Origin of the sequence: Chryseobacterium lathyri (genome assembly GCF_003290185.1) — a bacterium.
In the GTDB taxonomy this organism is placed as follows: Bacteria; Bacteroidota; Bacteroidia; order Flavobacteriales; family Weeksellaceae; genus Chryseobacterium; species Chryseobacterium lathyri.
The window spans coordinates 115,344-173,014 of the sequence record NZ_QNFY01000008.1 but is presented as its reverse complement, the minus strand read 5'-3'; the positions used below and the strand labels follow the sequence as shown (position 1 = coordinate 173,014).

At 37.4% G+C, this 57,671-nt stretch carries 50 protein-coding genes (2 of these 50 cut by a window edge); 34 read left to right on the top strand and 16 right to left on the bottom strand.

All coding sequences use genetic code 11. The annotated features are described in order from the left end of the window. The 4 genes from DRF61_RS13105 to DRF61_RS13090 form a co-directional block, all read right to left on the bottom strand. Positions 1-1,369, bottom strand: partial view of a DUF2339 domain-containing protein gene (locus DRF61_RS13105; RefSeq protein WP_111957729.1) — the 5' portion only. 845 nt of this gene lie to the left of the window's left edge; the window shows 1,369 of its 2,214 coding nt (coding positions 1-1,369); its start codon is at positions 1,367-1,369; its stop codon lies beyond the left edge, outside the window. A gap of 104 nt (positions 1,370-1,473) precedes the next feature. After that, a complete protein-coding gene (locus DRF61_RS13100; protein WP_111957727.1) occupies positions 1,474-2,193 on the bottom strand; it encodes a hypothetical protein in 720 nt (239 codons plus the stop codon). A 369-nt stretch (positions 2,194-2,562) separates the two neighbouring features. Further along, positions 2,563-3,411 (bottom strand): prephenate dehydratase, encoded by an 849-nt coding sequence (gene pheA, locus DRF61_RS13095; RefSeq protein ID WP_111957725.1) that lies wholly within the window; start codon positions 3,409-3,411, stop codon positions 2,563-2,565. Positions 3,412-3,538: 127 nt separating this feature from the next. Then, complete coding sequence (locus DRF61_RS13090) at positions 3,539-3,949, bottom strand: acyl-CoA thioesterase (protein WP_111957723.1); 411 nt, start codon at positions 3,947-3,949, stop codon at positions 3,539-3,541. A gap of 136 nt (positions 3,950-4,085) precedes the next feature. On the opposite strand from DRF61_RS13090, the gene dnaA reads away from it, so the two are divergent. The 5 genes from dnaA (at position 4,086) to DRF61_RS13065 (ending at position 7,988) form a co-directional block, all read left to right on the top strand. After that, complete coding sequence (gene dnaA, locus DRF61_RS13085; protein ID WP_111957721.1) at positions 4,086-5,540, top strand: chromosomal replication initiator protein DnaA; 1,455 nt, start codon at positions 4,086-4,088, stop codon at positions 5,538-5,540. A gap of 144 nt (positions 5,541-5,684) precedes the next feature. Continuing rightward, positions 5,685-6,134, top strand: coding sequence for a low molecular weight protein-tyrosine-phosphatase (locus DRF61_RS13080; protein WP_111957719.1), 450 nt, complete (start codon positions 5,685-5,687; stop codon positions 6,132-6,134). A gap of 1 nt (position 6,135) precedes the next feature. Next, the gene (locus DRF61_RS13075) at positions 6,136-6,639 is read left to right on the top strand and encodes a DUF4440 domain-containing protein (RefSeq protein WP_111957717.1); all 504 of its coding nucleotides are present in this window, start codon (positions 6,136-6,138) and stop codon (positions 6,637-6,639) included. Between the two features lies 1 nt (position 6,640). After that, a complete protein-coding gene (locus DRF61_RS13070) occupies positions 6,641-7,339 on the top strand; it encodes an SAM-dependent methyltransferase (protein WP_111957715.1) in 699 nt (232 codons plus the stop codon). Between the two features lie 271 nt (positions 7,340-7,610). Then, complete coding sequence (locus DRF61_RS13065; RefSeq protein ID WP_111957713.1) at positions 7,611-7,988, top strand: hypothetical protein; 378 nt, start codon at positions 7,611-7,613, stop codon at positions 7,986-7,988. Between the two features lie 69 nt (positions 7,989-8,057). On the opposite strand, the gene DRF61_RS13060 is transcribed toward DRF61_RS13065, so the two are convergent. After that, on the bottom strand, positions 8,058-8,972 hold the full coding sequence (locus tag DRF61_RS13060) for a DUF4349 domain-containing protein (protein WP_111957711.1): 915 nt from the start codon (positions 8,970-8,972) through the stop codon (positions 8,058-8,060). Between the two features lie 149 nt (positions 8,973-9,121). Between DRF61_RS13060 and DRF61_RS13055 the strand changes: the two genes are divergently transcribed. The 7 genes from DRF61_RS13055 (at position 9,122) to DRF61_RS13025 (ending at position 17,349) form a co-directional block, all read left to right on the top strand. Continuing rightward, entirely contained in the window at positions 9,122-10,189 is a 1,068-nt protein-coding gene (locus tag DRF61_RS13055; RefSeq protein WP_111957709.1) for a DUF2891 domain-containing protein, read from the top strand. A 38-nt stretch (positions 10,190-10,227) separates the two neighbouring features. Beyond that, positions 10,228-11,073, top strand: a complete 846-nt coding sequence (locus DRF61_RS13050; protein WP_111957707.1) for a helix-turn-helix domain-containing protein — start codon at positions 10,228-10,230, stop codon at positions 11,071-11,073. A gap of 89 nt (positions 11,074-11,162) precedes the next feature. Next, positions 11,163-12,473: a TolC family protein gene (locus DRF61_RS13045; RefSeq protein ID WP_111957705.1), complete on the top strand. Its 1,311-nt coding sequence runs from the start codon at positions 11,163-11,165 to the stop codon at positions 12,471-12,473. Positions 12,474-12,496: 23 nt separating this feature from the next. After that, positions 12,497-13,609, top strand: a complete 1,113-nt coding sequence (locus DRF61_RS13040) for an HlyD family secretion protein (protein WP_111957703.1) — start codon at positions 12,497-12,499, stop codon at positions 13,607-13,609. A 227-nt stretch (positions 13,610-13,836) separates the two neighbouring features. After that, positions 13,837-15,429 carry an efflux MFS transporter permease gene (locus tag DRF61_RS13035; protein ID WP_111957701.1) on the top strand — a complete coding sequence of 531 codons (1,593 nt, stop codon included), beginning with the start codon at positions 13,837-13,839 and terminating at the stop codon, positions 15,427-15,429. Positions 15,430-15,553: 124 nt separating this feature from the next. After that, positions 15,554-16,366 carry a siderophore-interacting protein gene (locus DRF61_RS13030; protein ID WP_111957699.1) on the top strand — a complete coding sequence of 271 codons (813 nt, stop codon included), beginning with the start codon at positions 15,554-15,556 and terminating at the stop codon, positions 16,364-16,366. A gap of 278 nt (positions 16,367-16,644) precedes the next feature. Then, positions 16,645-17,349: a class I SAM-dependent methyltransferase gene (locus DRF61_RS13025; RefSeq protein WP_111957697.1), complete on the top strand. Its 705-nt coding sequence runs from the start codon at positions 16,645-16,647 to the stop codon at positions 17,347-17,349. Here DRF61_RS13025 and DRF61_RS13020 read toward each other — a convergent pair. Both DRF61_RS13020 and metG read right to left on the bottom strand, forming a co-directional pair. Continuing rightward, positions 17,322-17,984, bottom strand: a complete 663-nt coding sequence (locus tag DRF61_RS13020; RefSeq protein WP_111957695.1) for a hypothetical protein — start codon at positions 17,982-17,984, stop codon at positions 17,322-17,324. The genes DRF61_RS13025 and DRF61_RS13020 overlap by 28 nt on opposite strands. Before the next feature lie 60 nt (positions 17,985-18,044). Beyond that, positions 18,045-20,084 carry a methionine--tRNA ligase gene (gene metG / locus DRF61_RS13015; RefSeq protein WP_111957693.1) on the bottom strand — a complete coding sequence of 680 codons (2,040 nt, stop codon included), beginning with the start codon at positions 20,082-20,084 and terminating at the stop codon, positions 18,045-18,047. A gap of 330 nt (positions 20,085-20,414) precedes the next feature. Between metG and DRF61_RS13010 the strand changes: the two genes are divergently transcribed. From DRF61_RS13010 to DRF61_RS12980, 7 genes are all read left to right on the top strand, one after another. After that, a complete protein-coding gene (locus DRF61_RS13010; protein ID WP_111957691.1) occupies positions 20,415-23,171 on the top strand; it encodes a SusC/RagA family TonB-linked outer membrane protein in 2,757 nt (918 codons plus the stop codon). Between the two features lie 12 nt (positions 23,172-23,183). Then, a complete protein-coding gene (locus DRF61_RS13005) occupies positions 23,184-24,785 on the top strand; it encodes a RagB/SusD family nutrient uptake outer membrane protein (RefSeq protein WP_111957689.1) in 1,602 nt (533 codons plus the stop codon). Between the two features lie 16 nt (positions 24,786-24,801). Next, positions 24,802-25,917 (top strand): SusE domain-containing protein, encoded by a 1,116-nt coding sequence (locus tag DRF61_RS13000; protein ID WP_111957687.1) that lies wholly within the window; start codon positions 24,802-24,804, stop codon positions 25,915-25,917. A 75-nt stretch (positions 25,918-25,992) separates the two neighbouring features. Then, on the top strand, positions 25,993-28,149 hold the full coding sequence (locus DRF61_RS12995) for a glycoside hydrolase family 97 protein (protein ID WP_111957685.1): 2,157 nt from the start codon (positions 25,993-25,995) through the stop codon (positions 28,147-28,149). 101 nt (positions 28,150-28,250) lie between these two features. Continuing rightward, positions 28,251-30,098 (top strand): glycoside hydrolase family 13 protein, encoded by a 1,848-nt coding sequence (locus tag DRF61_RS12990; protein WP_111957683.1) that lies wholly within the window; start codon positions 28,251-28,253, stop codon positions 30,096-30,098. 18 nt (positions 30,099-30,116) lie between these two features. Further along, a complete protein-coding gene (locus DRF61_RS12985; RefSeq protein WP_111957681.1) occupies positions 30,117-30,641 on the top strand; it encodes a nuclear transport factor 2 family protein in 525 nt (174 codons plus the stop codon). Continuing rightward, positions 30,641-32,044: an MFS transporter gene (locus tag DRF61_RS12980; RefSeq protein WP_111957679.1), complete on the top strand. Its 1,404-nt coding sequence runs from the start codon at positions 30,641-30,643 to the stop codon at positions 32,042-32,044. The genes DRF61_RS12985 and DRF61_RS12980 overlap by 1 nt, the downstream gene beginning before the upstream one ends. A gap of 235 nt (positions 32,045-32,279) precedes the next feature. Here DRF61_RS12980 and DRF61_RS12975 read toward each other — a convergent pair whose 3' ends face one another. Then, positions 32,280-32,879, bottom strand: coding sequence for an FMN-dependent NADH-azoreductase (locus tag DRF61_RS12975; protein ID WP_111957677.1), 600 nt, complete (start codon positions 32,877-32,879; stop codon positions 32,280-32,282). A 91-nt stretch (positions 32,880-32,970) separates the two neighbouring features. On the opposite strand from DRF61_RS12975, the gene DRF61_RS12970 reads away from it, so the two are divergent. The 8 genes from DRF61_RS12970 to guaA all read left to right on the top strand — a co-directional run bounded on the left by DRF61_RS12970 (position 32,971) and on the right by guaA (position 41,546). Further along, positions 32,971-33,342: a winged helix-turn-helix transcriptional regulator gene (locus DRF61_RS12970; RefSeq protein WP_111957675.1), complete on the top strand. Its 372-nt coding sequence runs from the start codon at positions 32,971-32,973 to the stop codon at positions 33,340-33,342. A 231-nt stretch (positions 33,343-33,573) separates the two neighbouring features. Next, on the top strand, positions 33,574-34,302 hold the full coding sequence (locus DRF61_RS12965; RefSeq protein ID WP_111957673.1) for a pirin family protein: 729 nt from the start codon (positions 33,574-33,576) through the stop codon (positions 34,300-34,302). Between the two features lie 33 nt (positions 34,303-34,335). Further along, complete coding sequence (locus tag DRF61_RS12960) at positions 34,336-34,887, top strand: NADPH-dependent FMN reductase (protein WP_111957671.1); 552 nt, start codon at positions 34,336-34,338, stop codon at positions 34,885-34,887. 310 nt (positions 34,888-35,197) lie between these two features. Then, complete coding sequence (purM, locus tag DRF61_RS12955) at positions 35,198-36,190, top strand: phosphoribosylformylglycinamidine cyclo-ligase (protein WP_111957669.1); 993 nt, start codon at positions 35,198-35,200, stop codon at positions 36,188-36,190. A 76-nt stretch (positions 36,191-36,266) separates the two neighbouring features. Next, positions 36,267-36,830 carry a phosphoribosylglycinamide formyltransferase gene (gene purN / locus DRF61_RS12950; protein ID WP_111957667.1) on the top strand — a complete coding sequence of 188 codons (564 nt, stop codon included), beginning with the start codon at positions 36,267-36,269 and terminating at the stop codon, positions 36,828-36,830. A gap of 174 nt (positions 36,831-37,004) precedes the next feature. Continuing rightward, the gene (gene purH / locus DRF61_RS12945) at positions 37,005-38,522 is read left to right on the top strand and encodes a bifunctional phosphoribosylaminoimidazolecarboxamide formyltransferase/IMP cyclohydrolase (RefSeq protein ID WP_111957665.1); all 1,518 of its coding nucleotides are present in this window, start codon (positions 37,005-37,007) and stop codon (positions 38,520-38,522) included. 88 nt (positions 38,523-38,610) lie between these two features. Beyond that, on the top strand, positions 38,611-39,849 hold the full coding sequence (gene purD / locus DRF61_RS12940) for a phosphoribosylamine--glycine ligase (RefSeq protein WP_111957663.1): 1,239 nt from the start codon (positions 38,611-38,613) through the stop codon (positions 39,847-39,849). 167 nt (positions 39,850-40,016) lie between these two features. Then, the gene (gene guaA, locus DRF61_RS12935; RefSeq protein WP_111957661.1) at positions 40,017-41,546 is read left to right on the top strand and encodes a glutamine-hydrolyzing GMP synthase; all 1,530 of its coding nucleotides are present in this window, start codon (positions 40,017-40,019) and stop codon (positions 41,544-41,546) included. Between the two features lie 140 nt (positions 41,547-41,686). Here the strand turns inward: guaA and DRF61_RS12930 are convergent, their stop codons facing one another. Then, the gene (locus DRF61_RS12930; protein WP_157963384.1) at positions 41,687-42,181 is read right to left on the bottom strand and encodes a hypothetical protein; all 495 of its coding nucleotides are present in this window, start codon (positions 42,179-42,181) and stop codon (positions 41,687-41,689) included. 53 nt (positions 42,182-42,234) lie between these two features. Here DRF61_RS12930 and DRF61_RS12925 point away from each other — a divergent pair, with 53 nt between their 5' ends. Then, positions 42,235-43,743, top strand: coding sequence for a carbon-nitrogen hydrolase family protein (locus DRF61_RS12925; protein ID WP_111957657.1), 1,509 nt, complete (start codon positions 42,235-42,237; stop codon positions 43,741-43,743). A gap of 117 nt (positions 43,744-43,860) precedes the next feature. On the opposite strand, the gene DRF61_RS22800 is transcribed toward DRF61_RS12925, so the two are convergent. After that, a complete protein-coding gene (locus tag DRF61_RS22800) occupies positions 43,861-44,025 on the bottom strand; it encodes a hypothetical protein (RefSeq protein WP_167409427.1) in 165 nt (54 codons plus the stop codon). Between the two features lie 189 nt (positions 44,026-44,214). Here DRF61_RS22800 and DRF61_RS12920 point away from each other — a divergent pair, with 189 nt between their 5' ends. From DRF61_RS12920 to DRF61_RS12910, 3 genes are all read left to right on the top strand, one after another. Further along, positions 44,215-44,418: a cold-shock protein gene (locus DRF61_RS12920; RefSeq protein ID WP_167409426.1), complete on the top strand. Its 204-nt coding sequence runs from the start codon at positions 44,215-44,217 to the stop codon at positions 44,416-44,418. Between the two features lie 236 nt (positions 44,419-44,654). Then, positions 44,655-46,304 carry an ABC1 kinase family protein gene (locus tag DRF61_RS12915; RefSeq protein WP_111957653.1) on the top strand — a complete coding sequence of 550 codons (1,650 nt, stop codon included), beginning with the start codon at positions 44,655-44,657 and terminating at the stop codon, positions 46,302-46,304. 202 nt (positions 46,305-46,506) lie between these two features. Further along, positions 46,507-47,868, top strand: a complete 1,362-nt coding sequence (locus tag DRF61_RS12910; RefSeq protein ID WP_111957651.1) for a DEAD/DEAH box helicase — start codon at positions 46,507-46,509, stop codon at positions 47,866-47,868. Between the two features lie 40 nt (positions 47,869-47,908). Here the strand turns inward: DRF61_RS12910 and DRF61_RS12905 are convergent, their stop codons facing one another. The 5 genes from DRF61_RS12905 to DRF61_RS12885 all read right to left on the bottom strand — a co-directional run bounded on the left by DRF61_RS12905 (position 47,909) and on the right by DRF61_RS12885 (position 51,847). Continuing rightward, entirely contained in the window at positions 47,909-48,565 is a 657-nt protein-coding gene (locus DRF61_RS12905) for a GDSL-type esterase/lipase family protein (RefSeq protein WP_111957649.1), read from the bottom strand. A 67-nt stretch (positions 48,566-48,632) separates the two neighbouring features. Next, positions 48,633-49,094: a lipocalin family protein gene (locus DRF61_RS12900; RefSeq protein WP_111957647.1), complete on the bottom strand. Its 462-nt coding sequence runs from the start codon at positions 49,092-49,094 to the stop codon at positions 48,633-48,635. A 253-nt stretch (positions 49,095-49,347) separates the two neighbouring features. Beyond that, positions 49,348-50,511 (bottom strand): iron-containing alcohol dehydrogenase, encoded by a 1,164-nt coding sequence (locus tag DRF61_RS12895; RefSeq protein ID WP_111957645.1) that lies wholly within the window; start codon positions 50,509-50,511, stop codon positions 49,348-49,350. 281 nt (positions 50,512-50,792) lie between these two features. Next, positions 50,793-51,407 (bottom strand): hypothetical protein, encoded by a 615-nt coding sequence (locus DRF61_RS12890; protein WP_111957643.1) that lies wholly within the window; start codon positions 51,405-51,407, stop codon positions 50,793-50,795. A gap of 35 nt (positions 51,408-51,442) precedes the next feature. Next, on the bottom strand, positions 51,443-51,847 hold the full coding sequence (locus tag DRF61_RS12885) for a hypothetical protein (RefSeq protein WP_111957641.1): 405 nt from the start codon (positions 51,845-51,847) through the stop codon (positions 51,443-51,445). 135 nt (positions 51,848-51,982) lie between these two features. Between DRF61_RS12885 and DRF61_RS12880 the strand changes: the two genes are divergently transcribed. Next, complete coding sequence (locus DRF61_RS12880; RefSeq protein ID WP_111957639.1) at positions 51,983-54,517, top strand: phosphoenolpyruvate carboxylase; 2,535 nt, start codon at positions 51,983-51,985, stop codon at positions 54,515-54,517. A 310-nt stretch (positions 54,518-54,827) separates the two neighbouring features. Here DRF61_RS12880 and DRF61_RS12875 read toward each other — a convergent pair whose 3' ends face one another. Next, positions 54,828-56,432 carry a S8/S53 family peptidase gene (locus DRF61_RS12875; RefSeq protein WP_111957637.1) on the bottom strand — a complete coding sequence of 535 codons (1,605 nt, stop codon included), beginning with the start codon at positions 56,430-56,432 and terminating at the stop codon, positions 54,828-54,830. An 86-nt stretch (positions 56,433-56,518) separates the two neighbouring features. Here DRF61_RS12875 and DRF61_RS12870 point away from each other — a divergent pair, with 86 nt between their 5' ends. Together DRF61_RS12870 and DRF61_RS12865 are read left to right on the top strand one after the other, a co-directional pair. Further along, a complete protein-coding gene (locus DRF61_RS12870; protein WP_111957635.1) occupies positions 56,519-57,643 on the top strand; it encodes a DegT/DnrJ/EryC1/StrS family aminotransferase in 1,125 nt (374 codons plus the stop codon). Between the two features lie 4 nt (positions 57,644-57,647). Continuing rightward, positions 57,648-57,671: the 5' portion of a hypothetical protein gene (locus tag DRF61_RS12865; protein ID WP_111957633.1), read on the top strand. 426 nt of this gene lie beyond the right edge of the window; 24 of the gene's 450 nt are visible here — the first part of the coding sequence; its start codon is at positions 57,648-57,650; its stop codon lies beyond the right edge, outside the window.

Here is a 57,671-nt window from a genome sequence, read left to right as displayed (position 1 = left end):
TTGTAGTAATGGTCACAAGACTCGTTAAAAAGACCGGATTAAACACAACAGCCATATTGTCTTTGTTCAGATATTCCGACCAGGTCATGATCTGTGCAATGATGACGAGCGGGAAAAGTACATAAAAACAAGTTTTAAAGATGTTGTGCGAACTTTTTTTCCAGATATAAAGAAGAAGAGTCGTTTCTACAGCCCAAACACTGGTAATAAGATGGCTTCTGAACTGAATGGCGACCGCTATTGTGATAAGGCTGATGGTAAGAGCTGCAAAAATAGAATAGCTGAAGCCAAAACTCTTTTTTCCATATTCTCTTAAAAGCAGTACAGCATTAACACCGGCAAAAAGAAGCGGGAAAATAATTACAGGCTCATAGTTTAATGTATGGAATATATAAATCAGGCCGATAATACTGGAAAAATTAATTAATACCAGCATTAAAGTGTCCCATGGTGAAAGCATATCTTTTTTGATATGATCCTGAAGTGCGAAAATGTAGAAAATAATATAATTGATGATATAAAAAACAATACTGAGCAGCTCAGGATGTTTTACAGTCCAGAAGAAGAGATAAGCACATGTAAAAATATAAGAGGTCCATCCCACACTTTTCCAGTTTTTCAAAAATGAAGTGGTGAGCATACCAATATTCAGCAAGGTCAGGTAAGTGAAAAGAAAAAGATAATTACTCTGCCCTGTACTGATCATCAGAGGCGCTGAAAAACCTCCCAGCATTGCAAAAATAATCAATACTTCACTTTTATAGTAATAGGCGAGGGCAATAGAAATGATGGTTACGATAGTAGTAATAAAGAAAGCTGTATTTTGGGTAAACAGGTGATATTCCCGGAAAGCAATGGTGGTGGTAAAATAGAGTACCGCAATTCCACCTCCGGTGATAATGGATGCGAAAACAGCATAATTTTTTCTCAGAAAATGTCCTGCCAGCATAATTCCCGCTCCGACAGCCAGGCCTATTCCTGCTCTTGCCGTTTCTCCGATCCAGTTTTTATCTATAGCATATTTTACAAAGTAGCCAATTCCAAGAACAAGGGTGAAAATACCGATGATGGTCAGAATATTTTGTTTTAAGAATTCAAAAACAGGTTCCAGCCAGTCCTTTTGAGGTTTTCTGGAAACTTCACCAGAAATGTTTTCTTCAGGCACTATGATCTCCTGTACCTGATGGGATAAAGGATTTTTTTCGTTGGCTGACGGGTCTCGTAAGGTATTTGTATTTTGTTGAGCCTGATTGATTTTTACCTGTAGATCAGAAACTTCTTTCTCAAGCTTCCTGATCTTATGATTAAGATTGTTGAAGATAAAAAAGATGATCACAATGATTAATATGACTGCAAGAAACCCACTCATTCTTTAGTTTTTATCAAATATAAATAAATGTAACAGGATAAAAAATTAATCCATCACAGAATATGTGATGGATTAACTGTGCAGAGTGATTAAATTATATGAATCTAGTTAGATACTTTATAGATGTAAAATGAGGCCACACTCGCCCCAAGTAAGCTTACATCTAAAGCTGTTGAACCTGTAAGTCCAAAGTTAATTTTATCTCCAGCCTGGAAAGTATAAATTGAGTTAAGGCTGGTTTCAGAAATTGTTAAACTCAATAAAATAAGGTTAGCTCCACTGAATGGGCGGTTGTCTATTATTGTTGCTACACCGGCTCTTGTTCTTAAAATTCCCACGCCGGGTGAGTTGGCAAGGAGAGAGGCCTGTAGTCCGGTACCGTATTTAAAGGTAAATCCGATTGCATATATTCCTGCAGATGGAATGGTGTATGTATTATCGGTGTCTGAGAATAAGGCTGCATTTCCTATTGATCTTTCAGTAGCAAGGAAGTTGACTGCTCTGAATCCTGAAGGGAATAATCCTAAACTTAATAAGCTTATTCCTGTAGTTTTTTTGGCTGCATACACAGAAGCATTAGTACCGGATGCCGTTGTAGCAGCATCAATAATGATCTGAGGGTCTACTTTGGCAACTTGAAAGGTCCCGTCATTGACCACCATAATAGTATATCCAGGTAAAGCAGGTATCATTTGAGTATCCCTTACTTTCAAAGTTCCATTCACATCCAATGTAGCGGACGGATTAGCTGTGTTGATCCCCACTTGGGAAAATGCTGGAATTGCAATTAGAGCAAAGAGCAAATTGTAAATTTTAGTTTTCATTGTGTAAGCTTTTCAATTAGTTTTTAGAATTATTGAATGCAAAAACCATGCCTTGCATTATGTTTTTTTTAATTATTTACATGTTATTGTATTGATAATTCAAACAAATGTTTATTTTGTGATTTATATTTCTTCGTAATATGCTTATGTGTTAATATTTTTTAAAATAAATTCTGGAGTAAAAATAGATATTTTATTTTAATATTTCCTCATTTTATGAATTAAATATTTTTAAATTTTGTCATGTTTTGTGACACTTAATTATAATGGTGGCAGTGTTTGTCATATAATCACGGCGAGAAGACATGTCAAAACAAAAAAACACTGCCATAAGAGCAGTGTTAGTTGAGCTATATTATCTGTATAATTTTAGCTTTCGAGGAGGAATTCCTTATAATTACCCAGAAAGTCAACCTCCGCATTAATTGACTGAAGCTCCAAAAGAGCATTTCCATGAAGTACTTCTTCCCACTTTCCAACTACATTAATAAAGAAAAAGTAATTACCGAGGCCTGTTTTCAGTGTTCGGGATTCAATTTTGCTGAGGTTCATCTTTCGCCAGGCAAAAACAGACAGGACCTGATGAAGTCCACCCGCATGATCCTCAGGAAGGTTGATCAGCATACCGGATTTCTCTCCCAGTACCTCAAGGCTGGTGTTATGGTAAGCCGGCTGCTGTTTGGTAATGACTATAAAACGGGTATGATTCTGTTCAAAATCCTGAATATTCCGGTGAACGATTTTTAATCCGTACAGATTGGCGGCAAACTGATTGGCGACGGCAGCTATTTTCAAATCTTTATTTTCAGAAACATATTTTGCTGCTGCTGCTGTAGAAGAAAAATCCTGTCTCACAATATCCTTATGATGTGTATCCAGAAAATGGAAGCTTTGAGCCAGAGCTTGCGGATGCGAATATATTTTTTCTATTTCTTCCAAATTGTTCTCAGGATGAATCATCAGATGATGGGCAATAGGCATCACTCCCTCTGCTTCAATTTTGATGGAAGGTGTTTTGTATAAATAATCCAGGGTCATAGAAACAGTCCCTTCAATAGAATTTTCCAAAGGAACAACAGCTTTGTCCGCTTGTCCACTATTAACAGCATTAAAACAGTCCAGAATATTGGCCTGCGGTAAAAGTTCTTCCCCCGGAAAAAGCTGCGTGGCTGCCAACTGTGTGAAACTGGCGTGGGGTCCCAGAAATGCGATCTTCATACGTTTATATCAATGTTATTATATTTAGAATTCTGATTGAAGTGCAAAGATGCAAATTAGTTTAAAAACAATTGTATCTTTCGTTAATGATATCTTTCTTCTCGCTGCAACCTTTACCTAAGATCTGCTACCTGTTCCAATTCTCTTCAATAAGCTTTATCAGAAAATCCGGACACCTTATGATTTTGCTGGTTTTTGCATCCAGAAAGAACAGGGTAGTGGATGCTTCCGTGATCTTTATCCCTTCTTCATTGAAAATTTCATATTCAAATTCAATTCTTACCCCTGGAATTTTTTTGACATAGGTATGAATTTCTAATTTTTGATCGTAAAGCGCTGGGCGGATGTATTTAATTTTATAATCTGAAACAGGAAGCCAAATTCCTTGGTTCTCAATTTCATCGTATGACATTCCTATGCTTCGGAAGAGTTCCACTCTGCCAATTTCAAGATACTCTGCATAGTTGCCATAGTATACATATTTCATAGGGTCTGTTTCTACGTAACGTACTCGTATTGAGTGAGTTGTATGTATCATTTTTAGTCCTTATTTACACATACAAATATATTTTTAAATAATCAATACCTGCAATATTTTTTTTTGAAAAGAAAAAATTGGACCTTTGTCTTCCTTCTACAAAAAGTACTAACAAAGATTTAATCGGGGCATAAATATGGATGAAAATTTAATGATGATATGGCAGAAATGTCTTCAGTTCATGCGTGATAATTTGAATGCAGCTGAGGATAATTCTGATCTTAAGAAGCTTGAAAAATCCTTCGACATGCTATTCGATAAGGTACAGCCACTTTCGTTGGTTGCTAATAACCTTACGCTTATAGTGCCGAGCGATTTTTACAAGGAATATATTGAGGATAATTACCTATCCCTGCTTTCTGCTGCCCTGAAGAAAAATCTTGGAAAAGGTGTCAAATTATGGTATTCTGTCATGGAAAACAGGCCTACCGGAGAGGAGAAGCCAGTGACTATGAATATGAAGGGAAAAAGCGTTCCTACCCCAAAAATGCAGGAGACAATGCCACAGGGATTCTCTGCGAATATTGTAAACCCTTTTGTACTTCCGGGAATAAGAAAAGTAAATATAGATTCGAACCTGAAGTCTGACTATTCTTTTGATAATTATATAGAAGGAGAGAGTAATAAATTTGCTGCCACGGTAGCCAGATCTATTGCGAAAAGACCAGGCGCAACAGCTTTCAATCCATTATTTCTTCACGGAGGATATGGGGTTGGAAAGACACACCTGGGACAGGCTGTAGGTCTTGAGGTAAAAAATCAGTTTCCGGATAAAGTCGTACTTTATCTGTCTTCAGAAAAATTTATCCAGCAGTTTATTTCTGCTGCGAAAGCCCATAAGCAGACTGAGTTTGCCAATTTCTATCAGATGGTTGATGTTTTGATCATTGATGATATTCAGTTTCTTTCAGGTAAATCTGCGACACAGGATAGTTTCTTCCATATTTTTGATCATCTTCATCAGAACGGAAAACAGATCATCCTTACATCAGATAAAGCGCCTGCAGATATCATGGACATTCAGGAAAGAATTGTTTCCCGTTTCAAATGGGGACTTTCTGCTGAAATTAAATCACCGGATCTTTCTACAAGAAGACAGATCATAGTAGATAAACTGAGCAGAGATGGAATTGTTCTTCCAGGCGATATGCTGGATTTCCTTGCCGCTGAAGCCAAGACCAATGTAAGAGAACTTATCGGAGTCATTAATTCTGTGATTGCTTATTCTACGGTTTATAAAACAGACTTAAGCCTTGAATTACTAAAAGATACAATCAATAAGATTGCAGCCAACCAGAAGAAAGTGATCAATATTCCATATATTCAGGAGGTGGTATGCGATTATTTCGGAATCAAAAAAGAACAGCTTCTTTCTAAAACAAGAAAAAGAGAAATTGCACTTCCGAGACAATTGGCGATGTATTTTTCAAAAGAGCTGACTAATGCTACTTTTACAAAGATAGGTGAAGAGATGGGCGGAAAAGACCATTCAACAGTAATGTACGCCTGCGATACCATTAAAGATGTATCAAAAATTGATAAAGAAGTAAAAAAGTACGTTAAAGATCTTGCTGAAAGAATCAAAAAATAGAAAATAATTTAATCTGAATAAATTGAAATGGAGAATAGTTTTATTCTTCATTTTTTATTTAGTTTTGCTGCTGGAAGTAATGATTTTACATTTTTAGTTGTCTTAATAGAATAAATCATTTAATCTTTCAATTAATAGAATGATATGAAAATATTGATGGTGTGCCTCGGGAATATCTGCAGAAGTCCTTTAGCAGAAGGTATTATGAAGACAAAAGTCCCTGAAAACTTTTTTATAGACTCAGCAGGAACAATCTCTCTGCACGAAGGGGAAACTCCGGATAAAAGAGCTGTAAAAACAGCCGCAAACCATCATATTGATATTTCGCAACAAAGGTCCAGACCTATTACCAAAACTGATTTTGATACTTTTGATAAGATTTACTGTATGGACATTGATGTATATGAAGATGTGGTTTCAAAAGCACAGAATGAAGAACAGCGCCAGAAAATATTATTATTTATGTCTGCACTGGGAGATCATAAAAATGCAGAGGTTCCTGATCCTTACTGGGGAAATATGAAGGATTTTGAAGACGTTTTCCAATTGTTGGACAAAGGATGTGACGCTATTAAAAACCAAATTCTATCATAATATGAAAACATTAATTCTCACACTTCTCCTAAGCTTTAGTTTTTCTTTTGCCCAAACCCAGGACGAAACTGAAATACGGAAAGTAATGGAAGAATTTATGCAGTGTATCAAAACCAGGGATGAAGCCAAGTTTGCATCTTTATTTCAGGATCCAGTGCTTTGGACCGGAATTTATAATGACAGAACCCAGGCTAAACGTCTGGAAAAAAATCCAAAAGCGGAATACTATTTTACGGATGATTATAAAGCCTTTATCAGAGGCTTTAAGGATAATAAATCTGAGGAAAAATTCGACAATATCAAAATCATTGAAGACGGAGCTGTAGCTTCTGCTAATTTTGACTACAGTTTCTGGTATGACGGGAAAATGGAAAATTGGGGTAAAGAAATCTGGACTTTGATGAAGATCCACGGAATATGGAAAATTACTTCAGTTACCTTTTCTATGGATCTTACGGAATATTTCCCTCAACCTTCACTAAAAGAAAGAACTAAAAAACAATAAAATGCTTTTTTTACTCCCAGCCTATTTATCAGAAAATACTTCTATTACTCACTTTTCACCCGTACTGAAAGATTATATTATGCAGACGGATTATTTCTTTGTGGAAAATGAAAAAACAGCCAGAAAGGTTATTAAATTCTTTGCTCCCGAAAAGAAGCAGTCTGATTTGAAGCTGTTTCTGCTTGACAAGTACACGGAAAATGCTGATATCAAAGAAGCTCAAACGCTCATGCTGCAGGGACAGGACTTTGGGCTCCTTTCTGAGGCCGGGCTTCCATGTATTGCGGATCCCGGAAACCTGATTGTGAAATGGTGTCATGAAAAAAATATCAGGGTGATTCCTGTTTCTGGACCATCATCCATTATTTTGGCTTTAATTTCCAGTGGATTCAATGGGCAGGAATTTACTTTTCATGGATACCTTCCGATAGATAAAGGAGAAAAGAAAAAGCAGATTCAACGCCTGGAAAGTTTAGTGCAGCAGACAGGATATTCTCAAATCTTTATGGAAACTCCCTATAGAAATAATCCGCTTTTTGAAGATCTTACCAAATTTTTATCTCCGAATACAAAGCTCTGCATCGCAGCAAATATTAACGATCCGGAGCATGAATTCATCCAGACAAAAACCATTAACGACTGGAAAAAAGCAAAGCCGGAACTCCACAAAATTCCTGCGGTATTTGTCTTAGGGAAATAGTACTCACAACGTCATTGCGAATTGAAAGTGAAGCAATCTCTACAGTAATTTGTCTATTATTTCTCTCGCAGATTTAGCAGATCGGGCAGATCTTTTTTGTGAGTATTCTTAATTTGAATGATGGGCTAAATCTGTGAGAGATATAGAATCATTCATCAGTTTGAAGCTGTTTCATTTACCATCTTACCTATAAATAAACATTTAACAGCCCTTAACATGCCCTTTGCACCATTCTTGTTCTGTACAGCTTATAACACCAAAAAAATAAATTATGTCAGATAAGAAATTAGCAGGACTTTGGATAGATACTGAAAAAGCAATTGTTGTAAAGAATCACGATGCACAGAATGCATTCAAATTTTTCCTTTGCAGTCCTGTAAAAGCAGAAATACAGCATGGAAATTCAAGTGAAAATGCAGCCAATAATGCTGAACGTACTAACCGGATAAAGTTTTTTAAAGAAGTAGAGCATCTTCTGACCAATTCCCAGGAAGTTTATATTACAGGTCCTGGAACCATTCAGGAGGAGCTTAAAAAGTATCTTCATGATACGGCTCAATTTAAGAATTTAACAATAACATTAGATACAGCACAAAAAATGTCAGATGAGCAGGTGCTCGAAACCGTTAAAGATTTTTTCAATGCTTAAATCATTGATCATGCAGTAAAAATCCGGATGTCGGCAACGACATCCGGATTTTTATTTATACAGAAAACGTTATTTTGTACTTCTTCCTGACTTCCATTTTCTCCATAAGAAGATAATAATGGGAATAAGGAGCAGAAACGGCCATAAAGAAATAATTCCCAAAAGAAAACTCATAAAGCTGTTCCATCCTTCAGTAACAGAATCTGCAAAGCGGCTTCCGAAACCAATTTTTGAAGTGGCAGAACTTCTTACTTTCTCCTTATATAAACTCAGATTGAGTGTGCTGTAATTCACCCGGTCGTCAATGAATCGGAGCCTGCCTTCCGCTACATCAATTTCATCTTCCAGTTCGCGGATGGTCTCCTGGATTTCGATCATGTCTTTTGTAGTAGAAGCGCTTCTAAGCATATCGCGGTATTTCTCGAGATAGATCTTTTTATTGGCCAGTTTGATAGAGACATCGGTATATTCTTCAGTGACGTCATCAGATGAGATATTTTTGGATAAAACAGAACCCACTCCGTCAGAAAATGAATTAATGAGCGCATCGAAATTTTTATGCGGGACACGGATAACAAGGTCTAGATTGTCATCTAGGTCAGTATTTTGAAACTGTTCAGTTTGAATATAAGCATTATTTTTTTTCAGAATATCTTCTACCTGATTCTGGGCTTTTTTAATATCTCCCACCTGGATTTTCATATTGCCGTTTTTAATGATCTTTTTGGCAATAGTGTCCAGCTTTTTCGGGGCTATAGAAGGTTGCGCAGATTTATTAACGGGTTCTGATTTTTCAGAAATAGAGCTAGCAGGAGCCATTTGATAAACTTCTTTTGGCGCTGGAGGAGCCTCCACTTCATACTCAGCGACTGCTACTGCTTTATCAGCTGCTACTGCCGGAGAGGAATTGGCAACGTCCAGTTCGGATTTCTTGCACCCGCTCATCAAAAGCAGTATACATAAAGGTAAAAATAATTTTCTCATGAATATTTTTTATTGAACCTTATCAAGAATTATGCTTAAATCTTTATTTTGTTTCAAATTCACAATATTTTTATAAAATTTATTAAGATTCATTATTTTAATAGTTTTGAAAACAATCTGAAATCTAAATTATTTTCTATTTTTAGGGAATGAAAAAAAGTCTTTTAGCATTCGCATTTTCTCCATTTTTAATGTTCGCTCAGGAAGTTCCGAAACTTACCGATGAAATGGCAGGTAAATTACTTGAAAAACCCCTTCACTGTATCAATCAGGAATATCCAAATAAGACGGCACACATTATCAATAATGCCGGTGAGGTTATTTTGACTCCCAAAGATCTTCACCCAAGTTTTTACGGCTGTTTCGACTGGCACAGTTCCGTGCACGGACACTGGATGCTTGTGAGATTGCTGAAGACGAAACCCAATCTGGCCAATGCAAAAGACATTGAAAAAATCCTTGACAATTCGTTAGCCAAAGAAAACTTGCAGGCTGAAGGCGATTATTTCACAAAATATGAATTGACCACTACTTTTGAAAGAACCTATGGCTGGGCCTGGCTGCTGAAGCTTGACGAAGAACTGACCACTTGGAATCATCCAAAAGCTAAAATCTGGCATGAAAATTTAAAACCTCTCACAGATCAGATTTTAAAATCATGGAAAGCCTATCTTCCCAAACAAACTTATCCGAACAGAACTGGAGTTCACCCAAATACAGCCTTTGGTCTTGCTTTCGCAATCGATTGGGCTATAGCCAATCATGACAAGGAATTTGAGAATCAATTAAAGGAAAAAGCAAAATATTTTTACGGAAAAGACCAGAAAACACCTGCTTATTTGGAACCAGACGGATCTGACTTCTTCTCGCCAAGCCTTGAAATTGCAGACCTCATGAGAAGAGTACTGCCACAAAAAGAATTTGTCCTGTGGCTGAACAATTTTTATGAGAAGAGAAGTTTGGAGAATATTGAGAAAATCCCTGTTGTCAGTGACCTGAGCGATTATCAGACCGTGCATCTGGTTGGACTTTCTTTTTCTAAAGCATGGTGCATGAAAGGGATATCAAAGGCTCTTCCAGAGGGGCATCCATTGAAGAAAGATTTTAAGAAAACGGCAGATGTATTTTTAGCCAAAGGACTTCCTTTATTGTTTCAGGGGAATTATGGCGGAGACCACTGGTTGGCGAGCTTTGCGGTTTATTCTCTGGAAGATTAAAGGTTGTAAGCGAAAATTATATTGGCTACATTTGTGCCATGTCAGCTTTAGAAAAATTTGGTGTTGAAATTTTCACTCAGCATAATATTTTCGAGAGAATTTCTGCGGATAAACCTTTCCGTCCGGAAAACCCTGCCTTTATTTTTATTAAATCAGGGACGATAAAGCTTCGTCAGCATTTCAGTGATCTGGAGCTTTCTGCCAATATGTTTATGGTAACCGACCCTCAGACGATTTATGAAATGGTTTCCGTAAGTGGCGATTTTCAGTCGAGAATGGTTTCTTACAAAAGAGATTTTATCTCTGCACTGTCATTGAAATTCAACAGGCTGATCACCTATCGTTATTTCCGTCAGCAGATGAATAAGGGGGTTCCTTTTCCTGAAAATGAAATGGAAGTGGTCTGGAAAAGTGTCAACTTTCTTAAATATATTTTAGATTCAGATACCGAAATGCTCTACAAAAAAGAGATGGTGGAACATCTTTTCTCCGTTTTCTGTTATCAGATGGCGGGAATTATTTCCAAGGAAGATAACAATTCCATGAATCAGATGTCCAGACAGGAAGAGATTGTTTTTGTATTCCTGACAGATCTCGCAGAACATCATCTTACAGAAAGAACCGTTGAGTTTTATGCCGAAAGGCAGTCGATTACAACCAGACATCTTTCCTCAGTCGTGAAATCCATTACCGGAAAATCTGCCAGCCAGATCATTGCCTTAATTGTAATGAATGAAGCCAAAGTGCTTTTAAACTCCTCCAATAAACCTGTTTCAGAGATTTCTTCAATCCTCGGTTTCAGCGATCAATATGCATTTTCTCACTTTTTTAAAAAGCATCTCGAAGTAAGCCCACGACAGTACAGACATCAGTTTGAAAGTTGAAATCTTACATTTAAACATCTTTTTCCAAAATTCAAACATTTGATTGAATTTGTAGCCACCGTAACTTTGCCTTCGTAAAACAAGGTAAAATGACAAATAATGTAAAAACAGCACTATCATTCGTGATAGCTCTATTCCCTGCGCTGTTTTTTTCTCAACAGATCAAACAGATGACTGCAGGTGAGGCAGCCGATATGGCTGTGAAAAACCACCAGCAGTTAAAAGTGGCTGCGCAGAATATTGACATTGCAAAACAGAGTACAAATGTTGCAAAACTTCAAAAGCTCCCTAATATTACAGCTTCTACAAGCCAGTTCTATTTAGGCGATGCGGTAGCAATAGACAAAGATTTTTCGAACTCAACCGATATTCCGATGCCTCATTACGGAAGCTCATATGCTGTACAGGCTACCCAGCTGATCTTTAAAGGAGGTTTGGTGAATAAGTCCATTGAGATGGCAGGTCTACGTGAGCAGCTTTCAGAACTGGATTTGGAAAAAAATAAGCTTGATGTGAAATTTCTCGTGATCTCCAATTATCTGGATATCTATAAAATATTGAACCAGGAAACCGTTTTTCAGAATAACAAAAAACTGGCTCAGGAACGTCTGAAAAATATCCAGAAGTTTTATCAGCAGGGTATGGTGACCCGTAATGAGGTTATCCGTGGAGAGTTGGCCATCAAAAATCTGGATCAGGGAATTCTTACCCTTACGAATAACAAAAAGATCCTTAATTACAATTTAAATATCGCGTTAGGTCTTCCTGCCGATACAGAAATTGTTCCTGTTGAAAGTTTAACGGATAAAGAATCCGGGATTGGCATCGATTATTATATGGATCTTGCCCACGACAGTAATCCTCAGCTGAAATCCGCAAAGAAAAATATTGATGTTGCTGATAAAAATATTGAAATAATAAAAACGGATCAAATGCCAACGCTTTCCGGATTCGGAGGCTATACTTTACAACGTCCGATTACGAATAGAAATCCTGTTTTGGATATGTATTCCGGAGGATGGCAGGCTGGTGTTTCATTGAGCTACAATATTGATAATTTATATAAGACAAAAGAAAAAGTTAAGCTTGGTGAACTGCAGAAAACACAAGCCGGTGATGCAGTGATACTCGTTCAGCAGAATGTAGATATGACAGTGAATGCAGCTTATGTAAAATACCAGGAATCTATTCAACAGGCTGATATCCTGAATGATTCCAAAAGACTGGCTGAAGAAAACTACAAGATCACTGAAGCCAAATATTTAAACCAGTTAGCAGTACAGGCTGAAATGATTGATGCGCAGAACCAGAAACTTCAGTCGGAACTGGACTATGCCAATGCGGAGATCAATGTATTGTATCAATATTATAACCTGCTGAAGGCTGCAGGAACGCTTTAATTTTAAAACTGAAAATCAAGATAATGGAAAACAAGGAACAAAATACTCAAAATACCCAGGCCGCACCGGTACAGTCGGGAGCAGCCGTTAAAAAGAAACAGAACAAAAAAAATAAAATCAGAGCGATCATTTCTAATACGGTTGTATTCCTGGTTATAGGATTCGGACTTTTCTGGCTGGTCCGCGAATATTTTCACATAGGAGACAAAACGTATACGGAAGCTGCTCAGGTAGAAGAATTCATTAACCCAATCAATACAAGGGTTTCGGCTTATATTAAAGATATAAAATTTATAGAGCACCAGAAGGTTAAAAAAGGAGATACCCTGGTCATCCTGGATAAGAATGAACTATTAACCCAGTTAGGCCAGGCAGAAGCTGCGTATCAGAATGCAATTGCCCAGAGATCAGCAACAAGTTCATCCGTAAATACAGTTTCCAATAACGTAAGTGTCATGGAATCTAATATTGCCGGTGCCAAAGCAAGATTATGGAACGCCGAGCAGAATTTAAACCGGTATAAAAACCTTCTTGCCGCAGAAGCAGTGACCAGACAACAGTACGACCAGATCAAAACAGAATATGATGCTCAGAAAGCAGCATATGAAACCTTAGTCAACCAGAAACAGTCGGCTAACCTTTCCACAACTGAGGTAAAAAGCAAATTAGGAATTAATGATGCAGAGATCAAAAGAACAAAGGCAGCACTGGATATGGCAAAGATCAATCTTTCTTATACTGTCATCACCGCACCTTACGATGGAATCATGGGACGCAGAATGATCTCTGAAGGACAATTGATTCAGCCGGGTCAGCAGGTCGCTACCATCGTTCTGAATGGCCAGAAATGGGTAACAGCTAATTTTCTTGAAAGCCAGATGCCTAATATTAAGATCGGTGAAAAGATGACAATGACCGCTGATGCTTTGGGAGGAAAACAATTTGAAGGGGTTGTCACTGCTATTTCAGCAGCGACAGGTTCAAGATATTCCAGTGTTCCTACCGACAATTCTACAGGTAACTTTATCAAGGTGCAGCAGAGAATTCCAGTAAGAATAGAATTCAGCAACTCTAATAAAAAGGAAGATCTGGAAAAACTGAGCGCAGGAATGAATATGAATGTAAATATTAATTAGGATTGAAAGATTTAAGCATTTAATGATTGAAAGATTTTAGAAGGGAAGCCGGAAGTCAGAAGAGGGAAGTTGATGCAGACGAATCATAACTTCCGGTCCCTTTCTTATTTTTTAATTTTTTTTAAACAGAATTTATTTGGAAAGCAGAAGTATGATGACAAAAGAAACTTCCATCTCCCATCTTCCTGCTTCCATCCTCTAACTTCTAACCTCTAATTTCTAAATTCATGTACAACAAAGGACTATACAACGACTGGGTACCCAAACCCGTACAGCTGCTGCTCATCGTACTGCTATTGGCAGTAGTAATGCCGCTTGGCGGGGTGTATACCGGAAACATCAGTTATCTGGTGAGCGGTACCGGTGCGATGACAGAATATTTTATGTGGGCCAATTATGCCACCACAATAGGAATGGGCGCCTGTATGCCGATCGTTCTCAGAATGAAGATGAGATTTAAGGTGAGAGATAAAATGACAGTGCTGCTCGTACTTTTAGGAGTATTGAGCTACATCAATGGAACAACGATGCAGCCAATGGTATTTGTGTTTACGGCATTGTTTATCGGGTTTTTAAAGATGATGGTGACTATTGAATTATTCCTTCCGTTAATGACAATGATTGGTAACAGAGGGATGTTTTACGGACTGTTTTACACCTTTGTTTTAGTGATGAACCAGGTGGCAGCTTATTATTCAGTGGTCGTTTCCATTCATTACAACTGGCAGCATTTCTACATCATTGCAGCGGTATTGTGTTTCATTCTTGCCCTGATCCACTGGATATTTATGCATGATAAATACTTTGCCTTAAAAGTTCCGTTACATTATATTGACTGGATGAGTATCATGCTATTCGTTTCTACGTTTATGTTTTCCGCCTATGTTTTTTCTTTCGGAAAGCAACAGGATTGGTGGAATTCAAAACATATTATGAATGCGAGTATGGCTGCTTTCGTAAGCTTTGCTTTGCTGGTGGTTCGTCAGTTTACTTTAAAAAGGCCTTATTTATCATTCACGATATTCAAAAAAAATAATGTGCAGCATGGTCTGTTTATGCTGTTGTTTCTGGGAATGTTCTTAGGAACGACTGCACTGCAGAATACCTTTGCAGTAGGAGTTCTCGGATATGATCAGCAAACGAACGCAGGGCTGAATCTACTCATGATTCCCGGAATTATCCTGGCAGGAACAATTGCTGTATTTTGGTTTAAAAAAGAAATACCATTGAAAATGTACATCTTCTCAGGGTTTTCAGCAATGATGGGGTATGCATTGATTATGTACTTTTCGATGGTTTTAGAATTCAATTATGAGAACTGGTACCTGCCGATGTTGTTAAAAGGATACGGGATGTGTTCATTGTTCATTTCAGTGTGGTTCTATACCCTGGATAAACTTGAAATGGATGATATGCTGGCCGCCATCGGATTAGTGCTTGTGTGGAGAACTTTTCTGGCTGTGGGCTTTTTCTCAGCATTGTATTCATGGTTTCAGTACCGTTTCCAGATAACGGCAGTAGGTGATCTTGCGGTATATATTGACGGAATGACGGTGAGTCCTCAGACTTTAGCCGCGAATATGAAGACGCTTCAGCTGAATGCCATTATTGTGGCCGGCAAAAAGATCTTCGGATATATTATTTTGGTAGGTTTTGGAGTGTTGCTGTACGTCATGACACATCATTTTGGAAGGGAAAGATTCCGGTATTTGAGATTCATCAGAGTTCTCGGCGGTAAATCTGTAATTGCCAGAAGAAGACTCCGTGAACGGAAACAATTATTAGAAGAAATAAAAGACGCAGCCGGGCCTGCGGTTTAAAGATACCTTGTTTTTCACGAGTAAAGCTCTGCTATAATTTTTTAGTGGGGCTTTACTTTTTTTGAATTAATTAATTTTATTTAGACAAAATAAAATTAAATTTGTATCAATAAAATTTAAAGATATGTCAAGAATTCAAACAGGGCGGATTGTTGCAGAACTGACAAGAAAAGAATATATCACAGATCATTACATCAGAGTCTATCTGTATTCTCCCGAAGCTCATTTGTTTAAAAATACCACCATTGGTGATAATAATAAGATCGCTGTTCCTCCTGTAGGTTTGGATGAAATTCATTTTCCGACGTTGGATGAAAACCGCCAATGGGTTTATCCTCCAAAAGAAGTAGCTCCTGCCATAAGAACCTATACCCACAGAGGGATTGATCTGGACAAAAATGAGCTGATCATTGATTTTGTAGACCATGGTGATGGCGGTCCCGCATCAAAATGGGCCCGGGAATCTGAAGCCGGATCCAAACTGGGCATCATGATGCGAACCGAAGCTAAAGAAATGTATCCGGATGCTGAATGGTACCTGTTTATAGGAGATGCAACTGCCATTCCTGTTCTGAGTGCGATGCTGGAAACTTTACCGGAAACAGCGAAAGGAGTCTGCATCATCGAAGTTCACGGAAAAGAAGACGAACAGATCCTTAAAACTAAGGCTGATATTGCATTTAAATGGCTTCATAATCCCACACCGCAAATCAGTAGTAAAATGGCAGATACTGTAAAAGATATTGCTATTCCGGAAATGTCTAAATTCGGATATGTTGCGGCAGAATTTTCAAGTGTAAAGGAGATCCGCAACTACCTTAGAAAAGAAAAAAACTGGACATCACAGGAGCTTAATGCCTATTCTTATTGGAAAGCCGGCGTTGCAGAGAATGAATCGGAAAAGGATAGGCATAAGGAGAAGGATTCGATGGGGTAGGATTATTAGGTCAATGGTGAATTTTGCTTTGCAAGTGAATAGTGAATGGCAGGTTTAAGAGCCGAGAGCCAAGAACCAAGAATCAAGAATCAAGACATCCCATACCAGACAATAATTCATTAACATAATAATTACGCAGTAACCAGCAACGAACAAACCAGCAACCAAAATCACTTTCAAACTCATTTACTCTCAAACCCTCAAACTCTCAATCCTCACCGCAGACAAACTTGCAATCCGAACCCGAAACTCTTATCTTTGCACCCTTAAATACAGCAATGAAAGATTTAATGGGTAAAGCAGTCTGGGATTATTTTCGCAATGAAAACCCTGAGGATCTGCAAACAGAAACATCAATATCGGAACTGGATGAGCTTCCGGTAGCGTATCTTTTCAGAGATTTTGAGGAGATGAACGATATTGAGCAGAAAGCACTTGAGCTGGCTCAGGGGAAAGTTCTGGACATTGGTGCCGGTGCCGGTTCTCATGCTTTGTATCTTCAGAACGAAAGAAATCTTGATGTGTTGGCACTGGATATTTCACCAAAATCTGTTGAAGTCTGTAAGCTTAGGGGAATTAAAAAAGCGGTATGCGAAAATATGCTTGATTTTTCCGGTGAAACCTTTGATACCATCCTGCTTTTGATGAATGGAACCGGAATTTTTGAAAGTCTGGAAAAAATTGATATTTATCTTCAGAAGCTGTACACTTTAATTAATGATAACGGACAGATCCTGATCGACAGTACGGATATTCTGTATATGTTCGACCGTGATGAAGATGGGGGAGTTTATATTCCGGCAGGTGGCTATTATGGTGAATTGGATTATGTGGTTCATTATAAAGGAGAATCTGAAGATCCTATCAAATGGCTCTACCTTGATTTTACAACTTTGAAAAATGCCGCAGAAAATAACGGCTTTAAGGTAGAAAAAATAATGCAGGATGAAGATTCCTATCTGGCAAAACTGACTAAGAAGTAGCTTGAGAATATATCCTGAAAAGTATAGATTATTACAATCATTACAACGGAAATAAGAATTGGGAAAATATAGGAAGCTGCTCTGTAGGGCAGCTTTTTCGGTGTAAATGATACCGATAATATAAGCAAAATTAACATTCCGATTCCACCTACAGAAAGCTCAGGATTTCTTGTAAGTCTAGAGGTATTTTGAGTCCCGATTTTATACAAAAAAGAAACTAAGAAATGCTGAACAGGCAGATAGAGAAATCCAAAAATAAAAGTAAAAACGGCTGGTGCGTATTTTTTTAATTTAATAAAATTTATTCCCAATAATATTGATCCCGGAATGGTTCCCAAAATAAAACTGATTATTAAAATGACATCCCTTGGAAATAATTGTATGGCACTTGGATCTTCTGTAATATGATCTTTCCACATTTCCTGCTCTTCCTGAAATTCTAATTCTTCCCGGTCCTTTTTATGCTGAATGATGTTTTGGATCTGTATCTTTTCCTCTTCACTGAAAGTTCGTCCTCTTTCTTCTAGTATTTCAAAAGCCATTTGCACAGCTTCCGGAGTAAAGCGGTTTCCTTCTTTTAAATAATTTTCTAATTCCAGATGGGAAAGTTTTTTTAGAACACTCTTTTTAACCATAGTTTAAAAAAATAAAATGGGCATAAAAAATGCCCATTTTGTATAATTGTTTGTTTGAAATTATCCTATCTCAATACCATTTTCTACATTGCTGTCATCCGGTGTTACGAAAGACAGTTTTCCATCAGGTTTTGTCGTTAATAAGAACATACCCTGAGACTCTATTCCTCTGATCTTTCTTGGAGCAAGGTTCAATAAGATCATTACTTGTTTCCCGATAAGTTCTTCCGGTGTGAAGCTTTCTGCAACACCTGAAACCACAGTTCTGATATCAACGCCTGTATCTACTTTGAATTTTAATAATTTATCCGCTTTTTCCACTTTTTCAGCTTCTAAAATGGTAGCTGTTCTAAGGTCTATTTTAGCAAAATCATCAAAAGAAATCTCTTCTTTCACAGGGTTGGCGTTAGGGTTTGTTTTTTTATTGTTTTGTTTGGTCTGTTCCAGTTTTTCAATCTGAGCTTCGATGACGCTGTCTTCAATTTTTGAATAAATTAAAGGAGCTTTTTCGACAATTTTATGTCCTGCTTCAATTAAAACTTTTGAATTTTCAATAGTAGTCCAATCTAATTGGCTAACATTGAAAATTTCATAGATTTTTTCAGCTGTGAAAGGAAGGAAGGGCTCAGCTAAATTTCCTAATGCAACTGCAATTTGAGCTCCGATAAATAATGTATTTTTAGTCTTTTCTACATCATTTTCAAAAGTTTTCCACGGTTCTTCATTTTGAAGATATCCATTTCCAAACCTTGCTAAATTCATAAAAGCAGTTAAAGCATTTCTGAATTCGTAATTATCTAAATAGTTTCTTATTTCAATAGCGCTTTTACTGATTTGTTCAAGCTCAGGAGCATTTATATCTCCTTCAGGAACTTCACCATTAAAATATTTATTAATTAAAACAGCAACGCGATTTATGAAATTTCCAAAAATATTTACCAGCTCAGAATTATTTTTAGTCTGGAAATCTTTCCAGGTAAAATTATTGTCCTTTGTTTCCGGAGCAGACGAAAGAAGCGCATATCTTAACACATCCTGTTGTCCCGGGAATTCTTCTACATATTCATGTGCCCATACCGCCCAGTTTCTGGACGTTGAGATCTTATCGTTCTCAAGGTTTAAGAATTCAAAGGCAGGAACATTTTTCGGCATGATATAATCACCGTGAGCTTTCATCATTGCAGGGAAGATAATACAGTGGAATACAATATTATCCTTTCCGATAAAATGAACCAGATCACTGTTTTCATTCTGCCAGTAATCTTTCCAATTTTTTCCGTTTTTCTCTGCCCATTCTTTAGTGAAAGAAATATATCCGATAGGGGCATCAAACCAAACGTAAAGCACTTTCCCTTCTGCATTTGGAAGCGGTACAGGAACTCCCCAGTTCAGATCTCTGGTCATGGCACGTGGCTTTAAACCATCATTCAACCATGATTTAACCTGTCCGTATACATTTGGTTTCCAGTCATCTTTATGGCCTTCAATGATCCATTCGTTCAGAAAATCTTCATATTCATTTAAGGGAAGATACCAGTTTTTGGTCTCCTTAAGAATCGGAACATTTCCGCTTAACATGGATTTCGGATTGATCAGTTCTGAAGGCGATAGGGTAGACCCACACTTTTCGCACTGGTCTCCGTAAGCATTTTCATTCCCACAGTTCGGGCATGTTCCTACAATATATCGGTCTGCCAAAAATTCTCCGGCCTGTTCATCAAAATACTGCTCAGAAATCTCTTCCGTAAATTTCCCTTTTTCATAAAGGACCTTAAAGAAATCCTGGCTCGTTTCGTAATGCTTTTTAGAGGTTGTTCTGGAATACTCATCAAAAGAAATTCCCAGATCTGAAAAAGATTTTTTGATGATCTCATGGTATTTATCCACAATATCCTGAGGTGTTACTCCTTCTTTTTTTGCTCTGATGGTAATAGGAATGCCATGCTCATCCGATCCGCAGATAAATGCTACATCTTTTCCTAATCTTCTCTGAAATCTTGCGTAGACATCCGCAGGAATATACACACCTGCCAAATGTCCTATATGAACCGGTCCGTTTGCATAAGGCAAAGCTGCCGTAATCATCTTTCTGTTTGACATTTATCGTAAAGTTTTAACTGCAAAGATAAGAATTATCTCCTAGAACCGCCTAATATTCGGTTATAATAAGTTTTTTGCCCGTCTGCCAGACTGAAATATTACATTTAGTTAAACAAATGTTTAACTTTTTGTTAATTATATCAATATATTATGCATCGCATATATTAACGTAATGTTATGGAAAACAGATATTTGGTTTTTTGACAGACAAGCAATTTACATAAATTTATCTAAATTTTCAATAATATTATAATAATTCTAAATTTTTTATAAATTGCAAGGCTGGTTGTACAGCATTATTAAAGAAACGAAACTAAAAAAAACGATATTGTGAAAAATTTTACAACGGTATTAAAAATTGCGCCTGCCTTTTTATTGGCTAGTTCAATGATACATGCACAGACACAAGACTCTATAACCAAGGAGAAAAAAATCGAAGAGGTTGTATTGATCGGATATGGAAAACAAAAGAAATCTGACCTTACAGGATCTATTACTTCAGTTACTGCCAAAGACTTCAACGGAGGAGCAACTTCTGCAGGTCAGCTGATCCAGGGTAAAACACCTGGAGTACAGATTACGAATAACAGCGGTGCTCCGGGGTCGGGTACAAAAATTAGAATCAGGGGAACATCTTCTTTAAGTGGAGAAAACTCTCCATTAATTGTTATTGATGGAGTTCCTCAGGATTTTGTGGGAATGAATGGTGTTTCTGATCCTTTATCTCTCATCAACCCCAATGATATTGAAACATTTGATATCCTGAAAGATGCTTCTGCTACTGCTATTTATGGTAATAGAGCTTCTAATGGTGTTATTTTGATTACAACTAAGAAAGGAAGCTCCGGGAAATTTAAAGTGAATTTCTCAACAGTAGCTTCGGTTTCTACGAAAATGGGAAATGTAGATGTGTTAAATGCACAGGAGTTTAGAGATTTTGTCAATACCTACGCACCGGCAAACTACAAGACCAAACTTGGAAATGCAGATACGAATTGGCAGGACAAGATTTACCAGGCAGCTTGGGGAACAGACAATAATATAGCCCTGTCAGGAGGTATTAAAGGCTTGCCTTACCGTTTATCATTAGGTTATAACGAACAAAACGGTATTGTAAGATCAAATTCTTTCCGTAGAACCTCGGTAGGCTTGAACTTAAATCCTAAGTTCTTAGATAATCATTTATCAGTAAATGTCAATGCCAAAGGAACTTTTACAGATAACAGATTTGTAGATGGCGGAGTAATCAAAGCAGCTACTTATTTTGACCCTACACAGCCTGTATATTCCGGAAACTCCAATTATGGAGGATATTATGAATGGTTGGATTCAGGATCAGCAACAGGATATAATGTGAATGCCAATACCAACCCTCTTGGGTTAATTGATGGCGTACGAGATGTATCATCTGTGACCAGAGGATTGGGAAATATTCAGTTAGATTACAAACTTCACTTTCTTCCTGACCTGCATTTTAATGTGAATGCCGGTTATGATTATACAAAAAGTGAAGGACACAAATTTAAAGATGCAAACTACAGACCTGGTTACGGTGACAAAGGAAGTTCTAATTTCTACTCGATGGAAAAAAAGAACAAACTTTTGGAAACCTATTTTAATTATGTTAAAAATATAGCTCCAATTAATACAGGAGTAGATATTACAGCCGGATATGCTTACCAGGATTTCCGCACAATTGTTCCGGGAGCTATTACTTATAAAGGAAATGGTACTACTTTACCACCGGATCTAGATTTTGAAACACAGAATACACTAATATCTTTTTATGGAAGAGCTATTTTCACAGTAGCTAATAAGTATATTATTTCTGGATCTGTTCGTAAAGATGGTTCCTCAAGATTCTTTAACGGGACAAGAGATAATGTATGGGGTGTCTTTCCTGGAGTTTCTTTGGCTTGGAAGCTTAATGAAGAAAACTTCATCAAAAATATTTCAGCAATTAGTACTTTAAAATTGAGAGCGGGATGGGGAAAAACCGGACAGCAGGAACTACCGGCTCTAAACGGAAATAAACCTAATAATTACCCTGCATTTGCTGCATATAATCCAAGTTATCCAGGTGCTAGTTATCAATTTGGGAACGAATATTATTTTATGTTCAGACCTGCCAATTATAATCCAAATCTTACATGGGAGACTACCACTACAAAAAATATAGGATTGGATTTTGGTTTTACTCAAAATAGAATTACCGGATCTATCGACCTTTTCAGAAAAGACACTAAGGATCTATTGGTATATGCTGATGAAGCAGCAGGAGGCTTAAGTAATGCCAGCTGGCAAAATGTGGGAGATATGAAGAATGAAGGTATTGAAGGAAGCATTACAGTAGTTCCTGTTAAAAATGAAAAGACTACTTGGGAATTAAGCTTTAATGCAACACATTACAATCCAATTGTAACTAAATTGAAAGACAGAGCAGATGAATCATTCAATATGGAAGTCGGTGGTATTGAGGGAGGTGCCGGAAACAGAATTCAGGCACATGCTGTAGGATATGCTCCAAATTCATTCTGGGTATATCAGCAGGTATATGATACTAATGGAAAACCTGTAGACGGAGCATATGTAGATAGAAACGCAGATGGCATGATCAATACAAAAGATATGTACTATTACAAGTCTACTACTCCGGATGCTATTTTAGGTTTTTCAACTAAAGTATCTCATAAAAACTGGGATTTTGCGCTTAGTGCAAGAGCCGTATTAGGAAACTATGTTTATAACAACATGGCATCCAATAGTTCATTGCAGTCTGCGTCTACAAACGAATACCTTCAAAATGTATTCTCCACTGCTCCAGAATATAAATTCTCTGTACCTCAGTACAAATCGGATATTTATGTAGAGAATGCATCATTCTTAAGATTAGATAATATCAATATTGGCTATAATTTCGGTGAAGTTTTCTCTAAAGGAAGTAATCTGAAAGTATACGGTATGGCACAAAACGTTTTTGTAATTACTAAATATACAGGGGTGGACCCTGAAGTTTTTGGGAACATAGACAACGGATATTATCAGATGCCTAGAGTATATTCATTGGGCTTTAATTTTCAATTTTAAATAATAATTACGATGAAACTAAATAAAATCAAACTTAAAAATATAGTATTGCCTCTTTCTGCTGCATTTCTACTGACTACAGCGTCATGTGTAAAAGATTTAGAAAGAGAGCCAATAACAGATGTTACCTCTGCAAGTATCTATAAAGATTTTTCCAACTATAAAAATATTTTAGCAAAACTCTATGGAGGCCTTGCTATGGGAGGACAGGTAAGTGGAGATGGTGACCAGCCTGATAGTGATATTAATGGAATTAACGGAGGTTTTTCACAGTATACAAGATTACTGTATACCCTTAATGTAATAACCACTGATGAAGCAGTAATAGGTTGGAATGATGGAAATCTTCATACCCTTCATAAAATGACATGGGATGCTTCTAATGAATTTATTGCTGCAATGTATTACAGAGTATATACGGAAATTGCTTTTTGTAATGAATTTCTGAGAAATGTTACAGACGAAAAATTAGCAGTAAATAATATTACCGGAGACAACCTTGCTCAGGCAAAATTAATGAGAGCCGAAGCCCGTTTCCTAAGAGCACAATCCTATTATCATGCAATTGATATGTTCGGGAATGTACCTTTTGTAGATGAAACATATCTTCCTGGATCTGTAAATCCTCCACAGAGAATAGACAGAAAATCATTATTTAACTTCATAGAATCTGAATTGGTTGCAGTAGCAGGTGAATTAAAAGAGCCTAAAACCAATGAATATGGCAGAGCAGACAAAGCTGCAGCTTGGGCGTTATTGGCAAAATTATATTTAAATGCTGAAGTATATACAGGAACACAGAGAAATACAGACTGTATTACTTATTGTAATAAAGTAATTGCAGCAGGTTATTCTTTAAAGCCAAAGTATGATGAGCTGTTCCTTGCAGATAATAATATCAGTAATCCAGAACAGATACTAAGTGTAAATTTTGATGGGATTAATACACAAACCAACGGAGGAACTACTTACTTAGTCCATGCAGCAGTAGGTGGGGGCATGAAAGCTTCTGATTTTGGAATCAATGGTGGTTGGAGCGGAATCAGAACGACAAAGGCATTTGTAAACCTATTCCCAACTAATGGAACTGATAAAAGAGGAAGGTTTTTTACAGCAGGACAGAATTTGGAAATTAACGATCTGGGTTCTTTTACAGATGGATATGCATTTATCAAGTATAAGAACGTTAAAAGCAATGGATCTGTAGGGGCACATGATAACTGGGTGGAGGCTGATATTCCTCTATATCGTTTAGCAGACATCTACCTTATGTATGCAGAAGCTGTTCTTAGAGGAGGAAGTGGAGGTAGTCAGGCAACTGCAGTCACTTACGTTAACCAATTAAGAGAACGTGCTTATGGTAATACAAGTGGAAACGTAACTTCAATAAATCTGAACTTTATTTTAGATGAAAGAGCAAGAGAATTATCTTGGGAAACATCTAGAAGATCAGATCTTGTCCGTTTCAACAAATTTACGACAGGAGATTATCTATGGCCATGGAAAGGGAATGTTAAAGATGGAAAAGCTGTTGAAAGCTATAGAAATCTTTTCCCTATCCCAAATAAAGATATTATAGCCAATCCTAACCTGATTCAGAATCCTGGATATTAATTAAAAACACTATACAATGAAACAAATATTTAGATTATTAACCATAGCCCTCATTGGTTTTCTGGTTATTTCCTGCGAAAAGGATGAAGATCAGGCTGTGATTAGTGAAACAAACGCAGGTAAGCTTTCTTCTGATAAAAGTACAATAGTTCTTAATGAACTCGTTGCCAATGATGCTGTGATTAATTTCACATGGACGAAACCAACATTTAATATCGCTGTAGTTTCCAGCCAGCAGATAGAATTCGGGATCAAAGGAAACAATTTTAAAAAAAGTGCTACTGTTGATTTTTCCAATGATTTAATGACAGGTTCAGTTACCCATGCTGCAATGAATGCTGCTATGTTCAATATCGGAGCGACACCAGATGTTGTAAATGATATTGAAGCAAGACTAAAAACATCTGTAGGATCAGCAGCTTTTTATTCCAATGTAATAGCCCTTAAAGTAACACCTTATACTCCAAACCCGGATTTGGTATATCCGAAGATTAATGTACCTGGCGGATATGCCGGAGCAGCGGGTTATGCAAATTGGAATCCTGCCAATTCACCAAACCTGTTCTCTCCTGAAAAAGATAATAAATACAGAGGATTCATCTGGATTAGTAATCTTACAGGTGAAAACGGACAGTACAAATTTGCGATCAATCAAGATTGGCCGGGAAATAAAGGAGATGACGGAACGAATACCGGAAAATTAGTTGGAGACGGAGCAAACATAAAAGCCCCTGTAATAGGAACATACTATGTTAAAGTTGATTGGGTTGCAAATACCTATTCATCGGTGTTGGCAAACTTTGGTATAATCGGAGATGCTACGCCTACAGGATGGAACTCAGATACAGATTTTGTTTATAATCCGGCTACAAAGACTTACGTAATCAATTCAATTATGTTGAGTAGTACAGGATCATTTAAATTTAGAGGAAATGACGACTGGGCACTAAAATTCCAGCCTAAGAAAGATGACCAGACTCTGGTTTCAGGAAAGGCCGTACAAACTTATTTCAATGCTGAAAATACAGTAGACGGTGATCCTAATTATAAAGTATCCGAAGCAGGAAACTATAAAATAGAACTGGATTTACATAATTCGGCCTATTACAAGTTAACTGTTACAAAATTGTAAAACGTCCAAAATAATTTGATAAAGTGTTGCTTTACCGCAGCACTTTATCTATTTTTAAGTTTATAAATAATCATTATGAAGAAAATTACAGTTGGAGCGATATTGCTCTCAATGATGTTCGCAGGTGTTAATGCACAGTCTTTGAAATCACCGGATGGAAAATTTGAAATGAACTTTCAGCTGAAACAGGGGGTACCCTATTATAATCTGAAATACAATGGTGCTGTGGTGGTAGAAGATTCTAAATTAGGATTAAGATTATTTAAAGACTCAGCTATTAAATTCGCTTCTGAAATAGCTAAAGCGGAAGACGCAAAATTTGACCTGAACAACGGGTTCACGAAAACACAAGAAAAACGTGACTCTAAAAACGAAACCTGGCAGCCGGTTTTGGGCGAAAAGAAAAACTATATTAATCATTACAACGAACTTGCCGTTACCTTGGATCAGGCTTCTACAAGCAGAAGTATTGTTGTAAAGTTCAGATTGTTTAATGATGGATTGGGATTCAGATATGAATTTCCACAGCAGAAAAACCTGAATTATTTCGTGATCAGAGAAGAAGATTCCGAAATTGATTTCCCTACAGATATGAAAGCATGGTGGATTGTTGCAGACTATGATTCCCAGGAATATCAATACCAGGAAACAAAGATCTCCGAAATTCCTTCCCAATGGGATAAGGCATTCGATGCTAATGCCTCTCAGGCTCTCGTTAAAAATGCTGTTCAGTCTCCATTGATGCTTAAAAAAGAAGGTAAAGATCCTTTATATGTAAATGTAGCAGAAGCAGCTGTTTTAGATTATCCGGCTTCCCATCTTGAAGTGGATGCCCGGAATTTTAAATTCAAAACACATCTTACTGCTGACAGACAGGGGGCAAAAGGATATATTCAAACCCCTTCAGTAACCCCTTGGAGAACCATTATCGTTTCTCCAAAAGCAGAAGAGGTGATGGAATCTAAAATGATTTTTAACCTTAATGAGCCTACAAAATATACCGATACTTCTTACATTCATCCTACCAAATACATGGGTGTATGGTGGGAAATGATCATCGGAAAATCCCAGTGGGCTTATTCTACTGCTGAAAACGTACATCTGGACAAAACAGATTTCTCAAAATTGACGCCAAACGGAAAACATGCGGCTAACAATACAAAAGTTAAAGAATATATCGACTTTGCTGCTGAAAACGGTTTCCAGGGATTATTGATTGAAGGCTGGAATATTGGTTGGGAAGACTGGTTCGGTCATTCCAAAGAATTTGTTTTCGATTTCATTACACCGTATCCGGATTTTGACATCAAAATGCTGAATGAATATGCCCATTCGAAAGGCATTAAGCTTATCATGCACCATGAAACTTCAGGTTCTGCAACCAATTATGAAAGATGGTCGGATAAAGCTTTCCAGCTGATGAACAAATACGGTTATGATGCCGTAAAAACAGGCTATGTGGGAGATATCATCCCAAGAGGAGAACACCATTACTCACAATGGACAATCAACCATTTTTACAGAATTGCTGAAAAAGCAAACGATTATAAAATCATGGTCAATTCCCATGAATCTGTACGCCCTACAGGTGAAAGCCGTACCTATCCGAACTATATTTCTGCAGAAGCAGCCAGAGGAACTGAATACGAAGCATTCGGAGGAAATAAACCTGACCACCAGACCGTTCTTCCGTTTACAAGATGGATGGGAGGATCTATGGATTACACACCGGGTATTTTCCAGACTAAATTAGATTATTATTTCCCTGGAGATAAGCGTTTTGTGAAAACTACACTTGCCAAACAGCTTGCCCTGTATGTAACGATGTATATGCCTCTTCAGATGGCGGCAGACCTTCCTGAAAACTATAAAAAGCATATGGATGCATTCCAGTTTATCAAGGATGTTGCTGCAGACTGGGATGATACTAAGATTTTATCGGCAGAGCCGGGAGATTATGTCATCACTGCCAGAAAGGCAAAAGGTACTGACAATTGGTTTGTAGGAGGTATTACTGATGAAAATAAGCGTGAATACACCGTAGATTTCTCTTTCCTGGATAAAGGGAAAAAATATGAGGTAACCGTTTACGAAGATGGAAAAGATGCCGATTATATTGATAATCCTCAAAGTTATAACATCTACAAAAAACAGATCACCAGCAAATCTAAATTGAATTTCAAAATGGCGAGAAGCGGCGGTTTTGCTGTCTCTGTAAAGCCAGTCAATTAAGATTTAATTCATAAGTTTGTTATGCCCCGGTTCATTATATTCGGAAAAATGGGCCGGGGCATTACTTTTTAACAAAACGATTGATCAAAATACAATCATAAATGAAAAAAATATATACAATTTTTGCCCTTTCAGCAGCATCTGTGGCTTTTTCACAGATTCAGAAAGTAGAACCTGCTTTTTGGTGGAAAGGAATGAAAAATCCTGAACTTCAGATCCTGGTATACGGAAAAGATATTGCCCAAAATGAAATTGAACTTTCCGACGGTATTCAGATAAAAGACTTAAAAAAAGTTGAAAATCCCAATTATGTTTTTGTAACAGTCAATACCAATGAGATCAATGTTCCGAAGTTTAAAATGAATCTCAAGAAAGGAAAGAAAAATATCAGCTCCTATACTTATGAGCTGAAACAAAGAGCGCCTGGATCCGCAGACCGCGAATCTTTTACTTCAAAAGATGTCATGTATCTTATCATGCCGGACCGTTTTGCTAACGGTGATGAAAAAAATGACTCCAGACCTGACCTTATTGAAAAAGCAGATCGTAGCTTACCGAACGGAAGGCATGGCGGAGATCTTCGTGGAATTATCAACAACCTTGATTATATCCAAAACCTTGGAGCCACATCTGTCTGGCTTACACCTGTCAATGAAGACAATGAAAAAGTATATTCCTATCACGGATATGCGCAAACTGATCTTTATAAAATAGATGGCCGCTACGGGACTAATGAAGAATACCGCGAACTTTCCCAGAAGCTGAACAAGCGGAATATGAAGCTGGTCATGGATTATGTAACCAACCATTGGGGAGTTTCTCACTGGATCATCAAAGACCTGCCTTCAAAAGACTGGATTCATTGGTTTGATGAAGGAAAAAATGGTTTTTACCGGTCCAATTACAAAACAACGACCCAGTTTGACACCAATGCCTCAGAAATTGATAAAAAATATGCACTGGATGGCTGGTTTGATACCACCATGCCGGATGTTAATCAAAAAAATCCATTGGTTTTAAAATACCTTACCCAAAATGCAATCTGGTGGATTGAATATGCCGAATTGGGTGGGCTGCGTGTAGATACCTATCCGTACAACGATAAAGAAGGCATGGCCAAATGGGCAAAAGCCATTACCGACGAATACCCAAAATTCAATATCGTAGGGGAAACATGGCTTAATACCGCAGGACAGATTTCTGCCTGGCAGAAAAACTCCAAAACCGGGGAAGCTGCGGGATACAATTCTAACCTGCCTTCCGTTATGGACTTTATGCTGTACGGTGATATGCCGAAAGCTATTAAAGAAAAAGAAAGCTGGGACACAGGAATGGTAAAGCTTTACAATGTTTTTACCAGCGACTTCCTGTATCCTGATATTAATAATCTTCTGGTCTTCTTTGAAAATCACGATACCGAAAGGTGGAATGAGATTTTTAATGCCGATCCCAAAGCCTACAAAATGGCATTGACCCTGATTTCTACGGTCAGAGGGATTCCACAGATCTATTACGGCTCAGAAGTAGGCATGAGAGGAGATAAAACTAAGGGAGGCGATGCAGATATCCGCAGGGATTTTCCTGGTGGGTGGAAATCGGATGCGCAGAATGCTTTCAATCCTTCATCACAGACTCCCGATCAGAAAGAATTTTATCAGTTTAGCCAAAAACTATTAAACTGGAGAAAAGGAAAAGAAGTGATTCATACGGGGAAAACTAAAAATTACGTTCCTCAGGATGGTGTATTTGTCTATTTCAGATATGATACCAAGGACAATGTAATGGTAGTTGTCAACAATAATGAAAAAGATCAGACATTAGATTTAAAACGTTTTGCAGAATCATTAAACGGTGTGACAAAGGGTAAAGACGTTATTTCAGGAAAGGAATTTCCTATGGAAAAAAGTCTCACTGTACCTGCAAAAACTCCAATGATTATCGAACTCTAAGATTAAATCAATGATACTATGAAAAAAATAAAAATTGTTTACACTTTAGCGCTTTTTATACTTGGTTTTATGGGAATACATGCCCAGTCCAACGGGACCAAATTTGAAAAAGACAAAACAGAAATAGGAACTATGCTGGACGGCTTTAATACTGCTGCAGCAAAAGCTGATTTCAATGCCTATTTTAACTACTTTGCAGACGAGTCCACGTTTATCGGAACTGATGCTACAGAAGTTTGGGATAAAAAAGCTTTTATGGTTTGGGCTAAACCTTATTTTGACAAAAAGAAAACCTGGAACTTCACTTCCCTTAAAAGAAACATCTATTTCAGCAAAGATGGTAAACTGGCATGGTTTGATGAGCTTCTGGATACCCAAATGAAAATCTGCAGAGGCTCAGGCGTTGTAGAAAAAATAAACGGAAGCTGGAAAGTAAAACAGTATGTACTTTCTGTAACTGTTCCGAATGATGTAGTTGATAAAGTGGTTGCAGAGAAGGCAGCCATTGAGAATACCTTAATCCAAGAATTAAAAAAACACTAATGAACCCTTCGCACAGTACTTTTACGAAAAAAATAAAACCGAATCTTTCCATGGCTCAGATCATCAATATGAGTATGGGATTTCTGGGAATCCAGATGGCTTTTGGTTTACAAAATGGTAATGCAAGCAGAATTCTCGCCAATTTCGGGGCGGATGTCCATGAACTATCCTGGTTCTGGCTCGTTGCACCAATCACAGGATTGATTGTTCAGCCGATTATTGGGCATATGGGAGACAATACCTGGAGTCCGCTCGGAAGAAGAAAGCCTTATTTTTTAATCGGGGCGGTTTTATGCGCAATAGGTTTGGTCATGCTTCCTAATGCGGCTTCTGCCACACAAATGTTGGCTGCCAATGTTTTGTTGATGGCGGTCATTTTCCTGGCTATGATGGATGCATCAATCAATGTGGCAATGGAACCTTTCCGTGCCCTGGTGGGAGATATGCTTCCGAAACACCAGGCAACCATTGGGTTTTCTGTTCAGACCATTTTAATAGGAATTGGGGCTGTTATAGGTTCTGATTTGCCGAACTGGCTGACAAAATTAGGAGTGTCAAATGTTGCTCCCAAAGGTTTTGTAGCAGACAATGTGATTTACTCTTTTTACATCGGGGCAGCAGTTTTAATTCTATCAATTTTATATACCATTATTACGACCAAAGAATATTCTCCGGAAGAGTTCGCATCATTTGAAGGCGGGAAACCCATTGTAAAAAATGAATCCAAATTCTCGGATATTTTTAAAGATTTCAGGAATGCACCCTCTCAAATGAAAAAACTGGGAATTGTTCAGTTCTTCTCATGGTTTGCATTATTTACCATGTGGGTTTTCACAACCAGTGCTCTGGCAACCCACCATTTCGGACTTTCTCCTGATGATACCCATTCAGTGGAATTTAATAAAGCCGGAGATCTGACGGGAAGTTTATTTGGAAGCTACAATTTCTATGCGATTTTCTTTGCATTTGCCCTGACTCCGATTGCTAAGTTTATTGGTAAAAAGCAAACCCACGCTTTAGCTTTGGCTTGTGGTGGATTAGGTCTTATTTCTATGTATTTTATCAAAGATATCCATAGCCTTTGGATTTCAATGATAGGATTAGGATTTGCCTGGGCAAGTATTCTTGCAATGCCTTATGCCATGCTGATTGATTCGATTCCACAAAAGAAAATGGGGGTTTATATGGGGATTTTCAATTTCTTCATTGTAATCCCGCAAATCATCAATGGTATTTTCGGAGGACCCATTGTAAGCAGTGTCTTTGGAAAGCAAGCCATAGATTATATTGTAGTCGGAGGTATCTGCATGCTAATCGGAGCTGTCCTTACAATGATTTTTGTAAAATCAGAAGATGAAACCCCTAAGGAAATAGAAGAGGAAATCCAGCAGGTACATTTTTAAAGGAAGAAGTTAGAAGCTAGAGGAAGAAGTTGGATGATGGAAGCACAGAAACCTCGAATGTCAGTCAATCATAATACAATTCAATAGAAGCGGGCTTTAGCCCGCTTTTTCAATTAATGCCATCACCAAAGGGCTTTAGCCAAAATTTAATGATCTAAATATTTAATTTTGCTAATGGTTTAAAAATGAAATTATCAATGACAAATTGCAAAAATTCACCATGATAATTCACGATTTACGCCAAAGCACTTTCAATAGCTGCAACTGCCTTTGAAAAATTCTCCTCTTTTAATTGAGGAACCATCATTCCCTGAGATTTGAAAACTTCTACATCTGTAATCCCGATGAATCCAAATAAAGTTCTTAAATAATGCTCCATATTCTCAATGAGTCCGTTTTCATACACTCCGCCGATGGCAAAATTTAAAAACAGTTTTTTGTTTTGTAAAAGACCTTTTGGTGTTCCGTCTGCATACGAAAATGTTTTCCCGGCAACCGCAATGCTGTCGATCCATGATTTTAACGTGGATGGAAAAGTAAAGTTGTAAAAAGGAACACCAATTACAATAATATCAGCTTCCTGGATTTCTTTTAATGATTCGTCAGAATATTTTGAGGCTTCCTTCTGTTCATCATTCCTTTCTTCATCCGGAATTCTGGAGGCACTGAAATGATGAATTTCCAGATGGGGAATCGGGTTTAAAGCCAGATCACGGATTACCACTTTGCTGTTTGGGTCTTTATCCAATAACTGATTAATTACAGCTTGAGAAAGCTTATTGCTTACAGAGTTTTCTCCGCTGATGCTCGTTTGGATATTTAAAATATTTGCCATTTTGTTTTGAATTTTTTCGTTTTTATGAATGACAAAATTATTGTAAATTTACTTTCCAAAGTATAGCAGTTACCTAAAGGAAAGTGAAAAAATGGAAAAGCAACATAATCATAAAGATTGCATGCAGGCGTTAAAACCTGTCCGCGATACCCTGGATGTTATTAATGGGAAATGGAAATTACAAATTATCATTTCTTTGAATGCAGGAAATAAGCGTTTTACTGAAATTGAAAGAAGCATTCCGAAACTGACCTCAAAAGTTTTAGCCAAAGAACTAAAAGAGCTCGAACAAAACGGGTTAGTTGAAAGAATAGTTAAGGATACCTATCCGGTAAGTATAGAATACTATCCCACACAATATACCAGTACACTACACCCTGTTGTGGAATCTCTGAAAGATTGGGGCGAAAATCACCGCAAACATATTTTCGGAACTCCAGTAGAGACAGAAAAATTGAAATAAATACTAATAATATTAAATTAAGCATGTCAGTAAAGGCTTTAGCTCAAATATTAGATTTCAAAACTAGTTTATATCCTCAGTCAATTTGTCTTGGATAAAATCTTTATGCCTCAAGTTTGTGCCATTGTATTAACAGAAAAACACTTCTGCCACAGCCCAGATCCTTTCTTAACCTACATCAACAGTTTCAAAGGCTCTCATCCCTTACATTTGTACCATAAATAATCACGTATGAAAACAGTATATCATAAAGCAGATTCAAGAGGCCACGCAGATCACGGCTGGCTAAACAGCTACCATACATTCAGTTTTGCTAATTATCAGAACAAGGACAGAATGAACTTTGGAGCATTGAGAGTATTAAACGACGATACCGTTTCGCAGGGAATGGGATTTGGGACACATCCTCACAGAGATATGGAAATTATTTCGATTCCTTTGGAAGGAGATCTGGAACATAAAGATTCAATGGGAACCACTGCCGTTATCAAAAAAGGAGAGATCCAGGTAATGAGTGCAGGAACCGGTGTAATGCACAGCGAATACAATAAAAACAAAGATGAAGCCGTAAAGTTTCTGCAGATCTGGATTTTTCCTAAAGAACTGAATGTTGAGCCACGCTATGATCAGAAAAGCATCAAAGAGGGAGAAAAAATCAATGGATTCCAGCAGATCTTATCGCCGAATAAAAATGATGACGGAGTTTGGATCCATCAGGATGCATGGTTTAATCTGGCTAATTTTAAGGCAGGAAATGGCAAAAACTATATGCTCAATAAAAAAGGAAATGGGGTATATGCCTTCGTTTTAAAAGGAAGCGCTAAAGTAGGAGACAGAATTTTGAATGAAAGAGACGGATTGGGAATCTGGGACACTCAGAGCTTTAATATTGAAGCAATAGAAGACGCTGAGATCTTATTAATGGAAGTACCGATGGAATTGCCGGCTTATTTAAAATAACAAATAGAACACAGTATATAAAAATAGATAATAATGAAAGTTTTAGCAATAGCAGGAAGCAATTCGGATGCTTCAATGAACAGACAGTTAGTAGCTTACGCATCATCGCTTTTTGAAAATGCAGAAGTAGAAGTAGTAGATCTTAATCCTTTCGAAATGCCGATCTATAAGCACGAAAGAGAATTGGCAGGTGGCGTTCCCCAGGAAGCCCATGATTTTGCATCAAAAATTGATGGAGCTAATCTTCTTTTGGTCTCATTACCTGAACATAACGGAACTTACTCTACAGCGTTCAAAAATGTGTTCGACTGGGTATCCAGAATCAAAGACAGAACCGTATGGAATGAAGTACCGATGTTACTAATGTCAACCTCTCCGGGAGGCCGAGGAGGAGCCGGAGTTTTAGATGCTGCATCCAAGCGTTTCCCTTTTCACGGAGGAAATATTGTAGAAACTTTTTCACTTCCTTTCTTTAATGACAACTTTGATAAAGCGGCTCAGAAGATTTCTAATGAAGAGAAAGACAGCGAATTAAAAGAAAAAATAAAGAAGATTGCAGCCATTGAAATCATCCTTGAAAAATAGAATTTGAATATTAATTTAAAATTACTATTTTTGCAAAAAGAAAAAAGATGAAAATTCAGACCACTTTTAAAGAATGTTTCTCAGAGAAAGGGAAAACTGTGGACTCTGAAATTCTGAGATAAAATAACGGCCGATAATCTACCAAGATTGTCGGCTTTTTTATTTTCTAAAATCGATATAAAAAGTAATTATAGAAATAAAATGTACCAATATACCAATGTATCAATATACCAGTTTTTTGGTTTTCCCAACAAGATGATTGTTACATTGTTAAACTGATACATTGCTACATTAATAAAAATTATTAAACATGAGCAACACTTACAAATCAGCAGGCGTAGACAAAGAAGAAGGATACAAAACGGTTGATAAGATCAAAAAAGCGGTAGGCGAAACCCACAACTCAAATGTATTGAACCATTTGGGAAGTTTTGGAGCTTTCTATGAGATCGGAGGATATAAAAACCCTGTGCTGGTTTCAGGAACAGACGGAGTGGGGACCAAGCTGAAAGTAGCTTTGGATACCAAACAGTATGACTCTATCGGTATCGACTGCTTCGCCATGTGTGCCAATGATATCCTTTGCCACGGTGCAAAACCATTATTTTTCTTAGATTATCTAGCTTGCGGTAAGCTTGATTCAGAAATTGCTGCTGAAATCGTTCTTGGAATGGTGAAAGCATGTAAGGACAACAATTGCGCATTGATTGGTGGTGAAACTGCTGAAATGCCGGGAATGTACCAGCCCGGAGATTATGATGTTGCCGGATTCTGTGTAGGAATTGTAGAAAAAGATCAGATCATTGATGGTTCTACTATTAAAGCAGGAAACAAGATCATTGCTCTGCCAAGCTCAGGATTCCACTCCAACGGATTTTCATTGGTAAGAAAAGTGTTCCCTAACTTCGAAGAAGAGTTTGAAGGAAAACCTTTATACGAGACTCTTTTAGTACCTACAAGATTATATTATAAAGATATCCACAAAGTATTGGAAGAAGTAAAAGTTTCCGGTATTGCCCACATTACAGGTGGTGGTCTTTATGAAAATGTTCCAAGAATTATTCCTGAAGGATTATGTGCTTCTATTGATGCTGCTAAAATCAAAATTCCTAGTGTGATGCTTGAATTGGAAAAAAGAGGTGGAGTATCCCGTGAAGAAATGTTCGGAACCTTCAATATGGGTGTAGGGATGATTATCGTTGCAGATTCAGACCATGCTGAAAAAATATTGCATCTTTTAGATGATGCGTACGAAATCGGGGAAATTACAGCAGGAACCGAGAAGATTAATTTAGCAATATAACAATTGGTCAATGTACCAGTGTACCAATTAAATTCATTGTTACATTGTTAGACTGATACATTGTTACATTAACAACATGAAAAATATCGTTATACTCGTTTCAGGCTCAGGGACCAATCTGCAGAGAATCATAGATACCATTGAGAGCGGAGAAATCCAGAATGCAAAAATATCTTTAGTGGTGGCAGACAGAGAATGTTACGGACTTGAAAGAGCGAAAAATCATCATATAGAAAATGTTCTGATCCCAAGAGGAAAGAACTTCAGCAGTGAATTGGGAAATGTGATACCGAAAGATACAGATCTGATTGTATTGGCAGGATTCTTATCTATCCTGAAACCAGAATTCTGTGAGAACTGGACCGGAAAGATTATTAATATCCACCCGGCACTGCTTCCGAAATTCGGAGGAAAAGGAATGTGGGGAATGCACGTTCACCATGCAGTTATTGAAGCCAAAGAAAAAATAAGTGGAGCAACAGTACATTTTGTGACCCCGGGAATTGATGAAGGTGAGGCTATTCTTCAAAAATCTTTTGAAGTAACAGCAGAAGATACTCCGGAAACCATAGCAGAGAAAGTTCACCATATTGAATATGAGATATTTCCAAAAGCCATCAATAAAGTTTTAGGAAATTAAATAATAATGTGTCAATATAACAATGTACCAGTGTACCAATTGAATTCATTGTTACATTGCTAGACTGATACATTGCTACATTAAAAGAAATCTAAGTAAATAAAAGTAAGACCGGGGGTGAAAGACCGGGCTACAGTTTGAAATAGCTGTAAAAAGTAAAAAATTGAAAGTAAAATGAGTAAAAAGAGAGTTTTAATCAGTGTTTCTGACAAAAGCGGATTGATCGAGTTCGCCCAGTTCTTGGAAGCCCGGAATTATGAGTTGATTTCTACAGGAGGAACGTTCAAACATTTGAAAGATGCTGGTTTAAATCCGATTCAGATCGATGAGGTAACCAATTTCCCTGAAATGCTGGACGGAAGAGTGAAAACCCTTCACCCTAAAGTACACGGAGGTCTTTTAGCAGTTCGTTCCAATGAAGAGCATATGAAAACCGTTCAGGAACATGGAATTGACCTGATCGACATGGTAATCGTAAACCTTTATCCTTTCTTTGAAAATGTGAACAAAGACATTTCTTTACATGAGAAAGTAGAGTTTATCGACATCGGAGGTCCTTCAATGCTTCGTTCTGCAGCTAAAAACTTTGATTCTGTTACCGTAATTACCGATGTGGAAGACTATGCAACGGTAAGGCTTGAAATGGAACAGAACGGTGATACCTACATCGAAACACGTAAAAAGCTTGCAGGAAAAGTATTCAACCTTACTTCAGCTTACGACGGGGCTATTTCAAGAATGCTTTTAGATGAAGAATATCCTACCTATCTTAATGCTTCATACAAAAAAGCATCTGATTTAAGATATGGTGAAAACCCTCATCAAACTGCTGCTTATTACGTTTCTACGTTTGAGAACGGTGCGATGAAAGATTTCGAACAGCTGGGTGGTAAAGAACTTTCTTTCAACAACCTTCGTGATATGGACCTTTGCTGGAAAGTAGTTACGGAGTTTAAAGAAGAAATGGCATGTTGTGCAGTGAAGCATTCTACACCTTGTGGCGTAGCAATCGGAACTTCAGCTTTAGAAACTTACCAAAAGACTTTCGAATGTGACCCGGTTTCTATTTTTGGCGGAATTGTTGCAATGAACTACAAAATCGATGCAGCAACAGCTGAAGAACTGAACAAAACGTTCCTTGAGATCGTAATGGCTCCGGAATTTGATGAAGAAGCTCTTGAAGTTTTAAGAAAAAAGAAAAACCTTAGAATTATAAAAATCGTTAACCCTGTTTCTGACAAACAGACCTGGGTGAAGATCGACGGTGGTATTCTTGTTCAGGATAATGACAATCATTTCTCTGACGATATTAAAGTGGTAACTGAGGTACAGCCTTCCGAAGAGCAGAAAAAAGCCCTTCTTTTCTCCCAGAGAGTGGTGAAGTATGTAAAATCAAATGCGATTGTTGTTTCCAATGGTATCCAGGCCTTCGGAATTGGTGGCGGACAGGTGAACAGAATCTGGGCTACTGAACAGGCCATCGAAAGAGCCAAAGAAAAATTCACAGGAGATCTTGTTTTGGCTTCTGATGCATTTTTCCCGTTCCGTGACGTGGTAGATTTCTGCGCCAAAGAAGGAATTAAAGCCATCATCCAGCCAGGCGGAAGTGTAAAAGATCAGGACAGTATTGAAGCTGCCAATGAGCACGGTATCCCAATGATGTTTACCGGGATTAGACACTTTTTACATTAATTAAAATAGAATTAAAAAATAATTTGAGATTGTATTTATAGCATTCAAAATTATATATTTGTAAAATAGACTAGATAATAAATAAAGTATGAGAATATTAATCATAGGTGAAGGCGGTAGAGAATCTGCTTTAGCAGCAAAGCTTCAGAATGACCCAAGAATTTCTAAAATGTTTTTTGCTAACGGTAATGCTACCACCGATGTAATAGGGAAAAATGTTCATTTATCAGAGATCAAAGAACTAAGAGATTTCGCCATTAAAGAAAAGATAGATCTTACCATCGTAGGTCCGGAAGCCCCTCTTGTAGCAGGTCTGAAGGATGAATTCAAAAAGCACGATCTTAAAGTTTTCGGTCCCAACCAAAAAGTAGCAAGCCTGGAAGGAAGTAAGGCTTTCTCTAAGAAGTTTATGCAGACCTATGATATCAAAACAGCTAAAGCTGTAGTATTTGATTCATACAATGATGCTAAAGAATATGTTCAGACACAGCAGTATCCTTTAGTGGTTAAGGCGAGTGGTCTTGCAGGCGGAAAAGGTGTGGTTATTTGCGACAACATTGAAGAAGCTGAGGCTACAATCCACGACTTCATGATCAGAAGAATTTATGGAGATGCAGGAATCCGTCTGGTTATTGAAGAATATTTAGAAGGTTTTGAAGCTTCAATCATTGCATTCTCAAACGGTGAAAAGATTTTCCCTTGTATCGCTGCAAAAGATTACAAAAAAGCAGGAAACGGTGACACAGGACCAAATACCGGTGGTATGGGATCTGTAGCGCCAAGCCCTGATTTTACTCAGGAGCACTATGCTGATTTTGAAAAAAATATCTTACAAACTACCATTAACGGTCTGAAAGGAGAAGGATTCAGCTTTAAAGGAATCATTTTCTTCGGATTAATGGTTACTAAGAACGGAACGTATCTTCTTGAATACAACATGAGATTCGGAGATCCTGAAACTCAGGTATTGATGGCATTAATGGAGAACAATCTTCTTGATGTGATCCAGGACTGCATGGAAGGAAAAGATATCCAGCTTAAATTTAAAGACGAAAAAGCAGTATGCCTTGTGATGTGTTCAGGAGGTTATCCTAGAAACATCGAAACAGGCTACGAAATTGTAGGCGAAGACAAGATGAAACATTCTAAGCTTCTCTATGCCGGGGCTATAAGAAAAGGCGACAAAGTGGTTTCCAACGGCGGACGTGTTCTGAACGTGGTAGCTACCGGAGCTACTTACGACGATGCCCGCAAAAAGGTGTACGAAGATGCAGCCCACATTCATTTCGATTACGGATTCTACAGAGAAGACATCGGAAAGTTTTAAAATAAATCACGAAAAAAGATTTGGAACATTTCCAAGTCTTTTTTTGTAAAACAATTAAGTAAGCAATAGGCTTTAGACCTATTATAATAAAAAAAGCTTACTGCCTCGGGCTTATTGCCTGAAGCTTTTAAATCATCATTTATCAATCATCAATTATCATTTATAAAATGAACAACGGTATTATCATATTAGATTTCGGATCACAGTACAACCAGCTTATCGGAAGAAGAATCCGTGAGATGGGTGTATATTCTGAAATCCTTCCTTTTAACACACCTTTACAGGATATTTTAGCAAAACAACCCAAAGGAATTATCCTTTCCGGAGGACCAAGCTCTGTGAACGCAGAAAATGCCCACCTGGTTGAAAAAGAACTGTATGAGCAAGGAATTCCTGTTTTGGGAATTTGCTACGGGATGCAGCTTACAGCACATCTTTTAGGTGGAAAAGTAAACAAAGGTGAAAAAGGAGAGTACGGAAAAGCCCATTTGGATATCATTAAAGAAAGTTCTTTACTCAAAGGAGTTACTCAGAATTCTATCGTATGGATGAGTCACTTTGATGAAGTAGGAGCATTGCCTGCCGGTTTTGAATTGAATGCAAAATCAGGAGTAATGGCTTCTATGTCCAATGAAGACAGAAAAATCTACTGCGTTCAGTTCCATCCGGAAGTTTCTCACACAGAAGAAGGCGGAAAAATGCTTGAAAACTTTGTTTTTGCCATTTGTAATGCTGAGAAAAACTGGAAACTGACCAATTATATCGAAAAAACAGTTGAAGAGATCCGCGAAAAAGTAGGAGACAGCAGAGTAATCCTTGGACTTTCAGGAGGGGTTGATTCTTCTGTAGCTGCAGTGTTAATTCACAAAGCAATTGGAGATCAGCTGACTTGTATCTTTGTTGATACGGGCTTATTGAGAAAAGACGAGGGCCAGAAAGTAATGGACAACTATGGAGAACATTTCCATATGAACATTAAAATGGTGGATGCTAAAGAAAGATTCCTTACCAAACTGGCAGGAGTAGATGATCCTGAACAGAAAAGAAAAATCATCGGAAACGAGTTTATTCATGTTTTTGATGAAGAATCCCATAAAATTGAAGGTGCTAAATTCTTAGCTCAGGGAACCATTTATCCTGACGTTATCGAAAGCCAGTCTGTAAACGGACCGTCTGCAGTAATCAAGTCACACCACAATGTAGGAGGACTTCCTGAAGATATGGAATTCGAATTATTGGAGCCGTTAAGAGAGCTTTTCAAAGATGAAGTAAGAAAAGTAGGTGAGGAGCTAGGTATTCCGCATCATTTGGTACACAGACATCCTTTCCCGGGTCCTGGATTAGGAATCAGAGTATTGGGAGCTGTAGATGCGGATAAAGTAAGAATCCTTCAGGAAGCTGATGATATTTTCATTGAGGAATTATATAAAAACGATCTTTATGAAAAAGTATCCCAGGCTTTCGTAGTCCTTCTTCCTGTAAAATCAGTAGGAGTAATGGGAGACGAAAGAACGTACGAATACACAGCAGTAGTTCGTTCTGCCAACACCATCGATTTTATGACGGCAACATGGAGCAGACTTCCTTACGAGTTCTTAGATACTGTTTCAAGTAGAATCATCAACGAAGTAAGAGGAATCAACAGAGTAGCTTACGATATTTCAAGCAAACCACCTGCAACCATTGAGTGGGAGTAATTTTTTGACTTGAATTAATAATATAAATCCTGCCCGTTTCGGGTGGGATTTTTTGTTAAAACTGTTTTAATGAAAAAATGATCAGTAAAATATTTAAAGCAATTAATAAGCAAGGTTGTCATCTTTTCCTAAAATTTCAGCTACCAAATTTTTATTAATCCGGCATGCTCGCGTGGCCCTTCAATAATCAGCATTAGAGTATCTTTTAAATAAGGAGTTTTTGAATACCCCCAGACAACATCAGAACTGTCTAATTTTTTTACACTATCCTCAGTAAAACGCAGAACAATAGAATCTTTTAAATTCCTTTCATAGCAGATATTGTAGGGATAGGAAGAGTTTTGGATAATTCTGGTATCTTCTGAAAAATGCTTACCATATTTAAATCCCTTTTCAAGATAAGGTGTAAAACGGAAATTTTTAAAACCAGCAGAATCTATAATTTTATAATTCAATTGTTTTATAAAAATATTCCTGTTTTTAGACATTTGTATACTATCTGTTCCGTGTCTATATTTCCATTTACTATAACCATACCAGCCAATATAATTAGAAGCAAACGGTAGAAATATATAAACAAAGAATAATATACTTATTGTACCTATGATTAAGTATTTGAAACCTTTCTTCATCATTTAAATGGACTGATTTGTCTTTTTTTTCCTAAATTTAAGTAAAATTACGTCAAATGCAAATAGAAACAAGAGCCCTGACGCTTCAGGATTATGATGAACTGGTAGTAACAATGAAACGCGCGTATCCGCAGATGTCTGAATCTATTTGGTCTAAAAAGAGCATTGAAAAGCTCACCAGAATATTCCCCAAAGGTCAGATCTGCATCACAGTAGATGGAAAACTGGCTGCTGTAGCACTTTCCATTATTGTGAATTATGACGAATTCGGAGACGATCATACCTATGTCGATATTACAGGGAATTATACCTTCAATACCCATCTTTCCACAGGAAATGTACTCTATGGGATTGAAGTTTTTGTAGACCCCGAATTCCGCGAGCTGCGTCTGGGAAGAAGATTGTATGATGCCAGAAAAGAATTATGTGAACTGCTTAATCTCAAATCCATCATTTTGGGTGGAAGAATCCCGAACTATCATAAATACAGCGACGAGCTCTCCCCGAGAGAATACATCAGAAGAGTAAGAGATAAGGAAATTTACGATCCCGTACTGTCTTTTCAGCTTTCCAATAATTTCCTTCCGATAAAGATTCTTAAAAAATACCTTCCCGAAGATGAATCCTCTCTGGAAAATGCCGTTTTGCTGCAATGGAATAACATCTACTACAGCAAAAAGCCAAACACCATGCAGGATAGCATTATCCGTCTTGGACTGGTACAGTGGCAGATGAGGCATTTTAAAAATATCGATGCATTTTATGAGCAGGTAGAGTTTTTTGTCAATGTAATGGGTGATTATAAATCCGATTTTGTTCTTTTCCCGGAACTGTTCAATACCCCGTTGCTGGCGCCGTTCAATAAGCTTTCAGAAAGAGACAGTATGATAGAGCTGGCTAAATTAAGTGAGGATATTAAGAATAAAATCTCCGAACTGGCCATCAGCTACAACGTCAATATTATTTCCGGAAGTATGCCTGTTTTTGATCATGATCATAACGATTTGTATAACGTGAGTTATCTGCTTCACCGTGACGGCCGGATCGATGAATACCGGAAGATCCACATCACTCCGAATGAAAGAAAATATTACGGAATGAAAGGCGGAAATGAGATCCGGGTTTTCGATACCGACTGTGGAAAAATTGGCCTTGTCATCTGTTATGATGTAGAATTTCCCGAGCTGCCGAGAATATTGGCAGATCAGGGCATGAAAATCCTTTTTGTACCTTATCTTACCGATACCCAGAATGCTTATATCAGGGTACGGCACTGTGCAGCAGCAAGAGCTATTGAAAATGAATGTTACGTCGCTATCGCCGGTTGCGTAGGGAATCTTCCGGGAGTAAACAATATGGATATCCAGTTTGGGCAGGCTGCCGTATTTACCCCTTCAGATTTTGCCTTTCCTTCCAATGCAATAAAAGGGGAAGCAACTCCCAATACAGAAATGACCCTTATTGTAGATGTGGATCTGAATCTGCTTAAAGATCTTCATCATAACGGCTCTGTTCAGGTAATGAATGACCGCAGAAAAGATCTGTATGAAACCTATCTTAAATAAGAAAATTATAATTTAAGAAAAAATATCCTATTCAATTGAATAGGATATTTTATTAGCATTAATTGAAGTAAGAAGAGCTGAATTTCATCAGCTCTATGCTTAAAATAGATTCTTTTTTTACAAATACTGAGGGCATACCACGGCAGGGCAGATCAGTCTTGGACATCTTGGTCTTCCGTCAGTAGGACAACATTCATTTGAACAGTTTCCGATAATAATACCGCTTCCATTGATTCCTTTTAATTGCTCCCTTGAAAGTTTGTTGTTACGTAAATTTTTCATTTTTTAATATTTTATAGGTTAGTTTGATAGGTATAAAGATAAAAAAATCCATTAAATAACACCAGGAATGTAATTTTTTTTTCTTTTAGCATTTCCAGGGATTTGAAAAAAATCAGTTAAGAATATATATTTTTTTTGAGGATATTCTTAAAATTTACTATCTTCACTGATCAATTTAAATAAAATATAATGACAGGAACAGTAAAATGGTTTAACGAAACAAAAGGTTTTGGTTTTATTACACCAGACGGAGGCGGAAACGATATTTTTTGCCATCATTCAGCCATTCAGTCTTCAGGCCTTAGATCTCTAAAAGAAGGACAGGCAGTAGAATTTGAGATTAAAGAAGGTAAAAAAGGACCTGAAGCAGACAATGTTAAAGTAGTAGGATAATCACTTATTAAGATATTGTTTAAAATAAGCTGCCATTTCAGGCGGCTTTTTTTATGGATTTTGGGCTTGAAAAATTTGTTCGATGCAAAATGCCATTTGGCTGAACAGTGCTTAAACGGTAACTTAATTTAAAAGAGAGTTTATCTGTTTAACCCTACGATTTGCCGCTCAGATAAAAATTAAAATAGCAATAGGAACAATTTTTGGAGTAATTTGCACCAACTATTTAGAAATATATGTTTGACAAGCAGCAACGAAAACTGAAAAGATCAGCCAGGCTTATTTCCGTACTCAGTAAATACGGGTTTAAAGATATGCTGGCAAGGATGAATACAGGAAATAAGCAGGAACCGGTTTCTGTTGATCCGGATGAGGTCATTTCTAAAGGGACAGTATATGAGAGGATCAGACTGGTACTGGAAGAGCTTGGACCTACATTTGTAAAGCTTGGTCAGACCTTCAGCAACAGGGAAGATCTGCTTCCGCCTGAGCTCATCCAGGAGTTGCAGAGACTTCAGGACAAGGTGGATACGGTGGATATGGATGTAGAGGAAATTCTGGAAAATGAATTCAATATATCTGTTAAAGATCATTTTCAGGAAATCCAGAAAGAACCTTTAGCCACAGCATCTATTGCACAGGTTTATAAAGCGGTTTTGATGGATGGAAGTCCTGTGATTCTCAAACTCAAAAAAGCTGATGTACAGACCGTTATTGAAGATGATCTGCTTCTCATAAAAGATCTGGAAAAGCTGGTTTCTGCTTATTCTGAAATTGGAGAAAAGCTCAATCTGAAACAGGCGATCTCTACTTTTGAGAAATCTTTACTGGAAGAAGTTTCTCTGATCAACGAAAAAGAAAATATTCTGCATTTTGTCCGGAATTTTAAGAATAATAAGGAAACATATGTTCCGAAGATCTATGAAGAATATTCCAACAACAATATTCTATGCATGGAGTTTATTGACGGGATTAAGGTAACCGACAAAGCTTCTCTTTTAGCCCATAATATCGATCCTGTAAAAGTATCCGAAGTAGGTTTGAGGTTGTTTGTTTCCCAGATTCTGGATTACGGATTTTTCCATGCTGATCCGCATGCCGGTAATATTTTGGTAAAAAAGGATGGCAAAATTGTTTTTATAGATTTCGGTGCAGTAGGAAAAATCCAGCCTAATGATAAGGAAATTCTTGAAAGTCTGATTGTAAGTTTTGTGGCTAAAAATCCACATAAAATTGTCCGCTATCTCAAAAAAATGGCAGTCAGCTACGAAATTCCTGATGAAAGAAGGTTTGAAAATGACGTAGAAGATATTTTAAATTTTGTTCACAGCTCATCGCTGCAGGATATTAATGTTCAGGTGATCATCAATAAAATGAAGGATATTCTGAAGGATAACAGGCTTTACATGCCGGACTATTTTTATCTTCTGTTTAAAGGGATTAGTTTAATAGAAGGTGTCGGAAGAACAATCAATCCCGATCTGGATATTGTGAAGAGTTTGCATCCTTATACCAGAAAAATCCTGACGAAAAAGATCAAGCCAAAAAATCTTTTAAAAACCGGGATGGACCGGATGATGAATTTCACAGATAATGTAGATGAAATTCCTAAAGAGCTGAGATCTGTGCTTCAGAAGCTCGATGATAATAAATTCACCGTATCCAGCGAAATTAAAAATATTGAAAAAACCAATCAACTAATTAAATCCAGTATTGTCAATTTAATTTTAGCTATGGTTCTGGGGGCCAATATTATTGCCACAGCTATTGTTTTTGTTTCAGAATCAGGTCCACGGATCGGTGAAATGTCTTTAGTTGCAGTTTTAGGCTTTGTTTTTTCTGTTATATTGGTTTTAGTGATTTTACTGAGAGTGACGAGAAAATAAGAAACAGGGTTTCGGGATACGAGTTTTGAGGTTCATGTTAGAAATTAGTGATGAAGTTATAATTCATCATTTATTAACCTAAGCTCTGCACCCTTTATCCTGGAACCCGAAACCCGCACCCATAAACTATCCTCAAACCCTGTTACCCTCAAACTCTCCAACCCACGCTCAACCTCTAAATTTAAATACCTATCTTTGCACCATGGAAAAACTCACTTTTGCGGATTTTGACCTGCCGGTTAAAATTCTTGATGTTTTAGCGGATCTGGAACTATTCGAACCTACACCTATTCAGGAAAAGAGCATTGGCCCTATACTTTCCGGAAGAGATGTGATGGGGATCGCACAGACCGGAACCGGGAAAACATTGGCCTATCTTCTGCCCGTTCTTAAAACATGGAAATACAACAAAACAGGGAATCCTACTGTTTTGATTCTTGTTCCTACAAGAGAATTGGTGGTACAGGTAGCTGAAATTGTTGAGAAACTGACAGAAAATATTACCGCAAGGGTAATCGGAATATACGGAGGAAAAAATATCAATACGCAGAAACTTTTATTTAATAACGGATGCGATATTTTAGTAGGAACTCCGGGAAGGGTAATGGACCTTGCTATTGACAATGCAATTTCATTGAGAGAAGTTCAGAAGCTGATCATTGATGAGTTTGATGAGATGCTGAACTTAGGTTTCAGGCCACAGCTTACCCATATTTTCGAAATGATGAAGCCGAAGAGACAGAACATTCTTTTCTCGGCCACCATGACGGAAGCGGTAGATGAAATGCTGGATCAGTATTTTGCCAGTCCGGTAGAAATTTCATTGGCCAAATCAGGGACGCCTCTTGAAAAAATTGAGCAGACCGGTTACAAAGTGGAAAACTTTAATACAAAGATCAATCTTCTTGAACATTTACTGAAAAATAATGAAGATGAAATGTCCAAGGTATTGATTTTCACTAATAATAAGAAGAACTCTGATCTTCTGTTTGCTAAAATTGATGAACTTTTCCCTGAGCAGTTTGATGTGATCCACTCAAACAAATCTCAGAACTACAGGCTTAAGGCCATGAAAAGATTTGAAAACGAAGAGATCAGAGGATTGATTACCACTGATGTAATGGCCAGAGGTCTGGATATTTCGGATATTACCCACGTTATCAACTTTGAAACACCTGAAATTCCTGAGCAGTATATCCACAGAATAGGAAGAACGGGTAGAGCAGATAAAGACGGTAAGGCAATTACTTTCGTGACTAAAAAAGAAGAAGCTTATGTTCTTGACATTGAGCTCTTAATGGATAAAGATCTTAAGTTCAATGATTTCCCTGCAGAGGTGAAAATCAATCCTAAGAAAATTGCTTCCGAAGAAGATGTGATCATCATGAAAAATCCTGCGCAGGTAAAACTGTATGAAGGAGGAGGAGCATTTCACGAGAAAAAGGATAAAAACAAAAAAGAAAACTGGGGAGGACCTTCCAAAAGGAAAGCGCCGAAGAAATTTGGAGCTAACAGAGCCCAGCAGAAATCGATATCTGTATCGAAATCCAAGAAAAAGAAATAAAAAAAATCCCGTTAAGGGATTTTTTTGTTTATAACAGGTATTATTTCATATAAGGTTTCATCACCCTCGCCCAGATTTCATAGCCTTCCGGGGTGATGTGAAGCATGTCTTCAACGAAAAGATCTCTTCTTACATTTCCATTAGAATCTTCCATGGCTTTAGTAATATCGATGAATTCTGCATTAGGTTCTTTTTTCATGAAAGCGGCAATCTTTTTATTCGTTTCTTTCATCTGTGGCCACAACATTTCGCGGCTCGGCGAATATTTTATGGAAATATAGTCCACTTCAATATCCGGAAATCTTTCACGGATCTTTTTATAGAACGTTTTAAACCTTTTCACCACAACTTTAGCTTTCAGGTTATGGTTGTCTGCAAAATCATTATCACCGCAGTAGATGATGATCTGTTTAGGCTGATAAGGGCTCAGTAGATCGTCGGAAAAATCATTCAGGTCCGTCATTCTTGAACCTCCAAAGCCTCTGTTAATAATTGTTTTGTCAGGAAAATAGCTGGCAACATCTGTCCATTTTGTAAAAGAAGAGCTTCCTATCAGAAGGATGGCATCTTTTGGCGGAGGATTTTCCTGGTCCGCTTTTTTGAAATTCTGAATGTCCTGCCAGAACATCGGCTTTTTTTCCTGTGAGAAGGACAAGGCAAAATACAGCAGTAGAAATACTGAAAGAATCTTCTTCATTGCAATCAATTTTTAAAATATCTGATAAATGTAATAAAAAACTCCCGATAAAATCGAGAGTCTGTGTTTATCTTTTATAGGTCACATAAGTGAGATCATCCGTACCGTCACCGTTCTGATCAAAGGTCCCAAACAGTTGGGCCAGTTTCAGATCCTGGCTTGTAAGGACTTCCACTCTGTACCATCTTTCGGTATCATTATCATTTTTAATGCTCATCAGCTTAGATTCTTCTGTATACGTAAACTTTCCTTCGGTTTTTCCGCTTATCTGGCATTCAAGCCCGATGGCAGAGTAATACGTATAGCTGGTATAATAATCACTTCTGAAGTGCAGAATATCTTTAGCTTGACAGTCAGACGGAGTGTCTGTCTGAAGTACTGTTTTATTGTCTTTTCCGGAAATAATTTCTATTTTGCTTACCTTCCAGTCTCCGCTCATCATTTCTAATTCATAGGCTTCAATATTGTCATCTTTACATGAAGTTAGCGCCAAAGCTGAAAAGGCAAATAAAAGTAGCTGTTTTTTCATTTTCACAAATTTAAGAATACGCTAAAATATAAATAAATTTGAAATATCTATAATGAAATCAAGCTTTTTTAAACGAATGTTTATAAATAACCGTTTTTTTTATAGAAGAGGAGGCTAAATATGAAGATTTTAGGTTGCAGAAACTAATCATGGTTCGAAAATTCCGTCTTTGATCATATATCAGACGCTCAATCGACAGCAACTCGTATCTGCACTCATTTATTCTCAAACCTTCAATCTATCACTCCGAAATCTAATAACTCATCTCAACAATCTTATAAGCATCCTGAGGGGTCAGTTTCTTGTACTCACCAAGCCCGGACCAGCTTCTGTCTGTAAAAGCTTTTTCCACTCTTTCAGCAGTACCTTTGTAATCTTCTGTATATTCCGAAAGCTTTGTTTTGATATTCAGGCTGTGGAAAAATTCTTCCATTTTTTTGATTCCAAGTTCTGCTTTTTCCTCTAAGGTTCCGTCTTTAATTCCCCAAACTCTTTCAGCATACTGTGCCAGCTTTCCTTTTTTCGTTTCAAAATTATAACGGTAATGGGAAGGTGCAATAACGGCTAAAGTTCTTGCATGATCGATCCCGAAATAAGCAGTCAGTTCATGTCCCATGGCATGTACAGCCCAGTCCGTGATTACCCCTTTCTGGATAAGTCCGTTCAGAGCCATCGTACAGCACCACATAAAGTTTCCGGCAGCATCATAATCAAAATCATCAGCCAGAACTTTTGGAGCCGTTTCCTGAAGACTGATGAGAATGCTTTCTGCAATTCTTTCCTGAAGATCAGCAGAAGAAGGGGCTGTCATATACTGCTCCAGAACGTGGGTGTAAGCATCGGTAATTCCGTTCACAATCTGGTTTTTAGGAATTGTTCTGATTACTTCAGGATCCAGTACTGAAAACTGTGGGAAAAGCCCAGGACCACCGGAAGATAATTTCTCATTAGTTTCTCTTCTTGAAATGACATAGCCCGAATTCATTTCAGAGCCTGTTGCCGGCAATGTAAGAATACTTCCGAAAGGCATTCCTTCCCCTTCAAATGTTCTCACTGAATTTTTAAGGATTTCCCAAGGTTCGCCTGTATAGTTGGCAGCGGCAGAAAGGAATTTAGTTCCGTCAATAACAGATCCACCGCCTACAGCAAGAAGGTAGTTGATATTTTTTTCTTTGATAAAGCTTAAAGCATTAATCAGTACTTCATATTCCGGATTGGCAGGTACACCTCCGAATTCATATAAATCATGATCTTTCAGAGCTTCCTTTACCTGATCGTAAACACCATTGTTTTTGATGCTTCCGCCTCCATAGATCATTAATATTTTGGCATCTTTTGGAACTTCACGTGAAATTTTAGCGATCTCGCCTTTTCCAAAAAGTATTTTTGTAGGATTTTTAAATTCGAAATTAAGCATTGTTCTAAATTTATTTGATCCAAATTTAAGCAATGCAAGTTGAAAACTAAGTTAATGAAATTTTAAAATTCCTATCGAAGTCTTTTATAATAACAATATAAATTTTACCTGCTCTGAAAGATCTTGGTTATGATTTAATGCAGAGTTTATATAATTTGAGGTTGCAAAGCAGGAATCCACAAAGTTGATTTCATCCAAGCTATAGCATAAAAAAATCTGCACAATCTGCTTAATCAGCGGGAATTTTAAATATAAAATATATTGATATTACTTTCTTACTTCTACTGAGAAATGGGTTGATTACAATTCTCACTTTTAAAATAGACACCTTTACTTGTAGATTCCAGTTTTCCGGTTTTTCTGTTGATCTTTATAAAGTAAGATTCTTTCATTTCCGGATATCCTTTAGACTTTGAAGCATACAGATAAATATGCTTGTCCTCAATCTTATAGGAGCCACCCAATTTATCGCTTGTATCTACTTTAAAACCATAAGTTTGGACCAATAAAATAGCTTCCGGAAGATTGTCAACCGTTCCGATGAAATCTCTCAGTTGCTGTTCATTAGAGAAATACACGGACCGATCTTTTTTGCAGGCAAGAATATATGTGAAACATTTTTCACCAATGCATTTCTGGAAAAAACCTCTCTCAGGAAGAGACTCATTAATGGTCATGAAATCCGGCATCTGGCTTTCGTAGATCACAGCTTTTTCCGGATCAGGATCATTGGTAAGTACCCTCCAGTAGCCATAGTCTTTGTCCGGAACAATGAACGGATATAAATATTCAGCGGTGTCCAGAATATCAGGAATTTTTTTGAAATCGGAGGGAACTGTATTTTGGGAAAGTAATAAACCCGGAATCAGAAAAGAGACAATCGAAATAATTTTCATACTTATTATTCTTAATAATATTAAGGCTATTTAATCTATTGAAGTACAATTTTATAATATCCTTTTTCGTCTGTTACATCAATACCTACACCGGTAAATGTTAATTTATTGATCTGATACCCGTCACAACCCCCTTTAAATTCTGAAGACTGTATTGAAAAGTCAAAAGCTTTAACATTAGATTGGAAAGTATAATTTTTTGTCCCATTATAAGCACCCACATTTTCTAAAATAATCATATCGTCGGATGTTTTGGTCAATTGTATTCCAACCTGATTTTCGTCCTTTATCGAATAGGCAATAAGTGTTCCGTTCGTGATTAGATTTTCATCATTAGAATCAACGAATTTAAAAGCAATCGTCTGCGGGGCATTATAGCAATCTTCACCACAGCCTGTGAAAATAAAAGCCATTAAGAGGAATATGAATATATTTTTCATGGGATCTTGATTAATTTCTGTGAAAAGTAAAATTAATCATTAAACAGTTGTAGTCAAAAAATAATTTTGTTCCTGTAGCAGTATTTTTTGTCATTTGTCAATTAATTTAAAACCAAAATCCATTACATTTGTTATATGATACACGACCAACGAGCAGAAAAATTCAGGCAGATCGTGGAGAATAAATTCCAGATCTACAATTCATTATTTATGAGCCTGCCTTATGATAAAATGACCAATATCGGGATGCTTCTTCCCTTCCTTTATGAGGAAAGCCGAAACGGATATGAAGAAGGCAAAACCCCTGAGGAAATTGTCGAAGAATTCTTTAAAAACCATACAGATCTTCAAACAGAAGAGCAGAAAATAGAACTGCTTTTTAAGATCATACAGTACATAGAAAGACAGGTAGTTTTGTTTGATAGTATAGAAGATGCTGCATTTCCAAACCTCCATTCTGAAAGCGACAGCGGAACAGTAACTAATCTGTTTGAACGTTCATACCAGGACCATAAACTTGAAAAAGTCCGTGAAAAACTGAAGGATTTTACGGTAAAAGTAGTTTTTACAGCGCACCCGACCCAGTTTTATCCAAGTTCGGTACAGAGGATTATCCAGGATTTACGGGGAGCTATTACCAGTGATTCCGTTACCCAGATTGATATGCTTTTGCAGCAGTTGGGAAAAACGCCTTTCGTTAATAAAGAAAAGCCGACTCCAATTGATGAAGCGCTTAGCATTATTTCTTATTTAAGATATGTTTATTACGATACGATCGGAGAGCTGTTTACCAAAATCAAAAAAACGTTTGGAAACGGTCATTTCCATCTTCACGAAGATCTTATTCAGCTTGGCTTCTGGCCGGGTGGAGACAGGGACGGAAACCCGTTTGTAACCGCTGATGTTACCAAAAGAGTAGCAGAAGAGCTCCGTTCCGCAATTCTGAAATCTTATTACAGTCATTTAAAATTTATAAGAAGAAGGTTAAGCTTCAGAGGAGTTTCTGAAGTATTGACAAAATTAAGCGATGAGCTGTATGGAGCGATCTTCAATGGAAATATAATTACAGCAGAGGATATTCTGAAAAAAGCAGACGAAGCTGAAAAAATACTGGTGAAGGAGCACAATTCCCTGTTTTTAGACCTGCTGGCGAATTTCAGAGACCGTGTGAAAATTTTCGGAACTCATTTTGCAACGTTGGATGTTCGCCAGGACAGCAGGATCCATCAGAAAGTTATTGATGAGGTTTTTGCAAAAGTTTATGGTAATATTGAAGCTAGTGAAGAAGAAAAATTCGATAAGCTGATCCAGCTTAATCATAAAGTTAATGCAGATCAGTTTGAAGATATCGTTAAAGATACCTTACTAACAGTTTCACAGGTTTCCGAGATTCAGGATCTTAATGGGCAAAGGGGAATGAACCGCTATATTATTTCGAATTCCGATGCCGTAAAAGATGTGATGAATGTGTATGCATTCTTTAAAATCTGCGGATATCAGGATGAAGAGATCAAAATGGATATTGTTCCGCTTTTTGAAACCATGGAAGGCCTTGCCAATTCCGAAAATGTCATGAAAGAGCTTTATCAGAACCCTGTTTATAAAAAACATCTTGAAAGCAGAGGAAATCAACAGACTATTATGCTTGGTTTTTCAGACGGAACAAAAGATGGCGGATATCTGAAAGCCAACTGGGAAATTTATAAGGCGAAAGAAGTTTTAACTAAACTTTCCGTTCAGAATGGAATTAAAGTAGTGTTTTTCGACGGCAGAGGCGGTCCGCCGGCAAGAGGAGGAGGGAAGACCCATGATTTTTATGCATCACAGGGAAATACGATTGCCAACAATAAAATTGAACTGACCATCCAGGGACAGACGATCACCAGTATTTTCGGAAATAAAGAACAGGCCAAATACAATTTTGAGCAGCTTCTTACTGCCGGAGTTGAAAATGATGTCTTTAAAAACTCCAAAAAAGATCTTACAGAAAAAGAAAGAAAACTGATCGCCGAGCTTGCCGATATCAGTTACAAAAAATATTCAGACCTTAAAGCTCACCCAATGTTTGTTCCTTATCTCCAGGAGATGAGTACTTTGGAATATTACGGTAAAACAAATATCGGAAGCCGCCCGTCCAAAAGAGGGAATGGCACTGAACTGAAATTTGAAGACCTCAGGGCAATCCCATTTGTGGGATCATGGTCTCAGCTGAAGCAGAATGTTCCCGGATTTTTTGGGTTCGGGTTTGCTATGCAGCAGATGAAAGAGCAAGGAAGGCTGGATGAAGTGAAAGAACTGTACAAAGGCTCGGATTTCTTCAAAACTTTAGTTCTGAACTCGATGATGAGTATGAACAAATCTTATTTTCCGCTGACGTATTACATTAAAAATAATCCAAAATTTGGTGCATTTTGGAATGTTCTTTTTGATGAATATATACTTTCAAGAGACATTATGCTTGAGCTTACCGGCTTCAAAATGCTGCAGGAAGAAGATCCATTGTCCAGAAAATCGGTGAAAATCCGTGAGAAGATCGTACTTCCGCTGTTGAGTATCCAGCAGTATGCGCTGATGAAAATCCAGAAAGGAGAGGGAAATAAAGAAGCTTATGAAAAGCTGGTGACCAGATCATTATTCGGAAATATTAACGCGAGCAGAAATTCAGCTTAACTAAATATATTAACGCCTCTCAATTTGAGAGGCGTTGTTTTAACATTTGGCTAAAGCCAATTTGATTGGTGATAAAAGTGAAACGGGCTAAAGCCCTTTTCTATTGAAAATTAATCCTTGTCAAGGTTTTAAACCTTGACAAGGATATATCTTTGGTAGTTTATTGAGGGAATAGTTTGTACTTTCAGCCTTAATAATTTTACTTTTTAAGTGTGACAATGAAATGGCAAATCCTTTCCATTGATTTGAACTTGTAGCATTTATGTTATTTGTGGTTGAAAATAAATTCAGGATTAGAAATATCAAATAACTATTCCTTTAAAAACTTCTCATAAAAAAGCTGATCCTTCGCCTGGATTTTCAGATAATAAGTTCCTTTCGGAAAATCTTCCACTTTTATAGATTTCTGACTGTTATTTTTTCTGATCAGCTTTCCTAAATTATCATAGACTTCCAGCGACAGGATTTCGCTTTCAGAAGCTACATTCAAAATATTTTTAGCAGGATTCGGAAAAATGGCAAACTTGTCTTTCTTCACCATTTCAGAAGTATTTAATACCTGATTATAAAGGTTTCCAAAATTAAGAATACCGTAACCCATCTGGTCTGTGTGAGCCGGATAAAGTGAAGCGGTCTCTCTCAGTTTGGTTCTCATCAGTTCCCTATTCATGGAAGGAAAAGCCTGGATGAAACATGCCACGCCACCGGCAGCTATGGGCGTTGCGATAGAAGTTCCGCTTACCGAAACTAAAGTACTGTTGTTAACTGTAGCAGATGCGGTTCCTCTTGCACTTCCATCAGGTTTTACCACACCAATGGTATTGGGGCCATACGATGAAAATCCTGAAGAACTTCCTGCATCATCTACTGATCCTATGCTGAATACCTTAGCATTGTCTGCAGGAGTCATAATATAATGCCATGGCTGCTGGCCTGAATTTCCTGCCGCTGTAAGAACGAAAATTCCTTTATTAGCAGCTATTTCAGCAGCTCTTGCGATGAAAGAAGTCGTTCCATTCATATCCGAGTAGCTGTAACTGTACCGGGAATCATCAAAAACATTATATCCAAGAGAAGACGTAATAATATCGACCCCTTTTCTGTCTGCTTCTTCGGCTGCTTCTATCCAGTATAATTCCTCTTCCGGAATTTCACCAACCGCATTTTCGCTGCGGTAAAGATAGAAATCGGCATCCGGAGCAGAACCTACAAAAGTGTTTTCGATATAGCCTCCGATGGCTCCCAGCACAGCAGATCCGTGATTGCTGACAGAAGGGTTGTATACGTTGCTTGTTTTGGTTACAAAATCGTAAACAGCTTTAATATGATTATTATTCCTTAATCTTTCAAAGGCAGAACCGGTATCTACATAAGGAAAGCCTGCATCGATAACTGCAATGGAAACTCCTGTTCCTGTAAATCCGGCAAGGTGAAGGGGTCTTATATTGATCTGGTCGATCTGTGCAGAACCCGAACCATAATCAAAAACAGTCAGGGTCTTTTGAGTCTCAGAAGAAAAATTCCATTTATCCTGATGTGCTGTTTTAGGAACAGAACCGGTGTTTCTTGCAAAGCGTCCTACTGACGATACATAGGGTTGGGCCTGTAAAGTTGTTATTTGTGTCGGAGTTGCATTTACAGCCGCTCCGTTAAGCCATTTGGAATAATCTGTAACCGTAAAACCGAGGTTCTGAAGATTCTGGATATAAGACTGTTCAATCGGGGCATCCTGATCATTTAACGGAATGCCCAGAGAAGTACGTCTGTTAAGGGATTTTTGTGTCAGTTCTGAAAGAGGATTTGCATAAAAAGCAGCTTTATTCGGTTTGCCCGTAAAATAAACAAAAACAAGCTCTGTCTGCGCATTTACGATAGAGTAACCTACTAAAAGACAAAAGAGTAAAAGTTTTTTCATGAAGTTATTTTTTATAAAGATAAAACAAAATCAATAAAATTTTTGATAGGATTTTAAATTCCTTATTTTTACACAAATATTTATTTATGAAAAAAATTCAGATGGTTGACTTGCAAAGTCAGTATTACAAAATAAAGAATGATGTAGACAATGCGGTTTTAAATGTAATGGATTCTGCGGCTTTTATCAACGGCCCTGAAGTAAAGTCTTTCCAGAATGAATTGGAATCTTATTTAGATGTAAAGCATGTGATCCCGTGTGCTAACGGAACGGATGCTTTGCAGATTGCGCTGATGGCTTTAGACCTGAAAGAAGGGGATGAAGTGATCACTGCAGATTTCACTTTTGCTGCTACAGTAGAAGTTATTCATCTGCTTAAACTGAAATCAGTGCTGGTAGATGTAGATTACGATACATTCACTATTTCTACAGAAGAAATTAAAAAAGCAATTACGCCAAGAACAAAGGCAATTATCCCGGTGCATATCTTCGGGCAGTGTGCCAATATGGAGGAAATCTTAAAAATTGCCGAAGAACATAATCTTTATGTCATTGAAGACAATGCACAGGCTATAGGGGCTCAATATACATTCTCTGACGGTACTGAAAAATATGCAGGAACTATGGCAACTGTGGGAACTACTTCTTTTTTCCCTTCTAAAAACTTAGGCTGTTATGGTGATGGTGGAGCTATTTTTACCAATAATGATGAACTGGCACACCGTTTAAGAGGAATTGTTAATCACGGAATGTACGAGAGGTATTATCATGATGAAGTAGGTGTGAATTCCAGATTGGACAGTATTCAGGCTGCAGTTTTGAGAAAAAAACTTCCGAATCTTGATTCTTACAATGACGCGAGAAGAAAAGCAGCTGATTATTATGACGAAGCTTTTGCAGGAAACGAAAATATTTTAACTCCAAAAAGGGCGGAATATTCTACTCATGTATTTCACCAGTATACTTTAAGAATTCTGAACGGAAAACGTAACGAGCTACAAAAATTCCTGACTGAAAAAGAAATTCCTGCGATGATCTATTATCCGGTAGCCTTAAGAAAGCAGAAAGCTTATTATCAGGAAAGCAATGATGCAGATTTTGTGAATACAGATAAGCTTTTGGACCAGGTAATTTCTCTTCCGATGCATACGGAACTGGATGAAGAGCAGCTGAAGTATATTTCTGATGCTGTGTTGGAGTTTATGAAGTAAGACTATGCTTCACGATGAAAGAATACTT

What these genes read in the sequence shown, in the direction of transcription:
- DRF61_RS22800 (WP_167409427.1), bottom strand. Translation starts at nt 44,025, where the DNA reads ATGAAAAATTTACGTAACAACAAACTTTCAAGGGAGCAATTAAAAGGA.
- purD (WP_111957663.1), top strand. Translation starts at nt 38,611, where the DNA reads ATGAGAATATTAATCATAGGTGAAGGCGGTAGAGAATCTGCTTTAGCA.
- DRF61_RS13070 (WP_111957715.1), top strand. Translation starts at nt 6,641, where the DNA reads ATGCTTTTTTTACTCCCAGCCTATTTATCAGAAAATACTTCTATTACT.
- DRF61_RS12975 (WP_111957677.1), bottom strand. Translation starts at nt 32,879, where the DNA reads ATGGCAAATATTTTAAATATCCAAACGAGCATCAGCGGAGAAAACTCT.
- purM (WP_111957669.1), top strand. Translation starts at nt 35,198, where the DNA reads ATGAGCAACACTTACAAATCAGCAGGCGTAGACAAAGAAGAAGGATAC.
- DRF61_RS12970 (WP_111957675.1), top strand. Translation starts at nt 32,971, where the DNA reads ATGGAAAAGCAACATAATCATAAAGATTGCATGCAGGCGTTAAAACCT.
- DRF61_RS12870 (WP_111957635.1), top strand. Translation starts at nt 56,519, where the DNA reads ATGAAAAAAATTCAGATGGTTGACTTGCAAAGTCAGTATTACAAAATA.
- DRF61_RS12990 (WP_111957683.1), top strand. Translation starts at nt 28,251, where the DNA reads ATGAAAAAAATATATACAATTTTTGCCCTTTCAGCAGCATCTGTGGCT.
- DRF61_RS12985 (WP_111957681.1), top strand. Translation starts at nt 30,117, where the DNA reads ATGAAAAAAATAAAAATTGTTTACACTTTAGCGCTTTTTATACTTGGT.
- DRF61_RS13065 (WP_111957713.1), top strand. Translation starts at nt 7,611, where the DNA reads ATGTCAGATAAGAAATTAGCAGGACTTTGGATAGATACTGAAAAAGCA.
- guaA (WP_111957661.1), top strand. Translation starts at nt 40,017, where the DNA reads ATGAACAACGGTATTATCATATTAGATTTCGGATCACAGTACAACCAG.
- DRF61_RS12960 (WP_111957671.1), top strand. Translation starts at nt 34,336, where the DNA reads ATGAAAGTTTTAGCAATAGCAGGAAGCAATTCGGATGCTTCAATGAAC.
- purN (WP_111957667.1), top strand. Translation starts at nt 36,267, where the DNA reads ATGAAAAATATCGTTATACTCGTTTCAGGCTCAGGGACCAATCTGCAG.
- DRF61_RS12875 (WP_111957637.1), bottom strand. Translation starts at nt 56,432, where the DNA reads ATGAAAAAACTTTTACTCTTTTGTCTTTTAGTAGGTTACTCTATCGTA.
- DRF61_RS13035 (WP_111957701.1), top strand. Translation starts at nt 13,837, where the DNA reads ATGTACAACAAAGGACTATACAACGACTGGGTACCCAAACCCGTACAG.
- DRF61_RS13000 (WP_111957687.1), top strand. Translation starts at nt 24,802, where the DNA reads ATGAAACAAATATTTAGATTATTAACCATAGCCCTCATTGGTTTTCTG.
- DRF61_RS12915 (WP_111957653.1), top strand. Translation starts at nt 44,655, where the DNA reads ATGTTTGACAAGCAGCAACGAAAACTGAAAAGATCAGCCAGGCTTATT.
- DRF61_RS13005 (WP_111957689.1), top strand. Translation starts at nt 23,184, where the DNA reads ATGAAACTAAATAAAATCAAACTTAAAAATATAGTATTGCCTCTTTCT.
- pheA (WP_111957725.1), bottom strand. Translation starts at nt 3,411, where the DNA reads ATGAAGATCGCATTTCTGGGACCCCACGCCAGTTTCACACAGTTGGCA.
- DRF61_RS13075 (WP_111957717.1), top strand. Translation starts at nt 6,136, where the DNA reads ATGAAAACATTAATTCTCACACTTCTCCTAAGCTTTAGTTTTTCTTTT.
- DRF61_RS12880 (WP_111957639.1), top strand. Translation starts at nt 51,983, where the DNA reads ATGATACACGACCAACGAGCAGAAAAATTCAGGCAGATCGTGGAGAAT.
- DRF61_RS12980 (WP_111957679.1), top strand. Translation starts at nt 30,641, where the DNA reads ATGAACCCTTCGCACAGTACTTTTACGAAAAAAATAAAACCGAATCTT.
- DRF61_RS12890 (WP_111957643.1), bottom strand. Translation starts at nt 51,407, where the DNA reads ATGAAAATTATTTCGATTGTCTCTTTTCTGATTCCGGGTTTATTACTT.
- DRF61_RS13055 (WP_111957709.1), top strand. Translation starts at nt 9,122, where the DNA reads ATGAAAAAAAGTCTTTTAGCATTCGCATTTTCTCCATTTTTAATGTTC.
- DRF61_RS12920 (WP_167409426.1), top strand. Translation starts at nt 44,215, where the DNA reads ATGACAGGAACAGTAAAATGGTTTAACGAAACAAAAGGTTTTGGTTTT.
- DRF61_RS13050 (WP_111957707.1), top strand. Translation starts at nt 10,228, where the DNA reads ATGTCAGCTTTAGAAAAATTTGGTGTTGAAATTTTCACTCAGCATAAT.
- metG (WP_111957693.1), bottom strand. Translation starts at nt 20,084, where the DNA reads ATGTCAAACAGAAAGATGATTACGGCAGCTTTGCCTTATGCAAACGGA.
- DRF61_RS12930 (WP_157963384.1), bottom strand. Translation starts at nt 42,181, where the DNA reads ATGATGAAGAAAGGTTTCAAATACTTAATCATAGGTACAATAAGTATA.
- DRF61_RS12900 (WP_111957647.1), bottom strand. Translation starts at nt 49,094, where the DNA reads ATGAAAAAACAGCTACTTTTATTTGCCTTTTCAGCTTTGGCGCTAACT.
- DRF61_RS13020 (WP_111957695.1), bottom strand. Translation starts at nt 17,984, where the DNA reads ATGGTTAAAAAGAGTGTTCTAAAAAAACTTTCCCATCTGGAATTAGAA.
- DRF61_RS13080 (WP_111957719.1), top strand. Translation starts at nt 5,685, where the DNA reads ATGAAAATATTGATGGTGTGCCTCGGGAATATCTGCAGAAGTCCTTTA.
- DRF61_RS12885 (WP_111957641.1), bottom strand. Translation starts at nt 51,847, where the DNA reads ATGAAAAATATATTCATATTCCTCTTAATGGCTTTTATTTTCACAGGC.
- purH (WP_111957665.1), top strand. Translation starts at nt 37,005, where the DNA reads ATGAGTAAAAAGAGAGTTTTAATCAGTGTTTCTGACAAAAGCGGATTG.
- DRF61_RS13060 (WP_111957711.1), bottom strand. Translation starts at nt 8,972, where the DNA reads ATGAGAAAATTATTTTTACCTTTATGTATACTGCTTTTGATGAGCGGG.
- DRF61_RS13040 (WP_111957703.1), top strand. Translation starts at nt 12,497, where the DNA reads ATGGAAAACAAGGAACAAAATACTCAAAATACCCAGGCCGCACCGGTA.
- DRF61_RS12995 (WP_111957685.1), top strand. Translation starts at nt 25,993, where the DNA reads ATGAAGAAAATTACAGTTGGAGCGATATTGCTCTCAATGATGTTCGCA.
- DRF61_RS12925 (WP_111957657.1), top strand. Translation starts at nt 42,235, where the DNA reads ATGCAAATAGAAACAAGAGCCCTGACGCTTCAGGATTATGATGAACTG.
- DRF61_RS13045 (WP_111957705.1), top strand. Translation starts at nt 11,163, where the DNA reads ATGACAAATAATGTAAAAACAGCACTATCATTCGTGATAGCTCTATTC.
- DRF61_RS13100 (WP_111957727.1), bottom strand. Translation starts at nt 2,193, where the DNA reads ATGAAAACTAAAATTTACAATTTGCTCTTTGCTCTAATTGCAATTCCA.
- dnaA (WP_111957721.1), top strand. Translation starts at nt 4,086, where the DNA reads ATGGATGAAAATTTAATGATGATATGGCAGAAATGTCTTCAGTTCATG.
- DRF61_RS12895 (WP_111957645.1), bottom strand. Translation starts at nt 50,511, where the DNA reads ATGCTTAATTTCGAATTTAAAAATCCTACAAAAATACTTTTTGGAAAA.
- DRF61_RS13025 (WP_111957697.1), top strand. Translation starts at nt 16,645, where the DNA reads ATGAAAGATTTAATGGGTAAAGCAGTCTGGGATTATTTTCGCAATGAA.
- DRF61_RS13090 (WP_111957723.1), bottom strand. Translation starts at nt 3,949, where the DNA reads ATGATACATACAACTCACTCAATACGAGTACGTTACGTAGAAACAGAC.
- DRF61_RS13030 (WP_111957699.1), top strand. Translation starts at nt 15,554, where the DNA reads ATGTCAAGAATTCAAACAGGGCGGATTGTTGCAGAACTGACAAGAAAA.
- DRF61_RS12905 (WP_111957649.1), bottom strand. Translation starts at nt 48,565, where the DNA reads ATGAAGAAGATTCTTTCAGTATTTCTACTGCTGTATTTTGCCTTGTCC.
- DRF61_RS12910 (WP_111957651.1), top strand. Translation starts at nt 46,507, where the DNA reads ATGGAAAAACTCACTTTTGCGGATTTTGACCTGCCGGTTAAAATTCTT.
- DRF61_RS12965 (WP_111957673.1), top strand. Translation starts at nt 33,574, where the DNA reads ATGAAAACAGTATATCATAAAGCAGATTCAAGAGGCCACGCAGATCAC.